The organism is Ruegeria sp. BF10 (assembly GCF_056538725.1).
The window spans coordinates 1-53746 of sequence record NZ_JBQFTR010000006.1; the positions used below are offsets into that span (position 1 = coordinate 1).

61 protein-coding genes (1 of these 61 cut by a window edge) are annotated in these 53746 nt (G+C 58.7%); 39 read left to right on the plus strand and 22 right to left on the minus strand.

Annotation, left to right across the window (positions count from 1 at the left end):
• Window positions 1-299 precede the first annotated feature (299 nt).
• From ACR0DJ_RS17895 to ACR0DJ_RS17925, 7 genes are all read left to right on the plus strand, one after another.
• On the plus strand, window positions 300-1454 hold the full coding sequence (locus tag ACR0DJ_RS17895) for a phosphoserine transaminase (protein WP_170345524.1): 1155 nt from the start codon (window positions 300-302) through the stop codon (window positions 1452-1454).
• 64 nt (window positions 1455-1518) lie between these two features.
• On the plus strand, window positions 1519-3114 hold the full coding sequence (serA, locus tag ACR0DJ_RS17900) for a phosphoglycerate dehydrogenase (RefSeq protein WP_170345525.1): 1596 nt from the start codon (window positions 1519-1521) through the stop codon (window positions 3112-3114).
• Window positions 3115-3232: 118 nt separating this feature from the next.
• A complete protein-coding gene (locus ACR0DJ_RS17905; protein ID WP_170345526.1) occupies window positions 3233-3961 on the plus strand; it encodes a metallophosphoesterase family protein in 729 nt (242 codons plus the stop codon).
• Window positions 3962-3997: 36 nt separating this feature from the next.
• Window positions 3998-4876, plus strand: a complete 879-nt coding sequence (gene serB, locus ACR0DJ_RS17910) for a phosphoserine phosphatase SerB (RefSeq protein WP_480685898.1) — start codon at window positions 3998-4000, stop codon at window positions 4874-4876.
• 42 nt (window positions 4877-4918) lie between these two features.
• The gene (locus ACR0DJ_RS17915) at window positions 4919-5248 is read left to right on the plus strand and encodes an ArsR/SmtB family transcription factor (RefSeq protein ID WP_117872947.1); all 330 of its coding nucleotides are present in this window, start codon (window positions 4919-4921) and stop codon (window positions 5246-5248) included.
• Window positions 5236-5664, plus strand: coding sequence for an SRPBCC family protein (locus tag ACR0DJ_RS17920; protein WP_480685899.1), 429 nt, complete (start codon window positions 5236-5238; stop codon window positions 5662-5664). Before ACR0DJ_RS17915 ends, ACR0DJ_RS17920 begins: the two co-directional genes overlap by 13 nt.
• Before the next feature lie 22 nt (window positions 5665-5686).
• Window positions 5687-6007, plus strand: coding sequence for a YciI family protein (locus ACR0DJ_RS17925; RefSeq protein ID WP_480685900.1), 321 nt, complete (start codon window positions 5687-5689; stop codon window positions 6005-6007).
• Window positions 6008-6012: 5 nt separating this feature from the next.
• On the opposite strand, the gene ACR0DJ_RS17930 is transcribed toward ACR0DJ_RS17925, so the two are convergent.
• Window positions 6013-7011 carry an asparaginase gene (locus ACR0DJ_RS17930; protein ID WP_170345530.1) on the minus strand — a complete coding sequence of 333 codons (999 nt, stop codon included), beginning with the start codon at window positions 7009-7011 and terminating at the stop codon, window positions 6013-6015.
• A gap of 179 nt (window positions 7012-7190) precedes the next feature.
• Between ACR0DJ_RS17930 and ACR0DJ_RS17935 the strand changes: the two genes are divergently transcribed.
• The 5 genes from ACR0DJ_RS17935 to ACR0DJ_RS17955 all read left to right on the plus strand — a co-directional run bounded on the left by ACR0DJ_RS17935 (window position 7191) and on the right by ACR0DJ_RS17955 (window position 10681).
• Window positions 7191-7727: an invasion associated locus B family protein gene (locus ACR0DJ_RS17935; RefSeq protein WP_257599466.1), complete on the plus strand. Its 537-nt coding sequence runs from the start codon at window positions 7191-7193 to the stop codon at window positions 7725-7727.
• A 142-nt stretch (window positions 7728-7869) separates the two neighbouring features.
• Window positions 7870-8040 carry a hypothetical protein gene (locus ACR0DJ_RS17940; protein ID WP_170345532.1) on the plus strand — a complete coding sequence of 57 codons (171 nt, stop codon included), beginning with the start codon at window positions 7870-7872 and terminating at the stop codon, window positions 8038-8040.
• An 86-nt stretch (window positions 8041-8126) separates the two neighbouring features.
• A complete protein-coding gene (locus ACR0DJ_RS17945; protein ID WP_480685901.1) occupies window positions 8127-8504 on the plus strand; it encodes a lysozyme inhibitor LprI family protein in 378 nt (125 codons plus the stop codon).
• A gap of 86 nt (window positions 8505-8590) precedes the next feature.
• Window positions 8591-9778 (plus strand): dual-specificity RNA methyltransferase RlmN, encoded by a 1188-nt coding sequence (gene rlmN / locus ACR0DJ_RS17950; protein WP_480685902.1) that lies wholly within the window; start codon window positions 8591-8593, stop codon window positions 9776-9778.
• Between the two features lie 285 nt (window positions 9779-10063).
• A complete protein-coding gene (locus ACR0DJ_RS17955) occupies window positions 10064-10681 on the plus strand; it encodes a cytochrome P460 family protein (RefSeq protein WP_257599463.1) in 618 nt (205 codons plus the stop codon).
• Between the two features lie 6 nt (window positions 10682-10687).
• Here the strand turns inward: ACR0DJ_RS17955 and ACR0DJ_RS17960 are convergent, their stop codons facing one another.
• The 3 genes from ACR0DJ_RS17960 to ACR0DJ_RS17970 form a co-directional block, all read right to left on the minus strand.
• Window positions 10688-12346 carry a U32 family peptidase gene (locus ACR0DJ_RS17960; RefSeq protein WP_480685903.1) on the minus strand — a complete coding sequence of 553 codons (1659 nt, stop codon included), beginning with the start codon at window positions 12344-12346 and terminating at the stop codon, window positions 10688-10690.
• A gap of 63 nt (window positions 12347-12409) precedes the next feature.
• Window positions 12410-12748 (minus strand): hypothetical protein, encoded by a 339-nt coding sequence (locus ACR0DJ_RS17965; RefSeq protein ID WP_170345537.1) that lies wholly within the window; start codon window positions 12746-12748, stop codon window positions 12410-12412.
• Window positions 12745-13665 carry a DnaJ C-terminal domain-containing protein gene (locus tag ACR0DJ_RS17970; RefSeq protein ID WP_480685904.1) on the minus strand — a complete coding sequence of 307 codons (921 nt, stop codon included), beginning with the start codon at window positions 13663-13665 and terminating at the stop codon, window positions 12745-12747. Before ACR0DJ_RS17970 ends, ACR0DJ_RS17965 begins: the two co-directional genes overlap by 4 nt.
• A gap of 160 nt (window positions 13666-13825) precedes the next feature.
• Between ACR0DJ_RS17970 and ACR0DJ_RS17975 the strand changes: the two genes are divergently transcribed.
• Window positions 13826-14209: a hypothetical protein gene (locus tag ACR0DJ_RS17975; protein WP_480685905.1), complete on the plus strand. Its 384-nt coding sequence runs from the start codon at window positions 13826-13828 to the stop codon at window positions 14207-14209.
• Here ACR0DJ_RS17975 and ACR0DJ_RS17980 read toward each other — a convergent pair whose 3' ends face one another.
• Window positions 14210-15307, minus strand: coding sequence for a cystathionine gamma-lyase (locus ACR0DJ_RS17980; protein WP_480685906.1), 1098 nt, complete (start codon window positions 15305-15307; stop codon window positions 14210-14212).
• 3 nt (window positions 15308-15310) lie between these two features.
• The gene (locus tag ACR0DJ_RS17985; protein ID WP_425080140.1) at window positions 15311-16153 is read right to left on the minus strand and encodes an LOG family protein; all 843 of its coding nucleotides are present in this window, start codon (window positions 16151-16153) and stop codon (window positions 15311-15313) included.
• Window positions 16154-16232: 79 nt separating this feature from the next.
• Between ACR0DJ_RS17985 and ACR0DJ_RS17990 the strand changes: the two genes are divergently transcribed.
• The 3 genes from ACR0DJ_RS17990 to dapD all read left to right on the plus strand — a co-directional run bounded on the left by ACR0DJ_RS17990 (window position 16233) and on the right by dapD (window position 18724).
• Window positions 16233-17144 carry a threonine/serine dehydratase gene (locus ACR0DJ_RS17990; protein WP_257599457.1) on the plus strand — a complete coding sequence of 304 codons (912 nt, stop codon included), beginning with the start codon at window positions 16233-16235 and terminating at the stop codon, window positions 17142-17144.
• 44 nt (window positions 17145-17188) lie between these two features.
• Entirely contained in the window at window positions 17189-17788 is a 600-nt protein-coding gene (locus ACR0DJ_RS17995) for a GntR family transcriptional regulator (protein ID WP_480685907.1), read from the plus strand.
• A gap of 108 nt (window positions 17789-17896) precedes the next feature.
• Window positions 17897-18724, plus strand: coding sequence for a 2,3,4,5-tetrahydropyridine-2,6-dicarboxylate N-succinyltransferase (dapD, locus tag ACR0DJ_RS18000; protein WP_425080138.1), 828 nt, complete (start codon window positions 17897-17899; stop codon window positions 18722-18724).
• A gap of 139 nt (window positions 18725-18863) precedes the next feature.
• Here the strand turns inward: dapD and ACR0DJ_RS18005 are convergent, their stop codons facing one another.
• Complete coding sequence (locus ACR0DJ_RS18005) at window positions 18864-19349, minus strand: hypothetical protein (RefSeq protein ID WP_480685908.1); 486 nt, start codon at window positions 19347-19349, stop codon at window positions 18864-18866.
• A gap of 337 nt (window positions 19350-19686) precedes the next feature.
• Here ACR0DJ_RS18005 and ACR0DJ_RS18010 point away from each other — a divergent pair, with 337 nt between their 5' ends.
• Window positions 19687-20031: a hypothetical protein gene (locus ACR0DJ_RS18010; RefSeq protein ID WP_171119954.1), complete on the plus strand. Its 345-nt coding sequence runs from the start codon at window positions 19687-19689 to the stop codon at window positions 20029-20031.
• On the opposite strand, the gene ACR0DJ_RS18015 is transcribed toward ACR0DJ_RS18010, so the two are convergent.
• On the minus strand, window positions 20028-21086 hold the full coding sequence (locus tag ACR0DJ_RS18015; protein WP_480685909.1) for a transporter substrate-binding domain-containing protein: 1059 nt from the start codon (window positions 21084-21086) through the stop codon (window positions 20028-20030). The two genes, ACR0DJ_RS18010 and ACR0DJ_RS18015, sit on opposite strands and share 4 nt — an antisense overlap.
• Before the next feature lie 210 nt (window positions 21087-21296).
• Here ACR0DJ_RS18015 and dapE point away from each other — a divergent pair, with 210 nt between their 5' ends.
• The 3 genes from dapE to rnr are packed head-to-tail and all read left to right on the plus strand — an operon-like array spanning window position 21297 to window position 25321.
• Complete coding sequence (gene dapE / locus ACR0DJ_RS18020) at window positions 21297-22436, plus strand: succinyl-diaminopimelate desuccinylase (RefSeq protein ID WP_480685910.1); 1140 nt, start codon at window positions 21297-21299, stop codon at window positions 22434-22436.
• A gap of 3 nt (window positions 22437-22439) precedes the next feature.
• The gene (locus ACR0DJ_RS18025) at window positions 22440-23015 is read left to right on the plus strand and encodes a TIGR04282 family arsenosugar biosynthesis glycosyltransferase (protein WP_257599453.1); all 576 of its coding nucleotides are present in this window, start codon (window positions 22440-22442) and stop codon (window positions 23013-23015) included.
• 47 nt (window positions 23016-23062) lie between these two features.
• Entirely contained in the window at window positions 23063-25321 is a 2259-nt protein-coding gene (gene rnr / locus ACR0DJ_RS18030; RefSeq protein WP_480685911.1) for a ribonuclease R, read from the plus strand.
• Here rnr and ACR0DJ_RS18035 read toward each other — a convergent pair.
• The gene (locus ACR0DJ_RS18035) at window positions 25312-25698 is read right to left on the minus strand and encodes a DUF1801 domain-containing protein (RefSeq protein WP_170345549.1); all 387 of its coding nucleotides are present in this window, start codon (window positions 25696-25698) and stop codon (window positions 25312-25314) included. The genes rnr and ACR0DJ_RS18035 overlap by 10 nt on opposite strands.
• Entirely contained in the window at window positions 25695-26393 is a 699-nt protein-coding gene (locus tag ACR0DJ_RS18040; protein WP_480685912.1) for a glutathione S-transferase family protein, read from the minus strand. Before ACR0DJ_RS18040 ends, ACR0DJ_RS18035 begins: the two co-directional genes overlap by 4 nt.
• Before the next feature lie 87 nt (window positions 26394-26480).
• On the opposite strand from ACR0DJ_RS18040, the gene ACR0DJ_RS18045 reads away from it, so the two are divergent.
• Window positions 26481-27194, plus strand: coding sequence for a helix-turn-helix transcriptional regulator (locus ACR0DJ_RS18045; RefSeq protein ID WP_480685913.1), 714 nt, complete (start codon window positions 26481-26483; stop codon window positions 27192-27194).
• A 62-nt stretch (window positions 27195-27256) separates the two neighbouring features.
• Complete coding sequence (locus ACR0DJ_RS18050; RefSeq protein WP_480685914.1) at window positions 27257-28573, plus strand: lytic murein transglycosylase; 1317 nt, start codon at window positions 27257-27259, stop codon at window positions 28571-28573.
• A gap of 53 nt (window positions 28574-28626) precedes the next feature.
• Here ACR0DJ_RS18050 and ACR0DJ_RS18055 read toward each other — a convergent pair whose 3' ends face one another.
• Window positions 28627-30024, minus strand: coding sequence for an aspartate aminotransferase family protein (locus tag ACR0DJ_RS18055; protein WP_480685915.1), 1398 nt, complete (start codon window positions 30022-30024; stop codon window positions 28627-28629).
• 77 nt (window positions 30025-30101) lie between these two features.
• The gene (locus ACR0DJ_RS18060) at window positions 30102-30785 is read right to left on the minus strand and encodes a GntR family transcriptional regulator (RefSeq protein ID WP_480685916.1); all 684 of its coding nucleotides are present in this window, start codon (window positions 30783-30785) and stop codon (window positions 30102-30104) included.
• Between the two features lie 140 nt (window positions 30786-30925).
• Here ACR0DJ_RS18060 and ACR0DJ_RS18065 point away from each other — a divergent pair, with 140 nt between their 5' ends.
• The 5 genes from ACR0DJ_RS18065 (at window position 30926) to ACR0DJ_RS18085 (ending at window position 36217) form a co-directional block, all read left to right on the plus strand.
• Complete coding sequence (locus tag ACR0DJ_RS18065) at window positions 30926-32011, plus strand: polyamine ABC transporter substrate-binding protein (protein ID WP_480685917.1); 1086 nt, start codon at window positions 30926-30928, stop codon at window positions 32009-32011.
• Window positions 32012-32086: 75 nt separating this feature from the next.
• Entirely contained in the window at window positions 32087-33214 is a 1128-nt protein-coding gene (locus tag ACR0DJ_RS18070; protein ID WP_170345555.1) for an ABC transporter ATP-binding protein, read from the plus strand.
• Complete coding sequence (locus tag ACR0DJ_RS18075) at window positions 33214-34104, plus strand: ABC transporter permease subunit (protein ID WP_480685918.1); 891 nt, start codon at window positions 33214-33216, stop codon at window positions 34102-34104. Before ACR0DJ_RS18070 ends, ACR0DJ_RS18075 begins: the two co-directional genes overlap by 1 nt.
• Window positions 34101-34919 (plus strand): ABC transporter permease, encoded by an 819-nt coding sequence (locus ACR0DJ_RS18080; RefSeq protein WP_257599447.1) that lies wholly within the window; start codon window positions 34101-34103, stop codon window positions 34917-34919. Before ACR0DJ_RS18075 ends, ACR0DJ_RS18080 begins: the two co-directional genes overlap by 4 nt.
• Complete coding sequence (locus ACR0DJ_RS18085; RefSeq protein WP_480685919.1) at window positions 34916-36217, plus strand: NAD(P)/FAD-dependent oxidoreductase; 1302 nt, start codon at window positions 34916-34918, stop codon at window positions 36215-36217. Before ACR0DJ_RS18080 ends, ACR0DJ_RS18085 begins: the two co-directional genes overlap by 4 nt.
• A 9-nt stretch (window positions 36218-36226) precedes the next feature.
• On the opposite strand, the gene ACR0DJ_RS18090 is transcribed toward ACR0DJ_RS18085, so the two are convergent.
• From ACR0DJ_RS18090 to fliK, 3 genes are read right to left on the minus strand one after another with little or no spacing between them, the layout of a single operon-like run.
• On the minus strand, window positions 36227-37093 hold the full coding sequence (locus tag ACR0DJ_RS18090) for a phosphotransferase (protein ID WP_480685920.1): 867 nt from the start codon (window positions 37091-37093) through the stop codon (window positions 36227-36229).
• 53 nt (window positions 37094-37146) lie between these two features.
• Entirely contained in the window at window positions 37147-37809 is a 663-nt protein-coding gene (locus ACR0DJ_RS18095) for a flagellar hook capping FlgD N-terminal domain-containing protein (RefSeq protein ID WP_425080123.1), read from the minus strand.
• A gap of 3 nt (window positions 37810-37812) precedes the next feature.
• Complete coding sequence (gene fliK / locus ACR0DJ_RS18100) at window positions 37813-39036, minus strand: flagellar hook-length control protein FliK (RefSeq protein ID WP_425080122.1); 1224 nt, start codon at window positions 39034-39036, stop codon at window positions 37813-37815.
• Between the two features lie 110 nt (window positions 39037-39146).
• Here fliK and ACR0DJ_RS18105 point away from each other — a divergent pair, with 110 nt between their 5' ends.
• The gene (locus tag ACR0DJ_RS18105) at window positions 39147-39422 is read left to right on the plus strand and encodes a rod-binding protein (RefSeq protein WP_171230574.1); all 276 of its coding nucleotides are present in this window, start codon (window positions 39147-39149) and stop codon (window positions 39420-39422) included.
• The gene (locus tag ACR0DJ_RS18110; protein WP_170345563.1) at window positions 39412-39771 is read left to right on the plus strand and encodes a flagellar biosynthesis protein FlgN; all 360 of its coding nucleotides are present in this window, start codon (window positions 39412-39414) and stop codon (window positions 39769-39771) included. The genes ACR0DJ_RS18105 and ACR0DJ_RS18110 overlap by 11 nt, the downstream gene beginning before the upstream one ends.
• A 91-nt stretch (window positions 39772-39862) precedes the next feature.
• On the opposite strand, the gene ACR0DJ_RS18115 is transcribed toward ACR0DJ_RS18110, so the two are convergent.
• Entirely contained in the window at window positions 39863-39991 is a 129-nt protein-coding gene (locus tag ACR0DJ_RS18115) for a hypothetical protein (protein ID WP_480686307.1), read from the minus strand.
• Here ACR0DJ_RS18115 and ACR0DJ_RS18120 point away from each other — a divergent pair.
• The 4 genes from ACR0DJ_RS18120 to ACR0DJ_RS18135 all read left to right on the plus strand — a co-directional run bounded on the left by ACR0DJ_RS18120 (window position 39981) and on the right by ACR0DJ_RS18135 (window position 42836).
• On the plus strand, window positions 39981-41192 hold the full coding sequence (locus tag ACR0DJ_RS18120) for a flagellin (protein WP_170345564.1): 1212 nt from the start codon (window positions 39981-39983) through the stop codon (window positions 41190-41192). The two genes, ACR0DJ_RS18115 and ACR0DJ_RS18120, sit on opposite strands and share 11 nt — an antisense overlap.
• 77 nt (window positions 41193-41269) lie before the next feature.
• On the plus strand, window positions 41270-41644 hold the full coding sequence (flaF, locus tag ACR0DJ_RS18125; RefSeq protein ID WP_480685921.1) for a flagellar biosynthesis regulator FlaF: 375 nt from the start codon (window positions 41270-41272) through the stop codon (window positions 41642-41644).
• A complete protein-coding gene (flbT, locus tag ACR0DJ_RS18130; protein ID WP_480685922.1) occupies window positions 41644-42045 on the plus strand; it encodes a flagellar biosynthesis repressor FlbT in 402 nt (133 codons plus the stop codon). The genes flaF and flbT overlap by 1 nt, the downstream gene beginning before the upstream one ends.
• Window positions 42042-42836, plus strand: coding sequence for a DUF1217 domain-containing protein (locus ACR0DJ_RS18135; protein ID WP_170345566.1), 795 nt, complete (start codon window positions 42042-42044; stop codon window positions 42834-42836). The genes flbT and ACR0DJ_RS18135 overlap by 4 nt, the downstream gene beginning before the upstream one ends.
• Before the next feature lie 101 nt (window positions 42837-42937).
• On the opposite strand, the gene ACR0DJ_RS18140 is transcribed toward ACR0DJ_RS18135, so the two are convergent.
• From ACR0DJ_RS18140 to ACR0DJ_RS18150, 3 genes are all read right to left on the minus strand, one after another.
• Window positions 42938-44512 carry a DUF427 domain-containing protein gene (locus ACR0DJ_RS18140; protein ID WP_480685923.1) on the minus strand — a complete coding sequence of 525 codons (1575 nt, stop codon included), beginning with the start codon at window positions 44510-44512 and terminating at the stop codon, window positions 42938-42940.
• A 106-nt stretch (window positions 44513-44618) separates the two neighbouring features.
• Window positions 44619-45320 carry a winged helix-turn-helix domain-containing protein gene (locus tag ACR0DJ_RS18145; RefSeq protein ID WP_170345568.1) on the minus strand — a complete coding sequence of 234 codons (702 nt, stop codon included), beginning with the start codon at window positions 45318-45320 and terminating at the stop codon, window positions 44619-44621.
• Window positions 45292-45579, minus strand: a complete 288-nt coding sequence (locus ACR0DJ_RS18150; RefSeq protein WP_257599440.1) for a hypothetical protein — start codon at window positions 45577-45579, stop codon at window positions 45292-45294. The genes ACR0DJ_RS18145 and ACR0DJ_RS18150 overlap by 29 nt, the downstream gene beginning before the upstream one ends.
• 176 nt (window positions 45580-45755) lie before the next feature.
• Here ACR0DJ_RS18150 and ACR0DJ_RS18155 point away from each other — a divergent pair, with 176 nt between their 5' ends.
• The 4 genes from ACR0DJ_RS18155 (at window position 45756) to ACR0DJ_RS18170 (ending at window position 49673) form a co-directional block, all read left to right on the plus strand.
• Complete coding sequence (locus tag ACR0DJ_RS18155; RefSeq protein ID WP_257599439.1) at window positions 45756-46214, plus strand: hypothetical protein; 459 nt, start codon at window positions 45756-45758, stop codon at window positions 46212-46214.
• A 110-nt stretch (window positions 46215-46324) separates the two neighbouring features.
• On the plus strand, window positions 46325-46942 hold the full coding sequence (locus ACR0DJ_RS18160; protein ID WP_480685924.1) for a ribonuclease HII: 618 nt from the start codon (window positions 46325-46327) through the stop codon (window positions 46940-46942).
• Between the two features lie 107 nt (window positions 46943-47049).
• Entirely contained in the window at window positions 47050-48150 is a 1101-nt protein-coding gene (locus tag ACR0DJ_RS18165) for a site-specific DNA-methyltransferase (protein ID WP_170345572.1), read from the plus strand.
• A gap of 140 nt (window positions 48151-48290) precedes the next feature.
• Entirely contained in the window at window positions 48291-49673 is a 1383-nt protein-coding gene (locus ACR0DJ_RS18170; protein WP_480685925.1) for an adenylate/guanylate cyclase domain-containing protein, read from the plus strand.
• A gap of 79 nt (window positions 49674-49752) precedes the next feature.
• On the opposite strand, the gene ACR0DJ_RS18175 is transcribed toward ACR0DJ_RS18170, so the two are convergent.
• Both ACR0DJ_RS18175 and mutY read right to left on the minus strand, forming a co-directional pair.
• On the minus strand, window positions 49753-50889 hold the full coding sequence (locus ACR0DJ_RS18175) for an alkane 1-monooxygenase (protein ID WP_170345574.1): 1137 nt from the start codon (window positions 50887-50889) through the stop codon (window positions 49753-49755).
• Between the two features lie 61 nt (window positions 50890-50950).
• A complete protein-coding gene (gene mutY / locus ACR0DJ_RS18180; RefSeq protein ID WP_480685926.1) occupies window positions 50951-52006 on the minus strand; it encodes an A/G-specific adenine glycosylase in 1056 nt (351 codons plus the stop codon).
• A gap of 81 nt (window positions 52007-52087) precedes the next feature.
• On the opposite strand from mutY, the gene ACR0DJ_RS18185 reads away from it, so the two are divergent.
• Complete coding sequence (locus ACR0DJ_RS18185; RefSeq protein WP_210093836.1) at window positions 52088-52594, plus strand: DUF721 domain-containing protein; 507 nt, start codon at window positions 52088-52090, stop codon at window positions 52592-52594.
• A gap of 13 nt (window positions 52595-52607) precedes the next feature.
• The gene (locus ACR0DJ_RS18190) at window positions 52608-53270 is read left to right on the plus strand and encodes a DsbA family protein (protein WP_425080114.1); all 663 of its coding nucleotides are present in this window, start codon (window positions 52608-52610) and stop codon (window positions 53268-53270) included.
• A gap of 39 nt (window positions 53271-53309) precedes the next feature.
• On the opposite strand, the gene lpxK is transcribed toward ACR0DJ_RS18190, so the two are convergent.
• Window positions 53310-53746, minus strand: the 3' end of a protein-coding gene (lpxK, locus tag ACR0DJ_RS18195; RefSeq protein WP_425080113.1) for a tetraacyldisaccharide 4'-kinase. Its footprint extends 565 nt past the window's final position; the window shows 437 of its 1002 coding nt (coding positions 566-1002); its start codon lies off the right edge, out of view; it ends in the stop codon at window positions 53310-53312.

Below are 53746 nucleotides of genomic sequence, written 5' to 3' on the forward strand. Positions count from 1 at the left end.
ACAAATACTGGTCCCCCGTCAACCGCGTCGACAACGCATACGGCGACCGAAACCTCGTCTGCACATGCCCCCCAATGGACGCATACCAAGACGCCGCGGAATAACATCAAAAAACCCCGCCGAATTTCGGCGGGGTTTTTCGCCAATCGGAAACTCCTGTTCTGATTTGAGCCCTTTTTGGATGTCGTTTTCACTCAACGAAGCGTCTTTTCCGCTTGCTGCGGGCGCGAAGGACCCATAGCCCTGTGCGTGGGACACCCCTCCCCAACGAGGGGCGTGTATCTGGAAGGGTAATACACATGACGATCGAACAACCGGCGACGCGGCCGGCAAATCCGCGTTTTTCTTCGGGCCCCTGCGCCAAACCCCCCACATTTGATCTGACCAAACTGGCCGATGCCGCCCTGGGGCGTTCGCACCGTGCCGCTGTTGGCAAGGACAAGCTGAAGGCGGCGATCGAGGGCACGCGCGAGATCTTGGGTATTCCAGCTGATTACAGGATCGGCATTGTTCCTGCGTCTGACACGGGCGCGGTCGAAATGGCGCTGTGGTCGTTGCTGGGCGAACGCAAGGTCGAGATGCTGGCGTGGGAGAGCTTTGGGTCCGGTTGGGTGACCGACGTAGTCAAGCAGCTGAAGATCGACGCCGAGGTGAAGACCGCCGACTACGGACAGATCGTGGATCTGACATCGGTCGATTTCGCCAATGACGTCGTCTTCACTTGGAATGGCACCACCTCGGGCGTGCGCGTGCCGAACGGTGACTGGATTGCCGATGATCGTCAGGGTCTGACGATCTGTGATGCGACCTCGGCTGCCTTTGCGATGGACCTGCCCTGGGACAAGCTGGATGTGACCACTTTCAGCTGGCAGAAAGTTCTGGGGGGTGAGGCTGCGCATGGGATGCTGATCCTGTCGCCCCGTGCTGTTGAGCGCCTGGAGAGCTACACGCCGGCGTGGCCGTTGCCCAAGATTTTCCGCCTGACCAAGGGTGGCAAGCTGATCGAAGGCATCTTCACGGGGGCGACGATCAACACGCCGTCAATGCTGGCGGTTGAGGATTATCTGTTTGCACTGGATTGGGCCCGCTCGGTCGGTGGTCTGAAGGGCCTTGTTGCCCGTGCGAACGCCAATGCCGGTGCCGTGCATGCGTTCTGCGACCAGAACGACTGGATCGAAAACCTGGCCGAAGACGCTGCGACGCGGTCGAACACATCCGTCTGTCTGAAATTCACAGATGCCCGTATTCAGGACGGCGCAAGCTTTGCCAAGGCCGTGGCCAAACGGCTGGAAGCCGAAAATGTCGCGCTGGATATCGGGGCCTATCGTGACGCGCCTGCGGGCTTGCGGATCTGGTGCGGCGGTACGGTCGAGACCTCGGATATCGAAGCGATGCTGCCTTGGCTGGCATGGGCCTTTGCGGCCGAAATCGCGGCGCAAACAGAAGCCGCCTGATCGCATCCCATCTTCACCGGGCCGCATCGGCCCGGACTTCTCATTGCATTCAAGGACCACAGACATGGCTCCCAAAGTACTCGTTTCTGACAAACTCAGCGAAACTGCCGTTCAGATTTTCCGTGATCGCGGCATCGACGTGGATTTCATGCCCGATCTGGGCAAGGACAAGGACAAATTGGCCGAGGTGATCGGCCAGTATGACGGTCTTGCCATCCGCTCGGCCACCAAGGTCACGCCGACCATTCTGGAAAAAGCCGACAAGCTGAAGGTGATCGGCCGGGCCGGAATCGGCACTGACAACATCGACAAGGAAGCGGCGTCGAAAAAAGGTGTGATCGTGATGAACACGCCATTCGGCAACATGATCACCACCGCCGAACACGCCATTGCGATGATGTTTGCCGTGGCGCGACAGATCCCCGAGGCCTCGACTTCGACCCATGCGGGCAAGTGGGAAAAGTCCAAGTTCATGGGGATCGAGCTGACGAACAAGACGCTCGGTGTCATTGGTGCGGGTAACATCGGCGGCATCGTGTGCGAGCGCGCGCTTGGCCTGAAGATGAAAGTCATCGCCTATGATCCCTATCTGGGCGAAGAAAAAGCCGCCAAGATGGGCGTCGAAAAGGTTGAACTGGACGAGTTGCTGTCCCGCGCCGACTTCATCACCCTGCACGTACCGCTGACGGATCAGACCCGCAATATTCTGAGCCGCGAGAACCTCGCCAAAACCAAGAAGGGCGTGCGCATCATCAACTGCGCTCGTGGTGGTCTGGTTGATGAGGAGGCTTTGGCAGAGGCGTTGCAATCCGGTCACGTTGCCGGTGCCGCGTTCGACGTGTTCAGTGAAGAACCCGCCAAGGACAACCCCTTGTTCAACCTGCCCAACGTGGTCTGCACGCCGCATCTTGGTGCAGCAACAACTGAAGCGCAGGAGAACGTGGCGCTGCAAGTGGCCGAGCAGATCTCGAACTATCTGCTGACAGGTGCGGTCGAGAACGCTTTGAACATGCCCAGTGTGACGGCGGAAGAAGCCAAGGTGATGGGGCCGTGGATCAAGCTGGCCGGCCATCTCGGCAGCTTCATCGGCCAGATGACCGATGAGCCGGTCAAGGCGATCAATATCCTGTACGATGGTGTTGCCGCTGAAATGAACCTGGCGGCGTTGAACTGCGCCGTGGTCGCCGGGATCATGAAAAAGTTCAACCCCGAGGTGAACATGGTGTCGGCCCCGGTTGTCGCCAAAGAGCGTGGGATCAAGATATCGACCACCAATCAGGACAAATCGGGTGCCTTCGAAGGCTATATCAAAGTCACCGTTGTGACCGACAAGCGCGAACGTTCCATTGGCGGCACCGTGTTCAGCGACGGCAAACCGCGTTTCATCCAGATCAAGGGTATCAATATCGATGCCGAGGTCGGTGCCCATATGCTCTACACCACCAACGAAGACGTGCCGGGCATCATCGGTGCTCTGGGGCGGACCATGGGTGAGAACAACGTCAACATCGCGAACTTTACCCTGGGTCGATCCGAGGCCGGCGGTGAAGCGATTGCGTTGCTTTATGTTGACGAACCGGTTCCGGCTGAGGCACGCGCCAAGCTGGCGGAAACGGGTCTGTTCACACAGATCAAGCCGTTGGAGTTTGATGTCACCTGACATGGTCTGTTGAGTTTGAGAAACAGTGCAGGACCCGGATGATCGAATACCCGGGTCCTGTGTTTTCTCAGGCCGTAATATGCGGCACAAGCGAGCTGACCCTACCGTCGGAGGATCTATGACACAGCCCGTCTACGTTATTGGTGATCTGCACGGGCAGGTGGCCGAGCTGGAACGCGCGCTGTCTCTGATCCAGGGCGATGGCGGCCCGGATGCCCAGATCGTGTTTCTGGGGGATTACGTGGATCGCGGACCGGACAGTCGCGGGCTGGTCGAGCGTCTGATTGCCGGGCGCGATGCGGGCCTGAACTGGATCACTCTGCTGGGCAATCACGATCGCATGTTCGCCTGGTTCATGGAGGATACGCCGCGTCACGATCCACATTTGCTTGTAGGATATCACTGGCTGCATGAAAGGCTGGGTGGGGTCGAGACCCTGCGCAGTTATGGGGTGGAATTCGAAGGTCAGATTCGTCTGGAAGACCTGCATCAGATGGCGCAGGCGGCGGTGCCGAAATCGCACCTGACCTTTTTGCGAGATCTGGTTCTGATGCATCAGACGCCCGAGCTTGCCTTTGTTCACGCAGGCATTCGCCCGGGCGTACCGCTCAATGCGCAGCGCGCCAACGATCTGGTCTGGATCAGGCAGGATTTTCATACCCATCCGGGCCCGCATCCCAAGCTGATCGTGCATGGCCATACCCCGGTGGATCGGGCAACGCATTATGGCAATCGCGTCAATCTGGACACAGGTGCAGGATACGGACGCCCGGTGGGTGTTGCGGTGTTCGAAGGGCAGACCTGCTGGGAATTGACCGATCAGGGCCGCTTGCCGTTGACCCCCTAGATCACCTCGCCCGGCCGAGAAATTTGGAGATTGAAGATGTATGTCGCCACTTTGCTGACCAATCCGGCAGCGCCTTCGCTGGACAGCGCATTGACTGAGTCCTTGCGCAATGCGTGGGGTGGCGGGGACATCCTCTGGCTCAACCCGGATGAGGCGGCAGAGTTCGAGTTGAACGCCATCCCCGACAATCGCTGGGACGTTTGGGCAGACCTGCAAGGGATGGGGGTGGACCTGATCGTGCAACCTGCGCAAGGACGGCGCAAACAGATGCTGCTGGCCGATATGGACAGCACAATGATCCAGCAGGAATGCATCGACGAGCTGGCGGATGAGGCCGGCGTTGGCGACCGGGTCAAGGACATAACGGCCCGCGCCATGAACGGAGAGCTTGATTTCGAAGGTGCCCTGATCGAGCGGGTTGGTTTGCTGAAGCATCTGGATGAAAGCGTCATCGGCAAAGTGTTGCGGGAACGGATCACCCTGATGCCCGGAGGCAGGGAATTGCTGGCGACGATGCGGGCAAACGGGGCCTATACAGCGTTGGTTTCCGGTGGCTTTACGGCCTTTACCGCGCGGGTGGCAGAGCTGTTGGGTTTCGATGAAAACCGCGCCAACACTTTGCTGGCCGAAGATGGCAAGCTGACCGGAGACGTCGCGCGTCCTATTCTGGGGCGTCAGGCCAAGATCGAAGCGCTCGAGCAGATTACGGCCCGGCTTGGCCTGTCGGAAAGTGACGTGATCGCCGTGGGTGACGGGGCCAATGACCTTGGCATGCTTGGCCGGGCCGGGGCCGGGGTTGCCCTTCACGCCAAGCCGTCGGTGGCCGCGAAATGCGACGTGCGGGTGAATCACGGCGACCTGACGGCGCTGCTTTACCTGCAAGGCTATTGCCGCGCCGATTTTGTGGGCGGCTGATCAGGGCTATCTTTTATTTAACATTTGTGTTAAATAAGGGGTATGAGCACACTTCTGACCACGTTTTCCGCTTTGTCCGATGCCACCCGGTTCTCGATTGTCGAGCAATTGATGGAGCAGGGTGAGCTGCCTGCCGGTGATCTGATCGAAGGGCGCGGCATGTCCGGCGCCGCGATTTCACGCCACCTCAAGGTGCTGCGCGAGGCCGGGTTGGTGCAGCAGCGTGTGCAAGGCACACAGCGGATGTATTCCATCCGATCCGAAGGATTGCGGGCGATTGCCGACTGGACGATTTCCAAGCGGCAATTCTGGGAAGGCAGCCTCGACCGTCTGAGCGATATTATCGAAAGGGAGAATTCATGGCCGACCTGAAACTGGAACGGGAATTCCCCGTCAGTCCCGAAGAACTGTTTGCGTGGATCAGTGATGGTTCCAAGCTGTTGCAATGGTGGGGCCCCGAGGGGATGCACGTGCCGGACCACAACCTGGATTTCTCACGCACCGGCCCTTGGTATTCGGTGATGGAGAATAGCGAGGGCCAGCAATACAAGGTCTCGGGCCACGTCACGCATGTCGACCCGCCGAAGTCGGTGGGTTTTACATGGGGTTGGCATGACGATCAGGATCAACGCGGTGCCGAAAGCCATGTGACCCTTTCCGTTGCCGCAACCAAAAACGGTGCCCGCCTTGTGCTGGACCACCGGGAACTGGCCGATGCCGAAGCAGCCGCGAACCACAATCAGGGTTGGACGTCTTCGCTGCGCAAACTCGAAGCACTTTGCAAATAGATATTCATCAGGGAGGAGTGATATGCCCCAATTTTTGTTTGTCTATCATGGGGGTCACACCCCGACCGACCCCGCCGAGATCGAGGCGACCATGGCCGCCTGGGGGGCTTGGTTTCAAAACATGGGCGGCGCCCTCGATATCCCCGGAAACCCGGTTGGGCAGTCTTACACCGTCAGCAACAATGGCGTGGTCGATAACGGCGGCGCAAACCCGGCCTCGGGCTTCACGGTGATCAAGGCTGACAATATCGACGCTGCGACCGAGATGGCCAAGGGCTGCCCGATGGTCGTCAACGGCACAGGCTCGGTTGAAGTGGCCGAAATCCACGAAATCGAGATGTAAGGGCCTTAGTCGGGGAAACCCGTCGCAGGTTTGATCACACCGCATTCCAGCCCGCGACGGCTGTATTGCGTGGCGTTCATGAATTTGCGGGTGGCCGGGTGATCGGCCTCCAGCACGCCAAGGCTTACCAGTATCGCGGCAATCGCGCATTCACTGGCGCGGGTGGTTCCATCGGTGATCTTCAGCGCAACGCCCATGCGTTTTTCCGGGATGATGGCCACGAACACGGCCTCGGCCCCGGTCTTGATGGCCACACGTCCGTTCATCGCGCGCATCAGCTCGGTGCAGGCCCGGGTCTCGCCGGCAACCAGTTCCGGGTGTTTGACCATGGCCGCAACCAGCTGAGCTGCCGCGTCACTGGAGCGATCAGACCTGTCCGAAGCGCTGGCAAACCATGCCATCGACCGCGCCAGACCCGCCAGAGATGTGGCGAAATTCGGGGCGGAACAGCCATCGATGCCGTATGCCGGGCTGGTCTCGCCCGTCGTTTCTTCGATGGCAGACAGACAGGCCTGTTGTACCGGGTGATCAATCTCGAGATACTCCGGACCTGCGCCCATATGCTGGCCCAGAGTCAGAAAGCCACAATGCTTGCCGGAACAATTGTTGTGGATCTGGCAAGGCGTATCGTCCGCCAGGATCAGCCGGTCCCGTGCGGCCGTGTCGGCGGGCTCTTGTGGGCCGCACCGCAGATCGTGCTCGTTCAACCCCAGATGGTCCAGCCACGCCGTCACGCGATCCGTGTGGATCGCCGCACCGTTATGCGAGGCGCAGGCCAATGCCAGGTGTTCGCTGGTCAGCCCGTATTTCGCCGCCGCCCCCGATGTGACCAACGGAAGCGCTTGGATCATCTTGGCGGATGACCGCGGGTATATGACGGATTGCGGGTCACCCCAACTGCGCACGATCTGGCCCGTATCATCGCAAACAACCGCATGACCCAGATGCAGACTTTCCAGCAGTGCACCGCGCCAAAGTTCTGTCATGGGTACGGGCTGCGTCATCTGGACCTCCGAAATTTATGCGCAAAATTCTGCCAATCGCCCTTTCGCCTGTGGCGAAACCTGCGTTAGTGTGTGTATGTCGGCAAACATCGGAAGACGCAAACGAATAGACGAACCGGCAGGGTTCGCAGACGTGTCCGATGGGTATGAGGTAAGGGTCGAGCTAGGAGGCTGGACAAATGGGATCAATGCTCGTTCGCACGATAGCGGGCCTGTGTGTGGCAGGCATCGCCGCAACTTCTGCAATCGCCCAACAGGCGACAAGCACAAACCGTGTTGCTGCAAAAACGGATTGGAGCGTTTTTGTCGAAGACGATCCCACCGAATGCTGGAGCGTCTCGGCACCCAAGGAAACCGTGAACACCCGTGGTGGGCGCGTGGTTTCCGTACGGCGCAGCGACATCCTTCTGTTTGTGTTCTTTCGTCCGAATGCCGAGGTGAAAGGCCAATTGACCTTTACCGGCGGCTACCCGTTTGCCGCGGGTTCGACGGTGAACCTGAACGTGGACGGGACCGAGTTCGAACTGTTCACGGAAGGCGAATGGGCCTGGGCCGCATCGGATGCGGATGATGCCAAGATCATCACCGCCCTGAAGCGCGGAACCGAGGCTGTTCTGACCGCCCGGTCCGAGCGCGGGACGCAGACGAAAGACACCTTCTCGCTGCTGGGCTTTACCGCAGCGATTGAAGACGCTGAGAAGCGCTGCACCAACTGATCTTATCGCGCCGATTGTTCAAAAGGCCCCGCCTGGTTGCGGGGCTTTTGACGTATGGTCATCTGCCAGTTTTGATCCGTGTCAAAGTTTCTCATCCGGCAATGTGAACTAAGTGGTTCAGCCACTGAGAGAGGACATCGTGATGAAACAGAAAACTTGGATCACTCTGGTTCTGGCCGCATCGGTCGCAGTACTGAGCGCTTGCGAAAAGACCGCGGATTCCTACCCAATATCGGGCGAGCAATGTGGCCCGGAAGATCCGGTCAAGGAGCTGGATGCCGAGGATTGCTTCATTCCGCCGGCAGGGGTGTAAACGCCGCACGCCCAAAACCTGCCCGGGCCTTGCCTTTGCGCCAAGGTTCGCTTCAACTGCGTGAGCAGACAGGTGAGGGGTGAGCCATGCGTTGGGCTTGGGCAGTATTTCTTCTTCCGGTACCGGGACTCGCAGACCCTGCGTTGGAATGTTCCGGTGCCGGATCACAGGTTGAAATCGGTGCCTGTGTCGGGCAGGCCGAGGCCAATGTCGCGGCCGCATTGACCGAGGCCTTCGGATTTGCAGCAGATGCGGCCAGAGATCTGGACGACGTCACCGGACGGGCCTTGGCCCTGCCGGCGCTCGAGGCATCCCAGGAGGCTTGGAAAGCCTACCGCGACGCACAATGCGAGGCGGTTGGTGCGTCCTATGGCGGCGGATCGGGCACGGGCATCGCGGTCTCCTCGTGCCAGGTCGAGCTGGGCCGGGCCCGGGTGGCCGAGCTGCTTCGGTTCGTGAACTGACACCTGGGCTGCACGAATCCTTTTGATCTTTGGCGGCGTTCCTATATAGAGGCGCATCCCAAGCCCGATTCCTTTGAGATACGCCAATGTCGCCCAAAGCGCCGATCACCCAAGACGTCATGACCATCCCGCGCAAACTGCCCGACGGGAAGGTAAACCTTGTCGGTCTTTCGCGCGACAGGTTGCGCGAGACCTTGATTGAACACGGCACGCCCGAGAAACAGGCCAAGATGCGCACAGGCCAGATCTGGCAATGGATCTATCAATGGGGTGTGCGCGACTTTGCCCAGATGACAAATCTCGCCAAAGCCTATCGTGCACAACTGGCCGAGCATTTCGTGATCGAAATCCCCGAGGTGGTGACGCGTCAGGTGTCCGAAGATGGCACCCGCAAATACCTGTGCCGCATCGCCGGCGGGCATGAGGTCGAGGTGGTCTATATCCCCGAGGAAGATCGCGGAACCCTGTGCATCTCGTCTCAGGTGGGCTGCACGCTGACCTGTTCGTTCTGTCATACCGGAACCCAAAAACTTGTACGAAACCTGACATCCGCCGAAATCGTCGGTCAGATCATGATGGCGCGCGACGATCTTGAGGAATGGCCAACCCCCGGCGCACCCAAGGACGAAACCCGCCTGCTGTCGAACATCGTTCTGATGGGCATGGGTGAACCACTTTACAACTTCGAAAACGTCCGCGACGCGATGAAGATCGCCATGGACCCCGAGGGGATTTCCCTGTCGCGCCGGCGGATTACCCTGTCGACCTCGGGCGTGGTGCCCGAAATCGCGCGCACGGCCGAGGAAATCAGGTGCCTGCTGGCGATCTCGTTCCACGCCACCACTGACGAGGTGCGCGACATTCTGGTACCAATCAACAAGCGTTGGAACATCGAGGAACTGCTGACAGCTTTGGCCAGCTATCCCAATGCTTCGAACTCTGAACGGATCACGTTTGAATATGTGATGCTGGATGGTGTGAATGACAGTGACGAAGATGCGCATCGTCTGATCGATCACATCAAGCGCCACAACATTCCGGCCAAGATCAACCTGATCCCGTTCAACGAATGGCCCGGGGCACCGTACAAGCGCAGCTCGAACAACCGTATCCGCGCTTTCGCCAACATCATCTATCAGGCCGGCTATGCCTCGCCGATCCGCAAGACGCGCGGTGAGGACATCATGGCAGCTTGTGGTCAGTTGAAGTCGGCAACCGAGCGGGCGCGCAAATCACGCAAACAAATCGAGGCCGAAACGGGCCTGAACCAATAGGGTTCGGTCGATCTCGGCTTGGCTTGATCGGATCGCGCCTTAAGTGTTTTCTGGCTCGGTCTGCACGTCACAAGTGTTTTGTGCAAACTTAATGTTTCAGATGCTGAAACCACATGCATAATTTGCTATATTTCCAGTGCCCGTCTCTGAATTTGCCACTTCAATTCGACACACAAGGCGGTGAGGTGTTCGGGTCAGAGATGGCAAGTTTTTGCGATTCCGCTAGACTGTTCCAAGTGGTGCAGAATGCGCTCGGGTGAACTGATTTTCAGGTGGGCCACGATTATGAATGCAGGTTCTTTTTCGATCATCCGTTTTGGTGCCGCTGCGCTTGCTATCCTCTCGGGTTCAGGCTTGGCCTTCGCTGACGGCCAGAACGCTCATATCGCGATCGAAAACCCTGCCGAGCTGAGCAAACAAGAGGCTTTGGAACACTACCGATCGCTCAATCGCCGCATGGCGCGTGGCTACGCCGTGGCACAATTGAACCTGATCCTAAACTACCAAAGCTGGCCGCTTTTCAACGATGCGCCCTATATTTCGGCAACCCATGGGCAAAGGTATGTGAACAGCTATGCCAATCGCATGGCGCATAACTACGGGACGTTGCAGGAAGGTGAAGAACTTCCCATGGGGTCGGTTCTTGCCAAGGACAGCATGACCGTGACGGATGAAGGTCACGTACATCCCGGTGCCATGTTTATAATGGAGAAACTGACAGAAGGTGCCAGCCCGGACACGGCGGATTGGCGTTACATCATGGTCTTGCCGGACGGCTCGGTGTTTGGGGACACTATGGGCGACCGCGCCGGCGCCGTGGCGTATTGCCATGTCTGTCACGAACAGGTGGCAGATCGGGACTATACGTTTTACGTGCCGGAAGACTATCGGACGCGCGATTGAGCCAACTCAGGCATTTTCGCCCGGCAGCTTCAATTCCGTCGCCTCGCGGCGGCTGAGCTGCTCGCCTTGTTTGCGCTTTGACAGAACTTCACGGGCCAGCGCGTATTTGTCGTCCTGCCAGAAGATCAGGCAGCCGTTGCAGCCCTTGCCGCAGCAGCCTTCGGTGCCGATGCGGTTGGTCTTGAACCGGCGTTCGTTGCCGTCTTCGCCGATCTTCTCGACCAGTTCGTCGCGGCGGCGCGCATAGGCCGCGGGATTGTCACGGCCCGAGGTTTCCAACCCCTGCACCAGCTTGTCAAAGCGGATGCGGTTCCAGTGTTCGTCGGTCAGGGCGCGTTCCTTGCGCAGAACGGAATAGGCGGGGAACCGGGCGCGCAGATCGTCGATATCCTCGTGGTCGAACAGGGTGAAGGGCAGGCGGATCACTGTTTTGGTGCTGCCATGCACCACGTCCATCCGCGCGCCATCGGATGCGCGTTCGAAATCATAGACCCGCAGCAGAACCGTCTCGCGCGAGATGGGCGAGACGAAATCCAGCACATCGCCCGGTTCCAGCTTGTTCTTTACCTCGACCAGAAAGGCATCCTCGGTCACTTCGGTGACGATCCCGGCATATTCCCACTGCGCGATGGACGCCGTGTGCTCGTAATCATGGGCGTAGTTGGTCAGCCGCCCCTCGTGGAAGGCCAGCGTATAGCCGCGGTTTCCCACAGTCTCCAACTCGCGCATATAGGGTTTGGGGTCCCAGTTCTGGGGGTCGGCATAGTAATCGTCGATGGCCATGCGATAGGCGCGCGCGACGATGGCGGCATAGTATTCCGACTTGCCGCGCCCCTCGACCTTGAGGCTGTCCACGCCGATCTTCAGGTATTCGTCCAGCTTGGGCATGATGCACAGATCGCGCGAATTGAGGATGTAGGAACCGCGGTCGTCTTCCTCGATCGGCATCAGATCGCCGGGGCGGCAGCCTTCTTCCAGCAGGAATTCGAACAGGTCGGCGTTTTCCTCGGTGATGCGCAATTCCTGATGGGTGCCATCCTTCAGGCGCAGTTTCAGTGCATAGTTCCAGCGGCAGGAATTTGCGCAATTGCCCTGGTTGGCGCCGCGCTCGGCCATGAAGTTCGACAGCAGGCAGCGGCCCGAATAGGTCATGCACATGGCACCGTGGACGAAGGCCTCGAGCTTGATGTCGGGGCATTTTTCGCGGATCTCCACCAGTTCGGGGTAGGAAACCTCGCGCGCCAGAACCACCAGTTCCGCGCCCTGATCCTGCCAGAACTTCACCGACAGCCAGGAACAGATATTGGCCTGGGTCGAGATGTGCAGCGGCAGTTCCGGCGCGCGGTCGTGGACGTACTGGAACACACCGGGGTCGGCGATGATCAACCCGTCCGGCTGCACCTTGCGGACCGTGTCGATATATTCGTCCAGCTTCGGGATGTCCTTGTTGTGCGAAAACAGGTTCAGCGTCAGATAGGCGCGCCGGCCATGGCTGTGGCAGAACTCGACCCCTTCGATCACCTCTTCCAGCGAGAACTCGGATTTTGTGCGCAGCGACATATCGGGCGTGCCCAGATACACCGCATCCGCCCCGTAGAGGACAGCGAGTTTAAGCTTGCGCAGATTGCCCGCAGGCATCAGCAATTCGGATCTGGACTGGGTCATGGCGCCACCTGTCAAAGGATCAAACCGGCCTTCTAATCCAAATGTTCTGAGTCCAAAACCCCGTTATCTGCGACGGAATCGCGCTGTACCGATGACCTTGACCAGTTGCTGCCGCACAGGTTCGGGTTGCGCCTCGATCGCGTTCAGAACTTCGCGCAGTTCGGCCCGCAGCCCGTGCAACTGGTCGATCAGTGAGATCATCATCGACAGTGCATCGGCCTCCATGTCGTACTGTTCGTGCAACTCGCAGGCCAGTTCCAGACGGGCGACGTCGATATTTTGATAAACCAGCCCTTGATCCGACTGTTCCGGAATCACGATTTCCGCCGCCAGGTATTCGGTCAGGCGGTCCGAGGTCAGGCGGGTGACCGTTTCGATCAGTTCCTTTTCGGTCAGGGTCATAGCTGCATTCCTTTCCGCGGATCATAGCGGTGCTTTTGACGCCAGGTTTCCATGAACTGCTTCAGTTCATCATCGATTTTGTCCGGTGTCGCAATGGTCAGCTCAATCAGCTGGTCCCCACGGCCGGACGAGCCGCGCTTTTTCACGCCTTTGCCGCGCAACCGGAGCGTTTTGCCGCTGCTGGTGCCCGCTGGTACGTTGACATTCACACCGCCGTCAATGGTCGGGGCCGGGACTTTTCCGCCCAGAATGGCCTCGTCGATTGTGATCGGCAGCGTGATATGGATGTCGTCGCCCTGACGTTCAAAAACCGGGTGCTTGGCGACCGAAACCGTCACCAGAGCGTCACCCGGAGGGCCTTCGCCATATCCCGGGGCGCCTTTGCCGCGCAACCGGATGGTCTGGCCGTCGGTGATACCGGCCGGGATTTTGACCTCGATCCGATCTCCATCCGGCAAGGTCAATTTCTGACTGGCGCCGAACACGGAGTCCAGAAAGCTGATTTGCAGGGTGTAGTTCAGATTGTGACCCGGAGCGTGAAACTCGTGGCTGCGCTGACCGCCAAAACCGCCGCGACCGCGCATGAACTCGGCGAAGATGTCTGACATGTCGTCGGGATCCGCCTGACGCCCCCGATAGGGGTTTCCAGCGGCCTCGGCATACTCTCGGTAATACTGCTGTTGCGGGCGCTCTTGACCCGAGGCGTCTATTTCCCCGTTGTCAAAACGCGCACGTGTTTCAGGGTCTTTCAATAGATCATAGGCTGCGGCAGCGGCCTTGAACTTGGCCTCGGCCGCGTCATCGCCCGGTTTCAGATCCGGATGGCAATCCTTGGCGATGCGCCGGTAGGCTTTCTTGATCTCGGCTGCGCTGGCGTCCTTCGAGACACCAAGAACGGTGTAGGGGTCGTCGCTCATATCACTCTCTCAGGTCAGGGACAGGTTTGATCAGGATGAAGGTGTTCTACCATGCGATTTCAACGGGTAAAACGAAAGAGGCGATTGAATTGTTTCGTAAAATCTCGCAGGCCTGATAGTATCTGCATGATTGTACCTATTGATTGACGGAGATCGCCGCATGACGCGCAGAATAAAATCCGCTCTGGCTTTGCTGGCCGGGAATGCCATTGGGTTGTTGCTTGCCTCTCTGATCTTGTCTGGATTTGCGATCAAGCCGATCTCGTTCATCGTAGTGGTGATTGTCTTCACCGTCGTGCAGGTTGTGGCCGAACCCCTGATCCTGAAACTGGGCGAAAAGAAAGCGCCCGCCCTGAAGGGCGGGATCGCCTTGATCGTGACCTTCGTGGGCCTTTTCGTGACCGACTTGATTGCTGCCGGGCTGACCGTTGGCGGGGTTTCGAACCTGCTGGCTGCGACGCTGCTGGTCTGGCTGGGGGCGTTGATCGCCAGCGTGGTACTGCCGATCTACGTGTTCAAAGATCTGCGTGAACCCAAAAAGTAATCACACAGCGTTCAGGCTGGTTTCGATAGCGTGCCATAGTTCGTCCACTGGTTCGCATCCGACGGACAGGCGGATAAAGGCCGGATCAACGTCGTCGCCCCAGCGCGCGCGCCGCTCGGCCGAGCTGTGGACGCCCCCGAATGACGTGGCCGGGCGCAGAAGCGGGCAATTGTTGATGAAGGCTTCGGCTTTGTCTTCGCTGTCCAGCGTCAGGGATAACAGAAATCCGAACCGTGTGGTCTGTTGTTGTGCCAGTTTGTGCGACGGGTCATCGGCCAGCCCGGGATAGCGAACCCGTTTCACTGCGGGATGTGCTGCCAGGCGTTCGGCCAATACTTCAGCCGAGCTGCACATCCGGTCGAACCGAACGTCCAGAGTTTCAAGGCCGCGATGCAGCAGCCATGCTTCATGTGGCCCCGGAATCGAGCCGGAGACTTTTCGCCATTCCCCGACCCGTTCCATGATGTCGCTGTCGCGGCTGGCCACATGGCCCATCAGCATGTCGGAATGCCCGCCCATCGCCTTGGTATCGGACGAGACGACCACATCGATGCCCAGATCCAGAGGGCGCTGACCCAGCGAAGTCATCGTCGTGTTGTCGGCAATGGTTACGCCCCCGGCAGCACGCACCTGATCCGCTACCGTTGTCAGATCGATCATGTCCAGCCCGGGATTCGAGGGGCTTTCTATAAAGACCACATCGAACCCGTCAAAACCGCCGTCGTTAAAAGCGGTGGTGGGGCGTTCTTCAACGATCACACCCAGCCGCGACAGGAAACGATCGGCCAAAAGGCGCGTCACGTAATAGCCGTCGGAGGGGATCAGCAGGCGTGACCCGGCCTTTACGGTGGCAAACAGTGCCGCGGAAATCGCCGCCATGCCCGAGGGAAAGCTGAGGCACGGCGCGTCTTCCAAATGCGACAGAACATGTTCCAGATGCACCCAGGTCGGGTTGTCCACCCGGCCGTAACTCGCCTGTCCGTCCGGGGCGCCCGGCAGGTGGTACATGCTGCTTTGGGTCAGTGGCAGCGCCACAGGTTCGCCTTTGCTCAAGGCATTTCCGCGCAGATGCAGCATCTCTCCGGTCTTGGGGGCCATGGTTCAGCGCCCCGGAATTTCGTCGCGGGGCGGGGCGGGTTCCCAGTTTTCGATGATCTCGACCGCTTCCTGCGCCGTGTTCACAAAGCGGAACAGATCAAGATCCTCGTCCGAGATGGTGCCGGCATCGGCCAGTGCTTTCCAGTTTATGACCCTCTCCCAGAAATCACGTCCGAACAGCAGGAAAGGCACGCGCTCCATCCGGCCGGTCTGAATCAGGGTCAGGGATTCGAACAACTCATCCATTGTCCCGAAGCCGCCGGGGAAGATTGTGATGGCGCGGGCCCGCATCAGGAAATGCATCTTGCGGATGGCAAAATAGTGAAAGTTGAAACTGAGATCCGGTGTCACATAAAGGTTCGGGGCCTGCTCGTGCGGCAGAACGATATTCAACCCGATAGAGCATCCGCCCGCGTCCTGTGCACCACGGTTGCCTGCCTCCATCACACCGGGGCCACCGCCCGTCACGATCACGTTTTCGCGGCAGCCGGTCTCGTTCGATTTCACGGTCATCAGCCGCGCGAACTCGCGCGCCTCGTCGTAATAGGTCGACAGACCGGCCAGTGTTTCCGTTCGTGCGGTGTGTTTCTGCGATGGTTCAGGGATGCGCGCGCCGCCGAACATCACGATGGTCGAGGTGATCTCACGCTCGCTCATGATCATCTCGGGTTTCAACAGTTCCAGTTGCAGACGCACCGGGCGCAGTTCGTCCCGGCACAGGAATTCGTCATCGGCAAAGGCAAGGCGATAGGCGGACGATCGCGTTTGCGGCGTGTCCGGCACTTCGCTCGCGGTCGAGCGATCTGTCTGCGCATCGCGAAACGGATTGTGGCGGTCTTCTCTCATGGGTGATCGATCCCTGCTTGCGTGTTTTCCAAACAGCTATAGGGTTCGCGGGCAGAGTGCCAGTCACGGAAAGACAAGAATGAATTGGAAGAACGAAATATCAGCGGCGCAGGATCGTATCGACGGACATACGCAGGTGACGCCGGTGATCGAGAGCCGAATACCGGGCTATCCCGTTGAGCTGAAGCTGGAGCACATGCAGCACACGGGCAGTTTCAAGGCGCGCGGCGCGTTCAATACGTTGCTGAGCCTCGACGTGCCCGATGCAGGTGTCGTGGCTGCATCCGGCGGCAATCATGGTGCAGCGGCGGCCTTTGCGGCGCAGGCGCTTGGTTATCCGGCCAAGATTTTCGTGCCTGAACTGGCGGGTCCGTCCAAGATCGCATTGATCCGGCAGACCGGCGCGGATCTGAGCGTTGTGTCCGGCGAATACGCCAATGCGCTGACACAGGCGCAGGCGCATGAAGCGGAAACCGGAGCGATGCAGATACACGCCTATGATGCGCCGGCGACTGTGGCGGGGCAGGGGACCTGCTTTGCGGAATGGGATGCGCAGGGCTTGCAGGCAGACACGGTTCTGGTCGCTGTGGGCGGCGGTGGGCTGATCGCCGGGGCGTTGGCGTGGTTCGACGGCGCGCGCAAAGTCGTCGCGGTGGAGCCCGAAACCTCGTGCGCGCTGAATGCGGCGTTGCAGGCCGGTGAGCCGGTGGATGTCTCGGTATCCGGGATTGCAGCGAACGCCCTGGGCGCGCGCCGGATCGGGCAGATCTGTTTTGATCTCGCGCAGGGGATGACTTCGGTCCTTGTGTCGGATGACGCCATCGCGGCAGCTCAGAAGATGTTGTGGCAGGCGCATCGTATTCTGGTGGAACCGGCGGGTGCTACGGCGTTGGCAGCCTTGACCTCGGGCGTGTATCGGCCCGAACCGGGCGAGCGTGTGGCCGTTCTGGTGTGCGGTGCGAATATTGCGCCGGACCCGCTTGCGGGGTGAATTATCTGGTTGTGGATGGGCGTTGCGGATTTTATCTATAATTCATGACGGCCACGATTTCCGACACGATTTACCAGAACCTCAGCCAGCAGATCATCACCGGAGAGCTGAGCGCCGGGGAAAAGCTGCGGCAGGATCATATTGCCCGCGCCTTCGACACCAGCCATGTTCCGGTGCGGGAAGCCCTGTTGCGGCTTGAGGCGCATGGATTGGCCCGGCATGAACCGCGCCGGGGCATGCGGGTCACGGCGCTGGACCCGGCAGAGGTGCGAGAGGTCATCGAAATGCGCGTGGCGCTGGAAACACTGGCGTTGCAGCAATCGGTGCAGAACATGTCTCCGGTCGCATTGGAAAAGATCGATCGCGCACGCATCGCCTGTGACGAGGCGCAGACGATGCCCCAATGGGAGGCTCTGAACAGAGCGTTCCATCGCTGCATTCTGACGCCTTGCGGGTTGCCCCGGCTTTTGCATGCAATTGACGACCTGCATATCGCCAGCGCACGCCTTTTGTTTGCGCACTGGCGGTCGAAATGGGTGCAGCAGACAGACAAGGACCACGCGGCGCTTGTTCAGGCGCTCAGGCGGAAGGACCTGAGCACGGCAAAAGGTATTCTGACCCGACATATACGCCGCGCCAGCTGATTACGGGCCTGTCAGCCGCAAAACGGCCCATGTTCGTCGCATTGCGCCATGGGCCTGGCTTGCGTATAGGCCAAACCAACATGAACAGATTCTGTAGGGAGACGCCCCATGTCCAACGCGCAACTGGAAGCCGCCATCGAAGCCGCCTGGGAGGCGCGCGACACGATCACACCCGCCACGGCAGGTGAACAACGCGAAGCGATCGAAGACACGCTGAACGCGCTGGACAGCGGGTCGCTGCGTGTTGCTGAAAAGCTGGAAAACGGTGACTGGCATGTGAACCAGTGGGCGAAGAAAGCGGTTCTGCTGGGCTTTCGCATCAAGGACATGGAAATCCAGACTGGCGGTCCGCAAGACGGCGGCTGGTGGGACAAGGTGGACAGCAAGTTCGCCGGTTGGGGTGAAGAACAATGGCGCTCGGCCGGGTTCCGCGCGGTTCCCAACTGCGTTGTGCGCAAGTCGGCCTATATCGCGCCGGGCGTGGTGCTGATGCCATCGTTCGTCAACCTTGGCGCCTATGTGGATGAAGGCACCATGGTCGATACCTGGGCGACCGTTGGTTCATGCGCGCAGATCGGCAAAAACGTCCACCTGTCGGGCGGTGTTGGCATCGGCGGCGTGCTGGAGCCGATGCAGGCCGGCCCGACCATCATCGAGGACAATTGCTTTATCGGCGCGCGCTCCGAGGTGGTCGAGGGCTGCATCGTCCGCGAAGGCTCGGTTCTGGGGATGGGCGTGTTCATTGGCAAATCCACCAAGATCGTGGATCGCGAAACCGGCGAAGTGACATATGGCGAAGTCCCACCCTATTCCGTGGTCGTCGCGGGTTCGATGCCGTCAAAGAACAATATCAACCTGTATTGTGCGGTGATCGTGAAGCGGGTGGATGAAAAGACCCGGTCGAAAACCGGCATCAACGAATTGCTGCGGGACTGATTTTCCCGGTTGTACAGAAAGGCCGGAGCAGACCCGCTCCGGCCTTTCCAGTTTTTGGGGTGTTTGACTTATGCGACCGCACCTTGGTCAGAGCCGGTCCTGAGATTGTGTCCAGGCTCGGACGAACGCTCTGTGTGGATCAGCGATTTTCACCCTGCATAGCGTCAACTTCTGAGCTTCCTGCATTGGTTTCCGTGCCTTCGCTTTCGTTGTCGCCGCCGCCTTCGTTTTCTCCACCACTCTCGTTATCGCCGCCGCCTTCGTTATCGCCGCCGCTTTCGTTATCGCCGCCGCCTTCGTTGTCGCCGCCGCTTTCGTTATCGCCGCCGCCTTCGTTATCGCCGCCGCTTTCGTTATCGCCGCCGCTTTCGTTGTCGCCGCCGCCTTCGTTATCGCCGCCGCTTTCGTTGTCGCCGCCGCCTTCGTTGTCGCCGCCGCTTTCGTTATCGCCGCCGCCTTCGTTGTCGCCACCGCTCTCGCTATCGCTACCGCCTTCGCTTTCACCGCCGCCGTCTTGGGCGTAAGCTGCACTTGGCGTCACAAAAGACAGCACGGCGACAGCAGGTACTCCGGAAAGCACAATCACACTTGCAGTTGTCATCATTAACTTGGACAGAACACTCATTTTAATTCTCCTGTAAAAAATGACTTACGCAGTGGCTGCATCTTAGAGTTGGCTTCTCGTCACCGTTGTGAAAGGCAGGAAACGCGTCGAACTCAGCAGGAAATGGCCAAAATTGAGGCCAAAATGTGGCAGTAATGTGCCCGATTCAACTCAGGGAATGGAGATGAAACGCTGCTCAATTTTTGGGCGAAAACGGGAAAAGGGCTTTGCTGAGTCGCATTTCTGCAAGTCCTCAGTGCCTATGGGCTGGGCAAGGGGCTGCGTAAGATCCCATACTTAAAGCTAGGATCAATGGAAGCAGTTGACCCTTCAAAACGCCGCGCGTAATGCAGGGCCCATGGAAAAGCGCAAGAAGCCCTCACGTCAGCAAGTCTATACCCTTCTGGTCCAAATCGGCCGTAAGGATGGCGACGGGCTGCCCGACGGTGCGACCGGGGCGGCACTGATCTGCTACGCCAGTGGCGTGGACGAAGCCGAAGCCGTGCGCGAGACGGTGGCTATTCTGAAGCAGGCCGACACCGCGCCTTTGGATGTCACCGGGTACGGGACCTTGGCCGAGCGTGAGGCACAGGGACATGAAATCGAACCTGACGAACGTGCCCTGATGCAGCGTGCTCTGGATGAAAACGCCGTGATCGTCGCGCAGATGACACCGTTCTTCGGAGACGAGGCGCAGGCCTAGTTCCGCATACCGAACCACTTGCGATAGATTTCGTCATAAGTTCCGTCTTCACGCAATGAAAGCAGAGCCTGGTTGACATCCTCGACCAGAGGCGACCCGGTCGGGAAAGCGATGCCATAGTTCTCGCGCAGGAAAACGCCGCCTGTCATCGACGCCGTTCGCCGGCCTTCATGGGCCGTATAGTAGGACAGGATTGGCGCGTCGAATACGACGGCATCCAGTTGTTTGGACTGGAACGCATCCAGCATCTGCTCCAGCCCGGGATAGCCGGTGAATTCAATATCACGCCGGTTCAGAAAACTTGCCGCGGTCGAGTCTGTGATTGTCCCGACACTTTTGCCATACAGGTCATTCACCGAATTCACGCTGCCTGTGATCGCATCCACGGTCATGACCGAGGTGATGCGGGCCGTGAAAACGGACACGATGAACAGTGACGAAACAACCAGAACGACACCCAGAAGCCGGCCGAACGGCGTGCGCGGCATCCTCTCTTCGAACCCGCCGTTTACGACAAGGTTCAGCGCCCACCAGAACGAGGGAAACCAAGCCTCATTCAGCTTGCGATCGAAATAGGGTTGAGCACTACGCTCAAAGCTCCACATCAGCATGCCGCCGCCCAACAGAATGGCGAAGGCCAGGCCGATGGCGATGAACAACTCTTTTGAGAGCAACGCATGCAGCAGCGACGGCTGGCGCGCGGCTTCCGATGGCACCATGATTTGCAGGCCCGCCTCAAAGATCGGCTGGGTGAAGTCCATTTGCGTTTCCCGCTGCGCGGTGATCGAGATATTGGCAACTGCAAGATCCGCAGATCCATCCCGGACCGCGCCCAGCATCTCCGAAAAGGAATCGACCCGATTGACGGAATAGTCCCAGTTCAGCGCCTCTGCCAGCGCCGCGAGCAGATCCATCGAAAAGCCGGTTTCCGCACCGTCCTCGACATAGGAAAACGGGGGGCGGGTCACTGTCGTAACCGTGAGAGACTGCGCCATGCTCTGCTGCGCGAGGACGGCGAAAGTCAGGCAGATCAGTGCGAAGAATGCGCGCTTCATATTCATTCACCTGTTTCGCGGCCCTGTAGCGCGATTGTGCGGCGGGCGGCAAGATGGTCGCCGGGTAAACCGTCATGATTTGTCTGGGTGTCACTTTGATACCAGCTCGGTTGGGTAAAAGGATATTTTTGCGAATTGGGGTTGGAAAACCGGCCAATTCGTTGAATCTGTGCGCGAACCCGCGAAAGACACTGTTCCAGAGGCCATTGCATGACCGACCCCGTCCAATTGACAGCCGATCTGATCCGTTGCCCATCGGTCACACCTGCCGAGGGTGGCGCGCTGGTTCTGCTGGGGTCGGTGCTGGCGGATGCGGGGTTTGAATGCACGCGTGTCGACCGTGGTGGCGTCAGCAACCTGTTCGCACGGTGGGGCCAGAAAGGCCATCCGCGCAGTTTCGGGTTCAACGGCCATACGGATGTTGTGCCAGTCGGCGATGAGGCCGCGTGGACGATGCCGCCTTTCGGGGCCGAAATACGCGATGGTGTGATGTATGGGCGTGGGGCAACGGATATGAAATCCGGTGTTGCGGCATTTGCGGCTGCGGCGATTGATTTCGTGCGCGACACCCCTCCGGACGGAGCCATCATCCTGACCATAACCGGCGACGAGGAAGGCGACGCGCTGGATGGCACGACCGCCATGCTGGATTACATGGACGGCGCAGATGAACATATGTCAGTCTGCCTGGTGGGTGAGCCCACCTGCCCGAACAGGATGGGTGAAATGATGAAGATCGGCCGTCGGGGGTCGATGACTGCGTGGTTTACGATCACAGGTGTTCAGGGCCATTCAGCCTATCCGCATCGCGCCAAAAACCCTTTGCCAGCCATGGCGCGGCTGATGGATCGGTTGGCGGGGCACGAACTGGATCAGGGCACGGACCACTTCGATGCTTCGACATTGGCCGTGGTGACAATCGACACCGGGAATGCGGCCACCAACGTTATCCCGGCGCAGTGCAAGGGAACGGTGAATATTCGATTCAATGATCTGCATTCCGGGGCCAGCCTGAGTGACTGGCTGAAGTCGGAAGCGGATCAGGTGGCCGCTCAGTTCGGCGTTGAAATAGAGGTCGCAATCAAAATTTCCGGCGAAAGCTTTCTGACCCCGCCGGGGCCATTGTCGGATCTGGTGGCCGGGGCGGTGAAGGCAGAAACAGGCGCAACGCCCGAGCTTTCGACGACCGGCGGTACGTCGGATGCGCGTTTCATCAAGAACCACTGCCCGGTTGTCGAGTTCGGTCTGGTCGGGCGCACGATGCATCAGGTCGACGAGTGTGTCGATGTGGCCCAGATTGAGCAGCTCAAGTCTATCTATACCCGTATCCTGACTGACTATTTCGCCTGATCCATGCAGCGCACATTGGTGATCATGGTGAAGGAACCTCGTCCGGGCCGCGTCAAAACGCGGCTTGGTCGAGATATCGGTATGGTCGGCGCAGCGTGGTGGTTTCGGCACCAGACCCGGTCCTTGATCCGGAGGCTGCGCGATCCCCGCTGGCGTATCGTTTTGGCCGTTTCACCCGATCAGCAGGGTCTGAAAAGCCGCGTCTGGCCAGCTGACCTGCCACGCGCGGCGCAGGGGCGTGGGGACCTGGGGGATCGCATGGCGCGGATGCTGCGCGGTATGCCCAAAGGGCCGGTTTGCCTGATCGGCGCGGATATTCCGGGCATTTCGCGCCCCCATATTGCCCGTGCTTTCGATGCATTGGGGCGTTCTCAAATGGTGTTTGGGCCTGCCCCCGATGGTGGCTATTGGCTGGTCGGAGCGCAACGGTATGCGGCCTTGCCGGCAAGTCTGTTCCGCGACGTGCGCTGGTCGACGGAACACGCATTGGCTGACACGCTTGCTTCGATCCCCGGCTGTCGGGTGTCATTGCTTGATCTGTTGCGCGATGTGGATACGGTTGCCGATCTTGAACCCTGAGGTTTTTTGGTCATGACGCGGTCGCAAACGCATGCTAGGCCGGACGTATGACTCGCATTCCTACCAAGCAGGAGGTCCTCGACTGGATCTCGGCGAACCCCACCCTGACCTCGAAACGCGATATCGCCAAAGCCTTTGGCATCAAGGGCGCGGATCGGATTGATCTGAAACGTATCCTCAAGGAGCTTGAGGCCGAAGGCCATCTTGAGAAGCGCAAGCGCAGTTACCGCGACCCGGATCGCCTGCCGCCGGTCAGTGTGTTGCAGGTGAAAGCTCCGAACAAGGATGGAGACCTGTTTGCGCGGCCGCTGGAATGGCATGGCGAGGGGGTCGAGCCCATCGTTCTGATCATCGCCCGCGCCAGCGACCCGGCGCTGGGCGAGGGTGACCGCATTCTGGCCCGACTGACGGCCGTGCATGAGGAAGACCACAATTACGAAGCCCGCCTGATCCGTCGTATCGGGACGAACCCTCGTAAAATCGTGGGTATCTTCCGAAAAGGGGCTGAAGGCGGGCGGATCGTGCCGATCGACAAGGCCGGATCGACCGAATGGCTGGTGGCCGAAGGCGCCGCGCTGGGCGCCAGGGATGGCGAATTGGTCGAGGCCGAACAAGCCGGGCCGAAAAACCGCATGGGGCTGCCCCGCGTGCGCATCGTTGAACGGTTGGGCGACCCGACTGCGCCCAAGGCCGTTTCGTTGATCGCGATCCATCAGCACGGTATCCCGGATGATTTCCCCGACAAGGTGATTGCCGAGGCCGACAAGGCCAAGCCCGTTGGCCTGAAAGGCCGCGAGGACCTGCGGGATTTGCCGTTGTTGACAATCGATCCCTCGGACGCGCGCGATCATGACGACGCCTGCTATGCCCATGCTGATGACGACCCGAAAAACCCGGGCGGTCATGTGATCTGGGTCACGATTGCCGATGTCGCCGCCTATGTGCGCCCAGGCACCGCGCTGGACCGCGAGGCGCGCAAGCGTGGCAATTCCAGCTATTTCCCCGACCGTGTCGTGCCGATGTTGCCGGACCGTCTGTCGGGTGATCTCTGCTCGCTGCACGAAGGCGTGCCGCGCGCCTGTATCGCGGTGCGGATGCGCATCGATGCAAACGGCAACAAGATCGACCACCGCTTTGTGCGCGGTCTGATGCGCTCGGCCGCGTCCCTGAACTATGCCGAAGTGCAGGAGGCCATCGACGGCACCCCCAATGACCGCACCGGCCCGCTGCTGGACAGCGTTCTGAAGCCGCTCTATGCGGCCTATGGCGCGCTGAAGACGGCCCGCAACGAACGCCAGCCGCTGGAGCTGGACCTGCCGGAACGCAAGATCGTTCTGAACGACAAGGGCGAGGTCGAAAGCGTCGCGTTCCGCGAGCGGTTGGACGCGCACCGGCTGATCGAGGAATTCATGATCCTGGCCAACGTGTCCGCGGCCGAGACGCTGATCGCCAAGCGCAGCCCGTTGTTGTTCCGGGTGCACGAAGAACCCGCGCCCGAAAAACTGGAAAACCTGCGCGAAACGGCACAGGCCGCCGGGCTGAATCTGGCCAAGGGGCAGGTGCTCCAGACCCGTCACCTGAACGCGCTGCTGAATGCCGCCGCCGGCACCGAAGATGCCGAGCTGATCAATCTCAGCACCTTGCGGTCGATGGCGCAGGCCTATTACAGCCCGGAAAACTTCGGCCATTTCGGGCTGGCGCTGCGCAACTACGCGCATTTCACCTCGCCCATCCGGCGCTATGCCGACCTGATCGTGCACCGGGCGCTGATTTCGGCCCATGGCTGGGGCAAGGACGGGCTGACCGAGGACGAAATTGCCCGGCTTGAAGAAACGGCCACGCATATTTCGGATACAGAACGCCGCTCGATGATGGCCGAGCGCGATACGACCGACCGCTATCTGGCGGCCTATCTCAGCGAACGTGTGGGCAACGAATTCACCGGGCGGATCAGTGGCATTGCCCGGTTCGGGGCCTTCGTGAAGATGGACGAAACGGGCGCGGATGGCCTGGTGCCGGTGCGGTCTTTGGGGCGCGAGTTCTTCCATTTTGATCGAGAGGCCGGAACGCTGATGGGCTCGGAATCCGGGCTGATCATCGCCATCGGCCAGCGGGTCACGGTGCGGCTGACCGAGGCGACACCTGTGACCGGCGGGTTGGAACTGGAACTGCTGTCCATCGACGATCAGGCCCTGCCGCGCGGGCGCGGACCCGCCAAGCGGTCGACGCGACGCAAGGCAGCCAGCACCAAGCGCAAGAAGGACAAGATCAAGCGCAAGGTCGAACGCAAGCGCCGTCAAAGGTGATAGGTCAGCGCCCGGGCAATCAGCCAGCCATGGCGAGTTTCATCTATCTGGCCCGGGTCATCGAACAGAATGGCCCGGTTCCCGTCGATCCTGTCTTCGCCAGGGAAGGCCGTGGTGAAATCACCGATCAATCGGCTTTGGCAGTGTACGAACAGCGCGAAATCCGCGGATTTATGAGCCCCCAGCCGGATCGTTGATCCTTTGGGGGCTAGATAGGCGGGCTGGCCCCAGCGCAGCTCTTCCCGCAATGGATTGGCAGCGGGCAGAGTGTCTGCCGTTTCAAAGATCAGATCGCGAAGCGCCAAAACCCCCGCGCGTGCGTGCGGGGGCATGGCTTCAAAGGCCAAGGCGACCGAGGGGTCATCAAAAGGTTTCATGCAATCGGGATCGCCTGTTCCATCCGGTCCACGTAACTGTTCAACAGGTTATCCTGTTTGATCCTGCGGGTCAGTGGGGTATCGGCAGGTGTTGCGCGCATGGCGGCGAGCATCGGGCCGACGCTCATGTCTGCTGATGTCGGTTGATCCGCCAGAAGGAAGCGGGATTGCCACAGATAGGCCGAGATCGCCTCGAGATCGCGTTCGAGCCGGTCCATGCGCTCGGGCAACGAGAACCGTCCGATCCCTTGTGACGTGATCCCCTTCAGAACGGATTTTCGGATCGCATTGGACACCGGCTTACGGATCAGGGCCGGAATTCCGGTGAAAAAGGTTTCGCGAAGGATTGGCCAGACCTCATCATTGCCCCAGCGGTCCAGAACGATGTGGAAATACAGATGCTCTTCGGCCATGCGCACCAGCGCGCGGGATTGCGCTTTTCCCACGTCCGAAAGCCCCTGATCGAACGCGGCCCCCTTCTGTTCCAGCCAATCGCGGATCAGATCGCTGTCCGGTATCAACCGCTCTGGCGTGCGCAGGACGGGCAGCTTTTGATGCGGCATCTTGCGCGGGTCAAGCATGTCTGAACGCTGCCAGGCCAGGCCGGAGTGTTGAAGCATCATGGCTGTCTTGACGCAGAACGGGCTGGCGCTGAACAGCCCGAAGGCAGAAGGATAGGTGAGAAGGGTCAGCATCGTGCGGCTCCGTGTTTTTTCGACGTGCCAGATAAGTAAACCGACCTAATGACAGTTTTTGTCATTAGGTTTAGGCTAGGGTTCATCATGTCCCGCACCGCCCGATTGTTCCAACTGATGCAAGCCCTGCGTTCTGGCCCATCGCCCAGAACGTCTGAACAGTTGGCACTGGATCTGGGTGTTTCTGCCAGAACAATTCACAGGGATATTGACGCGCTGCGTGGTCTGGGGGCCGTTATCGACGGCGAAGCTGGGTTCGGTTTCACTCTGATCGAAGATGCCACGCTGCCGCCATTGGGTTTCACTGATGACGAGCTTGAGGCCCTTGTTCTTGGCCTTCGCGAAGTACAGGTGATTGGTGATCCTGCCTTGTCAGAGGCAGCCAGCGCCGCCCTGCGGAAATTGCAGGGGCGATTGCCACAGCGTCAGTCCCATCGGCTGAGCCACGCGGTTCTGGCGGCAACGCGGTTCAATCGCCCGCCCGCGCCGACCATCGACGTGGCCGTTTTGCGGCAGGCGACGTGGGACGAACGCGCGGTCGAGTTCTCGTACACGGACGCAAAAGGCGATGCCACAAAAAGACGGGTGAACCCGCTGAGCATCGTTTACATGGATCGATCAAATGTGTTGCTCGGCTGGTGCCACCTGAGACGGGATTTTCGCGTCTTCCGGTTGGATCGCATGCAGGACATGTCTGTGACAGATCAAAGCTTTAGACCGAACCGCGTGCCGATGCTGCGCGAGGTTTTGGCGCAAATCCGCGCAAAGCGCGACGCACAGGAGCGCGATGAGGATGCCTGAGACTTTGTGATTCACCGATTTTGCGCTACCCTGAGGTTGAGCAGTAATCAGGAAAAATCGGAATGCATAAATGCGTAGGCGGCGTCATGACCGTCGCATTGTGGGCATCCATGGTGCAGGCGGAAACATCAGAAAACACGAAATGGCCAGACAGTGCAGTGACCGGCGAAACGATCCGGCTGGCCTCGGCGGATGTGACGGTTTCGATCCGTCCGGTCCCGCGCCCGGCGGTTGAGGCATTGCGGGTGTCCGCGGCCGTGACCGCACGGTTTCAGGCCTGGCTCGGCGCGTTTCAGGAGCGCGCGCAGAAGCAGGGCATAACGGAAAGAACGTTGAACAGGGTGTTCTCGGACATGACCTTTGACGAGGACATCCTGAAAAAAGACCGCAATCAGGCGGAATTCTCGAAACCGATCTGGGAGTATCTGGATTCCGCAGTCTCGGACTCGCGCGTTTCCAACGGTCGTGCCGCCATGCGGCAACATCGGCAGGTGTTGAAGCAAATCGAGGCTGAATATGGCGTTGAAAAAGAAGTGGTCACGGCAATCTGGGGGCTGGAGACATCTTTCGGCTCTTATCGTGGCAGCAACCGGACGCTGAGTTCCCTGGCGACGCTGGCCTTTGATGCACGGCGGGCGCAATTCTTTGAAACGCAGTTGATCGCCGCCCTGAGGATCGTTCAGGCAGGGGATGTCAGCGCCAAAAACATGCTGGGCAGCTGGGCAGGTGCGATGGGGCACACGCAATTCATGCCGACCTCGTATCTGGATCACGCGGTTGATTTCGATGGCGATGGTCGGCGTGACATCTGGTCGGACGACCCAACGGATGCGCTGGCCTCGGCCGCGTCCTATCTGGCGCGGCACGGATGGAAAAAGGGGCAGCCCTGGGGCGTAGAGGTGCGCTTGCCCGAAGGGTTCGACTATGCCACCGCCAAACGGGACTACACCCTGCTGCCGTCAGATTGGGCGGCGCGTGGCGTGGTGGGGCGTGACGGCAAACCGATCCCGGATCACGGGCAAGCCGCAATCCTTTTGCCCGCCGGGGGGCAGGGCGTGGCGCTGATGATTTTCGACAATTTCAGCGTGATCGAGGCCTATAACGGGGCCGATGCCTATGTGATCGGTATCGGACATCTGTCCGACCGGCTTGCGGGTGGTGAACCGTTTCAGTCCGACTGGCCCCGAGATGAGCGGGCGCTGAGCTTCACCGAGAAAAAAGAGTTGCAGACCCGGCTGACCCAGGCCGGGTTTGATACGAAGGGTATAGATGGGCGCACCGGGCCGAACACCATCAATGCGGTCCGCGCTTACCAACTTGCGCGGGGCTTGGTGCCGGACGGCTATCCAACTGCGAAACTTTTGGAGCGGCTGCGGTGAACAAAAAGAGGCGACCCAAACGGGCCGCCCCTTGATCGAAGCTTTTTTTGATCTCAGGATGCGGCTTTCATCAGCCCCTGAGCGATGATTTCCGCCTGTGCTTCGTCCAGCGACTTGTGGATGCGCACGAACATTTCGTCGATATCCGCCGGGGTCAGGATCAGCGGCGGCGAGATGATCATACGGTCGCCCACATGGCGCATGATCAGGTTGTTGGCAAAACAGCGGTCGCGGCAGATATAGCCGACCGTGCCGGGCTCGGACGCGAACTTGGCCCGGCTGGCTTTGTCGGGTGTCAGAGCGATGGAGGCCATCATTCCGACGATCTTAGCCTCGCCCACCAGCGGGTGATCGGCCAGCGCCTCCCATTTCTGTTTCAGATAGGGGGCGGCAACGTCGCGCACGTGCTCGACGATCTTCTCTTCTTCCAAAATGCGCAGGTTCTCAAGCGCCACAGCAGCGGCGACGGGGTGGCCGGAATAGGTGTACCCGTGGTTGAATTCGGTGCCGCCAATGACTTCGGCAATCTCGTCATTCACGATGGACCCGCCGATCGGCGCATAGCCCGAGCTGAGCCCCTTGGCGATGGTCATGATATGCGGTTTGATGCCCACGGTTTGTGATCCGAACCAGTTGCCGGTACGGCCGAACCCACAGATCACTTCGTCGGCAATCAACAGGATATCGTATTTGTCGCAGATGCGCTGAATTTCCGGCCAGTAGGTATCGGGCGCCACGATCACGCCGCCTGCACCCTGAACCGGCTCGGCGATGAAGGCCGCGACGCGGTCTTCGCCCAGTTCCAGAATGGCCTCTTCCAGCTCGCGCGCGCGGGCCAGGCCGAATTCCTCGGGTGACATGTCGCCGCCTTCGGCCCACCAGTTGGGTTGGTTGATGTGGTGAATGTTCGGGATCGGAATGCCGCCCTGCGCGTGCATGCCTGCCATACCGCCCAGCGAAGCCGACCCGACGGAAGACCCGTGATACGCGTTTTTCCTGCTGATGATGATATTCTTGTCCGGCTGCCCCTTCTCGGCCCAATAGGTGCGTACAAGGCGGATGTTGGTATCGTTGGCCTCGGACCCACCAGCTGCGAAGAAGACATGGTTCAGATCACCCGGTGCCAGCTCGGCGATCTTGGCGGCCAGTGCGATTGCCGGCACATGGGTCGTCTTGAAGAAGGTGTTGTAGTAGGGCAGTTCGCGCATCTGACGCGCCGCGACATCGGCCAACTCATCACGGCCATAGCCGATATTGACGCACCAAAGACCTGCCATTGCGTCCAGAATTTCCTCACCTTCACTGTCGGTCAGGTAAACCCCGCTGGCGCGTGTAATCACGCGTGCCCCTTCCTGTCCCAGCGCGCCATTGGCCGAGAAAGGATGGATGTGATGCGCCGCATCCAGCGCCTGCAATTCGGCGGTCGGCATATGGTTGGTTATGGTGGACATCGGAGAATCTCCTACAAGAACGCAGTTGCGGTTCACAATATGATCAAATTCATCGCTGTCAATCGAATCGGGTTGAGTCAGGTGGAAGTCAGGGCCTCTGCGATCAATTCCATGCCTTGCTCAATGTCCTGTGCCGTTGCTTTTGCGGCTTTTTCGGCGTCTCGGTTGCGCAAAGCGGCAATGATATCCTTGTGCCGATCCGGCAGGCTTTGAGTCCCGAATCGACCACATACGACACGCAGCGACGGACCGAACCGCAACCAAAGCCTTTCGGCCAGATCGCTGAGAATCGGTGCGTTTGCGTGTGAGTACAAGGTTTCGTGGAACGCCTGGTTCAGACGCAGATATCCGCCTACATCCCCGTCAGCAATCATACGGTCCAGATGCATGTCGAGTCGCTCCAGATGATCTATATCTTCGGTTTGCAAATTCGACGTTGCGCGCCTTGAAAGCTCTGATTCTATTGCGGTTCTGGCAAAGATCATTTCCTGGATGTCGCCCGGGGACAGCAGCGGCACACTTACACGCCGATTGCCTTGGAACACCAATGCCCCGTCCGAGATCAACCGGCGGATGGCTTCGCGCACCGGTGTCATGCCAACACCCAGCGAATCAGTCAGGCCCTGGATCGTGACAGGCTGGCCGGGAACCAATTCGCCGAACAGGATTTGTGATCTGAGCGTTTGATAAACCTGCTCATGCGCGGGCTGCTTCCCTTTGTCGATTGTCGACGCAGATGCCTTATTTTTGATCAAATCCAATTGGTTCTTCCCATTTCGACTAACCCTGACTTGTCAGGTGACAGACCTCGTGAAACCATACGCCGGATCGAGGAAAAACGCAAAACTTGATCAAATCCAAAAAAACGGGAAAATAGCCGTACACTTGCAGGGAGAAGAATATGACAATCAAAACGCTGACCATGACAGCGGTCATCGCATTGGGGACTTCGGCGGCCTTCGCCGAAGAGGTGCGTGTTTACAACTGGTCCGACTACATCGACGAAGAATTGCTGAGCAAATTCGAGGAAGAAACCGGCCTGACACTGATTTACGATGTGTTCGACAGCAATGAGGTTCTGGAAACCAAGATGCTGGCCGGTGGTTCGGGATACGATGTGGTGGTGCCGTCGGGCACATTCCTGCAACGCCAGATTCAGGCGGGCGCATTTCAGGAACTTGACATGACCAAGTTGCCGAATGCGGTAAATCTGTGGGACGTGATTCAGGAGCGTACCGCAGGGTATGATCCGAACAATGCCTACTCGATCAACTACATGTGGGGAACGACGGGCATCGGTGTGAACGTCGACAAGGTCAGGGAAGTCTTGGGTGACGACGTGGCCTTGAACAGCATGGATTTGGTTCTGAAGCCGGAGAATATGGAAAAGCTGGCCTCGTGTGGCGTTCATTTCCTTGATGCGCCAGCCGAAATGATACCGATGACCTTGCAGTACATCGGTGAAGACCCCGACAGCCACGACCCGGAAGTGATCAAGAAGGTCGAAGACGTTCTGACAAGCGTTCGCCCCTACATCCAGAAGTTTCACAGTTCGGAATACATCAACGCGCTGGCCAATGGCGATATTTGCGTAGCCGTGGGTTGGTCCGGTGATATTCTGCAAGCGCGGGACCGCGCGGTCGAAGCCGACAACGGTGTGAACATCGAATACCACCCGTTCGCAGAAGGGTCATTGATGTGGTTCGACCAGATGGCGATTCCTGCCGACGCGCCGAATCCGGATGGTGCGCACAAGTTCCTGAATTTCATTCTGGATGCCAACAACATGGCTGCTGCGTCCAACTATGTGTACTACGCCAACGGCAACAAGGCGTCTCAGGAGTTTCTTGAGGAAGACGTGATCGGCGATCCGGCAATTTATCCGGATGAAGCCACGATGCAGAACCTGTACATCACGACTCCGTACCCCGCGAAAACACAGCGGGTCGTGACCCGTCTTTGGACCAAGATCAAGTCAGGCACCTGATCCGGTCAAAAGCGCGGGGCGGTCTGGCGATCGCCCCGCCGCACTATTGTCCTAACTGACCATGCGGGGGCTGCTTTGAGTTCTGACGTTTTTGCGCCGTGGAATGACCCACAGGCGAAACCCTTGATCCAGTTCCAGAACGTGACCAAGCGCTTTGGCGAATTCACCGCGATCGACAACTTGTCGCTGGATATCTTCGAACGCGAGTTTTTTGCCCTGCTCGGCCCTTCTGGGTGCGGCAAGACAACGATGATGCGTATGCTGGCCGGGTTCGAGACTCCGACCGAAGGCCATATCCTGCTGGGCGGGCAGGATATCGACCCCATCCCGCCGAACAAGCGGGCCGTGAACATGATGTTCCAGTCCTATGCCCTGTTCCCGCATCTGAGTGTCTGGGAAAACATCGCTTTCGGTCTGCGACGGGACAACATGCCCAAGCACGATCTGGAAGACCGGGTGGAAGAAATGCTGCGCCTGACCCGGCTGGAACAGTTTGCCCGTCGCAAACCCCATCAGATCTCGGGCGGTCAGAGGCAGCGCGTCGCGCTGGCGCGCTCGTTGGCCAAAGCGCCCAAGCTTCTGCTGCTGGATGAACCGTTGGGTGCGCTGGACAAAAAACTGCGACAAGATACCCAGTTCGAGCTGATGGATATTCAGGAGAAGACGGGCACCACCTTTGTCATCGTCACCCACGATCAGGAAGAGGCGATGACAGTCGCCACCCGCGTCGCGGTGATGGATCAGGGCCAGTTAAAGCAAGTGGCCACCCCGGATCGGATCTATGAAAACCCTGAATCTGTTTATGTCGCTGACTTCATCGGAGATGTGAACATCATCGAAGGTCGCGCGACACGATCCGGAGAGGACGCCTACCAGATCGTATGGGCCGAAGGTCAGGCCCCGTTTTCGGCGTCTTCGCCTGCTGTTTTCTCAGACGGTCAGTCCTGCCATCTGGCGATCCGCCCCGAGAAAGTGACAATCTCTGCCGAACGACCCGTCGATGCGGTCAACGCCGTGCAGGGCAAGGTTCACGACATTGCCTATCTGGGCAATCTGTCCACCTATCACGTTGAATTGGCAAACGGCACGATCATCAAGGCGCAGACGGCCAACACCCGCCGCATCTCGCGCCGTTCGTTCACCTGGGAAGACCCGGTCTGGCTGTCCTGGACAGCCACGGCTGCGGTTCTGCTGGCCAACTGATGCGCCGCGCCGTTCTGATCGCCATTCCTTACGTCTGGCTGTTGGCCCTGTTTCTGGTGCCGTTCTTCATCGTTCTGAAGATTTCGCTGTCGGATACCGCACTTGCCATCCCGCCTTATACGCCAACTTTGGACCTGTCAGCCGGTTGGACGGGGATAAAGGAGTTTTTCAGCCAGCTTGATCTTGAGAATTATGTCTGGCTGACCGAGGACGATCTGTATTGGAAAGCCTACCTGTCCAGCGTCAAGATCGCTTTTATTTCGACCTTCCTGACCCTGCTGGTGGGCTACCCTATTGCCTATGGTATGGCCCGGGCACCTCAGGAATGGCGACCGACACTGATGATGCTGGTCATCCTGCCCTTCTGGACCTCGTTCCTGATCCGGGTTTACGCGTGGATGGGCATTCTGTCGAACGAAGGGTACCTCAACCAGATCTTGCTGTGGACCGGTATCATCTCGACCCCGCTGACGATCCTGAACACGTCAACTGCCGTCTATATCGGCATCGTTTACACTTATCTGCCCTTCATGATCCTGCCGATCTATTCGGCGTTGGAGCGTATGGACGGATCGCTGATCGAGGCGGCCGAGGATCTGGGATGCTCTCGTTTGCAGGCCTTCTGGCTGGTGACCATCCCGCTGTCCAAGCCAGGCATCATTGCAGGGTGTTTCCTGGTGATGATCCCCGTGATCGGTGAATTCGTGATCCCATCCCTTCTGGGTGGTTCCGGTACGCTGATGATCGGCAAGGTTCTGTGGGAAGAGTTCTTTTCGAACCGTGACTGGCCGGTGGCAAGTGCGGTGGCCATCGTGCTGCTGCTGATCCTCATCATTCCCATCGTGCTGTTCCAGCGCAACCAGCAGAAACAGGCGGAGGCCGAAGGATGAACAGATTGAGCTGGTTCAACACGGTTTCGCTGACGCTGGGCTTTGCGTTTCTGTACATCCCGATGATCATCCTGATCATCTTCAGCTTCAACGAAAGCAAGCTGGTCACGGTCTGGGCCGGGTTTTCGACGAAATGGTACGGAGAGCTGCTTCGGAACGAAGCGTTCCTGGATGCCGCCTGGGTCACGATCCGGGTCGCGGTCTTTTCGTCGACGCTGGCGACAATTCTGGGAACGGCCGCCGCTTATGTACTGGTCCGCAGCGGACGCTTTTTTGGCCGGACACTGTTTTCCGGCATGATCTATGCGCCGCTGGTGATGCCCGAAGTGATCACCGGCCTGTCGCTGCTGCTGTTGTTTATCGGCATCGGCCTGGATCGGGGTATTCTGACCATCGTTCTGGCACACACGACTTTCTCGATGTGTTTCGTTTCGGTTGTCGTATCCTCGCGCCTCATAACTTTTGATCGCTCGCTGGAAGAGGCTGCGCTGGACCTTGGATGCTCGCCCGCACAAGCCTTCCGTCTTGTCACCCTTCCGATCATCGCACCTGCGGTAATCTCGGGTTGGTTGCTGGCCTTTACCCTGTCACTTGATGATCTGGTGATTGCATCGTTCACTTCGGGGCCGTCGGCAACGACATTGCCGATCAAGATATTCTCGGCCGTGCGTCTTGGCGTCAGCCCGGAAATCAACGCGTTGTCGACGATCATGATCGCTGTGGTGACGGTCGGGGTAATCACGGCCTCGCTTGTGACCAAACGCGCGATGGTACGGCAGCAGCAGGACGAAATGGCTGCCGCGCGCACCGAATGAAGCGGATTTTTCCAGACTACGCCTATGGCAGCGACCCTCGCGACGGCTGTTGGTGGGACGAAACCGTAGCCAGCCCGGATTGGCCAGAGGTTCAAGGCGGCATGCATGTGGATGTGGCCATCATTGGTGGCGGATTTACAGGCGTTTCGGCTGCCCTGCATTTGGCTGAAAATGCTTCTGTTGCGGTGTTCGAAGCCGGCGCACCGGGGTGGGGAGCCTCGGGCCGCAATGGCGGGTTTTGCTGTCTTGGCGGCTCAAAACTTGGCTACGAATCCATGCAGCGCCGGTTTGGCCGCGATGCTGCTTTGGACTATGCGAAGGCGGAACAGGAAGCGGTTCAACTGGTCGCTGATCTGTTGGTACAGCATCAGATCGATGCGGATACCCACTCCAACGGGGAAACCCAGCTGGCGCATTCCAGGCGGGCGATGGACATGCTGCGCCGCAATGCAGACGAGGCGGGAACCCTGCACGAAGCCAGAGACCTGCCTGCGAAGGGCATGGGTGGCGCGTTTCATGGTGCCTACACTTCGCCGGTCGGTTTCGGGTTGAATCCTCGCAAATATCTGTTCGGGATTGCCCGAGCCGCCGAAGCAATGGGCGCGCATCTGTTCCGGAATTCCCCGGTTCTGAGCGTTGAAAAAACGGCGTCCGGCTTTGTGCTGCAAACGCAGAGCGGGCCAGTCAAAGCGCAGGCGGTTTTGGTTTGTACCAACGGATATTCCAGCGAGGATATCCCGGCCTGGATGTCCGGACGATACATGCCTGCACAGTCGACTGTCATGGTAACGCGACCCCTTGGCAGATCCGAGCAGATGGCACAAGGATGGACTACGGATCAGATGTGTTACGATACGCGCAATCTGTTGCACTATTTCCGCCTGATGCCAGACGGGCGCTTTCTGTTCGGGATGAGAGGCGGCCTGCGGTCATCGGCCGGGGCTGAAGCGGCCATTCGGCGAAAGGTCCAGCAGGATTTCAAACATATGTTTCCTGCCTGGTCGACGGTCGAGGTCACTCATATCTGGTCCGGTTTGGTGTGCCTGTCACGGGCCCTGACACCTTTTGTCGGCCCCGTTCCGGATCAACCGGGAATGTTTGCCGGGTTTGCATATCACGGCAATGGCGTCGCCATGGGCACGTATTGCGGTCGAGCACTGGCACGCTTGGTTCTGGGGCAGGACGCCAGGCTGCCGGCGGTGATGACACAAACACCGGGTCGGTTTCCTTTGGGTCGCTGGCGCCGCGTGCTCATGCCGCCAGCCTATGCCATGCTGGCGCTGGCCGACCTGCGATGAGGCGCGGCGTTACAGAATTACGGTTTCCAAGTTCAACCCTGTCACGTAGTCGGGCGCACCATTTTCAGCGCGCCAGAGGCAATACGCCGCCATGCGCCACGCATACCATGGCCTGAGCTGTAGATAGCGCGCGACGATTTCGGGTCTGCCGTAGGCCGAAAGAAACTGGTCTTCCTCTTTCTTCGACAGTGGTGAACCTCGGTAAAGCTGCTGCATTGCAGGCGACAAAAAAAGCGCAAGGTCTTCGCAGGGATCGCCCAGGGCCGGGCATTGCCAGTCGATCAAGGTCAGACCGCCGGTCGCCACCAGGATATTGCCTGCCACGGGGTCGCCATGGATCAGGCACGTCCGTTCCGTAGGTGCGACCGGATTCGTAGGTTGCAAATCGGCGAGTTTGTCGCGCCCGTGTGACGTACAGCCTTGCAGAATTCTGTTTCCATGAGCTCGCAAGTCTGCGCTGCCGTTGCAACCGACTGGCGCCTGGACGGCAATGGGCAGGGTATGAAGCTTGCGCAGCAAGGCGCCAACCTGGGCTGAATCCTGCCGCCAGGGTGCTCCGGGGGCGTGGTCGTAGAACACCCAGCGGGCTTCATTGTATTGCCCTGTGGCCCGCAGCCTTGGCACGAAACCCGTGGCGCCAAGCGCTTTCAGGCATTGAGCCTCCAACTCTGCATCATTGCGAAACAAAGGATTGCGCAATGCTGTGCTGTAGAGTTTCAGGACCTTGTCGTTGTCGCGGCCCTTGACCTTCCATACCCTGTTGGTGCGCCCGCCATACAAGGTTTCGAACCGAGGATGCGCGTTGACCAATCCTTGCGCGTAGAGATGGTCAACCAGATCTCGAGGGGGGGCAGGCAGGTCGGGCAGAGGTTCCATCACTTCTTATGGCGAGTCGATTTGCCAAGCTTTGGCCCGTCCCGCCCGACAGATCAAGCACCAGTTCGGACTGCGGTGACCTGAGTTGCGGGAATCACCTGACCGCCCTGCAATGTCAGCAAAACAGTATCGTCGCCAACCTGTGCTTCGACGACGCGACCGTAGGCGGCGACAGGTTTCTCGGAGAGCAACTCATCGCCTTTGTAGCTTTCCAGGGTTGCAGTGTAGTTGCCTGATGCCAATGGATTTCCAGAAGAACCAACGCCCGCCCAAACAAACTCTTCAGTTGTCGTGGGTACAGTGACTTTATCGATCACCGTACCGTCACTGTCGCGGACCACCAATTTGGTTGCGTCCGCATCAGGGTCGGCCTGAGCAAACAGTGTTACGGGCTGGCCGTCAAAGTGAAAGGCTGATGTCGAACGGACGTCCATGCCCACCCAACTTGCAAGCTCGTTCAGTTTCGTACCGCCCAATGCGTTGGCCAGGGTGGACAAGAGGTCATTGGTCTGGACTTGTTGCTCGACCATCGAGAACTGCGCCAACTGAGACGCATACTCGGTCGAATCCATCGGCTCCAACGGATCCTGATTCTTTGCCTGCGCCGTTAGCATCAGCAAGAACGTCTCAAAGTCCGACGTAATCGCGGACTTTTGTGATGCCCCGGCCTTTTGTTGATCCGCAACGGGCTGCGTGGTGTTGACAGGCGTAATCATTGGTCAAAACCTCATGTCGATGCCCCGGCCCGAGGCCAGATTCTGTGGATGGGAAGTTGTGTGATCGATCCGTTCCTGCGGCGCAGCTTCTGAATGTGAGGGGGATTGGGTGTCAGCGTCATTTGCGTCCTTTTGATCTGCGCCAGAACCCCAGGAGGTTCCCAGATCAAAGCTCAGATCCCCATACCCTAGTTTCTGGAACTCTTCTGTCAGAACGGACAAATGGCGTCGCATTAACTCAAGGGTTTCCGGGCGCTCGGTCGCAATGGTGATTTGCAGGCCGTCCTCCCGGCCGTTCAAAACAATCGACACACGCCCAAGCTCTTCCGGATTCAACGCTATTTCGGTTGCTCCTGATCCGGTGCGTGTCTGGACCGCTGCCGACAGCTGACCAGCGATCGCCCGGGCGATTTCTGCTCGGGCGGCAGTAGACGGAGCCGTGAGTTGAGGCGCGGAGTCGCGCGAGGTCAGCGGCAGAGGTTCCTCTCTGGTGGCAGGCAGGGCCTCAACCTCGACAACGGGTGGAACCGGTTCGGCTTCAACGGCAGTTGCCATCAGCTGAAGCTGCGCCACCGAGGGCGCCCGGTCAGGCGCTGACGGTTTTGGCGTCAGAATGTTCACTTCAGGCAACGGTTTCTTTTCAGGGCCCAGCGGGAGTGGGACGGCCCCCGTTAGTTCGACCGTGCCTTTGGGCTTTGCAAGCTGATCAGACATCTGGCCGATTTCGGTCATGGCTGTCACTTGCACAGGTTGGGGCGCCGGACCCTGCGCCTTCTGCGAGAGCGACGGAACCGGGGAAGGCGTGCCGCCTTGTGTGGGCAAACCTATGGATGCCAATACCTGTGGTTGATCCGGTATTTCGGAGGGGGTTTGATTTGCCTCCGCAACCTGAACCGGCATCATCGTTACCTCGTCCAAGCCGGGGGTTTCGAAGAATGCAGAAGGGGTTTGCTGTTCGCCGGTGCGTTCTGAAATCTGGGTGGGTTGGGCCGTTGCAGATGCCTCGGCCGTTGTCTCCGGCACAGGCTCGGGCTCTGCTTCGACATTTTTCAGCTCGGCACTGATGGCAGCGTTTTCGCCTTCAGGGTGGCCGGTGGCACCAACCTCTTGCCCGAGGACATCCTGAAAGCTCTCCGATCCGGTGTTTTGGCCCGGAGCCTTACGAGATGTGACGGCTTTCTCGGGTGTGGTCGGCGTTGAGTTCGCCAGCGTTAGGGGGTTGGGCATTTTGCTCCGGCTCCGTGTGATTGGTCGGAACACTGCCTGTAGGAAGTTACGTTTATTTTAACCGCTTTCACCTTTGATCGAGAAAGTTCGAAGCAAATTCGGAGAATGCCATGAAGGTTTCCACCCTTCCTCACGTATCTCAATCACAGTCACCCCAGACCCGGCTGAAAAACGCCGCCATAGAGCTGGAGGCGGCGTTTCTGGCGGAAATGCTGAAATCTGCCGGGTTGGGAAAAACCCGCCAGTCCTTTGGCGGTGGCGCCGGTGAGGATCAGTTTTCTTCGATGCTTGTTCAACATCAGGCGCAGCAACTGGCCCGGTCCGGTGGCGTGGGCCTTTCCGAAATTCTGTTCAAGTCACTGATGGAGAAAACCGATGACGTCTAAAGTCGATAATGCGTTGATCAAGTCTTTGGAAGAAGTCCTGGATTTGGAACGTGCCGCACTTGTGCAGGGGGATCTGGACCGTTTGTCCAGCATGGTGCCTGAAAAAGAAAAGCTGATCGGGGCAATCAATGATCTTCAGGTGCTGGAAAGCGAGGCACTGATTCGCGTTCAACAGAAAGCCGAGCGCAATCAGGCGCTGCTGAACAGCGCGGCTGAGGGCATCCGGGCAGTCGCCAGCCGAATGGCTGAATTGCGGCGCGTTCGGCAGGAATTCAGCACCTATGGTGCGGACGGACAGCGAAGTGAATTTGCGGTGCGCAGCGTGGCAAAGCTGGAAAAGCGGGCATAGGCAGAAGTTTGATTCAAATCCGAAATTTCTGGGTTACGCGTTTTAGCACTCCGTTAGGGGATCGGGTTCAAAAGTGGTGTTGCACCTGAGATCAACAGGTGGCGCGAACGGCCACGCGGCGCGTCGCACAGGTCAGAAAGACACCAATGCCCGCAAATAGTGCGGGGTGAACATGGGCAAAACGGCCCGAACGGAAAAGGATGAAAGCTATGTCCAGCATTCTGACAAACAACGGCGCGATGGTTGCGCTGCAAACGCTCAAGTCGGTTAACAAGAACCTGGCCTCCACCCAGAACGCGATCTCGACCGGCAAGGATGTCGCAACGGCCAAGGACAACTCGGCAGTATGGGCGATTTCCAAAGTGATGGAGTCGGACGTCAAAGGTTTCAACGCCATCAAGGACAGTCTCGCGCTTGGTGAATCGACCGTCGCCGTCGCACGGAATGCTGCGGAAACCGTCACTGATCTGCTGACCCAGATGAAAGGCAAGATCGTCGCCGCGCAGGAAGACAACGTTGACCGCGGCAAAATCAATGATGATGTGACTGCGCTGAAAGGTCAGATCGCGTCCGTTGTCAGTGCGGCGCAGTTCAATGGTTTGAACCTGGTTGACGGCTCTGCCGGTTCCGCTTCGATCCTTGCGTCGCTGGACCGCGACAGTACCGGCGCCGTGACCTCGTCGTCGATCACCGTTGCAGGGCAGAACCTGTCAACCGGCGGTTATGTCACCAAGCAGGTTTTTGACGGTTCGACCGGCGCATCGACAGGCAACGATCGCGTTGGCGCAACCATCGACAACGGCGCGACTGCCGCAACCGCGCTGGTCACCGACGAATCCAGCGGTGTGTTTGCCGCCGGTGACAAGGTTGTCGTCGCGATCAACGATCAGGTCGTGTCCTATACCGTGTCTGCCGAAGACGCCGCCGCGACAACGACCGGTGATCTGGTTGCCGTTGGATTGAAATCGAAGATTGAAGAGCTTGGGATTACCGGTCTGACCGTGGATTATGACTCGGGCACAGCCGGAACCCTGTCCATCACCAACGGTACGGGCTCTGACATTTCGTTCTCGGCTCAGTTCGTGAATGCCGGTGCAGGTGGTCTGGGCGCGCTGGCCGGTATTGATGTCTCGACCGGTGCGGGTGCGACCGCAGCCCTGGCCGCCGTTGAATCGCTGATCGATACTTCGATCGATGCATCAGCTGCTTTCGGTTCCTCTCAAAGCCGGATCGAAACTCAGAAAGAGTTCATCTCGAACCTGTCCGACTCGTTCAAGTCAGGTATCGGGTCGCTGGTCGACGCGGACATGGAAGAGACTTCGGCGCGGCTACAGGCGCTTCAGGTTCAGCAACAGTTGGCGACACAGTCGCTTTCGATCGCCAATCAGGCACCGCAGTCGATTCTGTCGCTGTTCCGTTAATTTGCATAATCGGTTGGGGCGCGGATTTCGCGCCCCATCAATGACTGCCTGATGACCGCCCTTTGGAAGGATTTCAAGTGACACCGCAAACCCTAGCCCATCAAACCTATGCGCAAACAGCCGCGCCGACTCGGACGCCTCGAGACACGGAGTACGAAGCGATTTCAAGGATCACACTGCGTCTGAAGGCAGCAACTGCACAAAAGGCAACGGATTTTTCGGGCTTTGTTCAGGCCGTGCACGAAAACCGGCGGCTATGGGGGGTGCTCGCAACCGGCGTTGCCGATTCCGAGAATGCCCTGCCCAACGATCTGAGAGCCAGGATCTTCTACCTTGCCGAATTCACCGAACAACACAGCAGCCGCGTTCTAGGAGACGGCGCAACCGTTGAACCCCTGGTGGAAATCAACACGGCTGTATTGCGCGGATTGCGCCAGATGAGGGCAACTTGATGAGCGGACTGGTCCTAAAGCTTGCCCCGAAAGAAAGGGTTCTGATCAACGGGGTCGTGATTGAGAACGGCGATCGCCGCGGCCGGTTTTCGATCATGACGCCACAGGCGAATGTTCTTCGACTGCGGGACGCGATTCATCCGGATGAGGTGAATACGCCGGTGCGCCGCGTCTGCTATGCTGCGCAGCTTGTATTGTCGGGTGACATCGAACCTGGCCAGGCACGTCAGCAACTGTTGCGCCGCGTGGAAGAGCTGAGCCAGATTTTTACGGATGCAGATAGCCGTCGGGTCTTGGCCGAAGCCACGGATGCCCTGGTTGCAGAGCATTATTACAAGTGCCTCAAATCGCTTCGCTCGCTTCTGCCGCGCGAAGAGCGGCTGATGGCTTATCAGCAATGACATTCCAGCCCGTCATCCCAAGCGGTGGAATCGTGGGCTGGCGGTTCTTGCAACGTACCTATGAAAGCCAGCTCCAGAGTTTTTCGTCGTCAGCTGCGAATGAAAGAGAGACACAGTATTTTCTGGACAACATCGGAAAAATCCAATCCGCCGAACAGCTGGTGTCGGATCGCAGGTTGTTGCAGGTCGCATTGGGTGCGTTCGGACTGGAAGGAGATTTGGACAACCGGTTTTTCATACGCAAAATCCTCGAGGATGGGACACAGGCGGATGACGCGTTGTCCAATCGATTGGCCGACAAGCGATACCGGGAGTTTTCTGACGCCTTTGGGTTTGGTCCCGGTGCTGTCCGAAAAACCGCGCTGACGTCCGACATGGGGCAAATCGCCCAGGCCAATTTGACGGCACGGTTTGAAATTGCCGTTGGCGAGTCGGATGAAACGATGCGCATTTCGCTCTATGCACAACGAGAACTTTCGGATCTCGCCAACAGGGCCTCAAGCGCAGACACAAAATGGTTCGATCTGATGGGGTTGCCCCCTTTGCGCAGCATGATGGAAACGGCACTTGGACTGCCGTCATCCTTTGCGCAGCTGGACATTGACAAGCAGTTGGTCGAGTTCAAGGCCAGGCTGCACAAACTGACCGGCTCGGAGGACTTGGCACAGTTTTCGAACCCAAAGTCCATCGAGAAACTGACCGACACATATTTGGCCAGAAGTCAGATTGCGCAACTTCAGAACACGATCTCGCCAGCGCAGACCGCGTTGATCCTGTTGGGAGCCGTTTGAGCAGAGCGCCTCCGGGTCGAAGTGATCGATGAAGCATGATCGCACAGGCGTAACGTTGATCAAGTCAATGCGGGTTTCTTCAGAACTGCAAACGAAAGGCCTTAACCGTTCAGAATCTTATCGGCTGCGGTTCGTAAAGCAAATGATCTGACGGGCCGGGACACATTGTGCAGATTGACGTCGCCCAGCGGCACGGCGTTGGAACAGGCCGGTTCGATGTCTTCTGAAACGACAATGCGGTGCCCTTGCGTCTTGCCGAATTCTCCCAGGCGCGCTGCGATGTTCGCGGCCTGACCGATAACCGTGAAGTCAAGGCGTTCACGAGACCCCACATTGCCGTAGGTGACACGCCCATAAGCGACGCCGATCGAACAGTCGCAATGCACGTCCGTGCCTTCTTTGCGCAGTTCACCCAAAGTTTCGACGATTTTGATCGCCGAGCGCTGGGCATTGGCGCGGGCTGTACTGGCATCTTCGTCCGTTGCCGGGAAAACGGCCAGCACAGCGTCGCCAATGAATTTCAGAACTTCTCCGTTATTGTCGTGAACAATACCCGAGACTGTTTCAAAGAACTCGTTCAGGAGACTGATATATTCCCCCCGGCCCAGCTTTTCTTCCAGGCTTGTTGAATTGCGGAGATCGCAGAACATGATTGCGGCGTCGATCTCATCCCCGTCACCCCGCCTGATTTCGCCACCCAGCACACGCGCGCCGGTGCGCTTGCCGACATAGGTTTCCAGCAGGACCTGCGCGTTTTCGCGCTGCATGAACACTTCGTAGAAACGGGCAATGACAGAGGAACACTCAAAGACAAGGCCCAGGTTTTCGGTCGTGAACCCGTCCGGGTGATCGCAGGTCAGCGTCAGAACATTGGTGCGCCCGTCGGAAAACGGCAAAGGCATGGCCACGTAATCCGTTGCGCCCTTGGCCCGCAGATCTTCCATGATCGGAAAGCTGTTATGCGGGTTTTCATCGTTCAATCTTTGCCGCACGCCACCCAGGCCGTTCGAGACATGCCGCAAGGGGCTGTTGATGAACGCCGGGTGGTCATAGATTTCGTATGTCGGGGCCCGGGTCAGAATCTCGTCTTCATCTTTTTCCCAGATATAGTGCTTTCCCGCGATAAGCGGGTGCAGAGACCAGGCCAGAATGCTCAGCCTTTGTATCGCGATGCCATGCTCCAGCATCTTCTCGGCCAGCGCTTTGGTAAAGCTCTCGGGTGTTGTTTCAGTCGAAGCACCACGCATCAACCAGTCAATCAGCGGGCCGCTGATATTGCCGTCTTCTGGTTCGCGAAGGCGGTTTTCGCCCAGATCGATTTTCGTATAGGCACCGGGCATAAACCCTATGCAGCCTTGTATGGCCGCGCTTTCAGGCAGGGCTTCTTCATAGGCCCAGACAGAATTGGCCAGATTTTCGGAACCCAGATTGATGTCGTGGTAAGTGGCAGTGCCTTTGAACGGGCAGAATGTTTGCAGGTCTGTTTCTTCGCTCAGATCAACACAGACATCCGCGCGGGGCACATAGATCGTGGGGGGCAGGCGCGTTTCATACATCACCTTGGCATTTGTACTTTCAGCCAAAAGCACATCGTTTCGGTAAATGGCAATTCTGCCATTCAGCGATTCAACCGATATTCCATACCCTTTTATTTTTGGTGCGGCGTGGACGTTCACATGCGACCTCCCTTGCCTGGGGTTGTTCTAGAATGGGGCTTTGCATCCCACATTCCAAGAGGCGGCGAAGGGAAAAGTGCCAACGCATACGGTCACACGGCAAGGCTCAGACCATCTGTATGACGTCTTTTTCGATGGACAGCATATAGCCTTTTTTGGCGATGTTCTTGACCAGAAGTTCACTGACCATCTGGTTGCCAAGCGCATCCCGCAACCGTTTGATCCGCGTCGCGCCCGCAGCTTCGTCGCAATCGGCTGCATTGCGGCCGGAAATCATCGCCTCGATCTGGGCCCCGGACAACACCTCGTCATCCAGTCGCGATTCAGCCAGAACCGAGAGGGTTTCCATGGCGGCGGGCGTGAGTTTGAAATCCATGTTGTTGAGGTAGACGGTGTTTTCCTCGCGGCTGATCAGCAGGGATGTCACTTGAATGCCGGTGCGTTCGATTTGCGCCATGCGCCGGTTCAGCAGAACCAGCATCACCAGAAAGACCAATGCCGAGGCCATCATCGCACAGGCAAAAACCAGCAGCACATAGATCACCATCCGATAACTGGACAGGGTGTCCGCGAAGGCGGTGCCAGACTGGGCCAGAATTTCAAGCAACCGGATTTCAGTTTGCGAGGTCAGATCGGCCTCGACAAACAATCGCTCGACCCGCGCGTTGAATGCGTTGGCGTCCGGCAGGGTCCAGAACAGGAAAACGGCGGCAGTGATCAGGATGGCGACAATGGCTGCGATGCCCAGCACGACCAGCCTGACACCAGACCGGCGCGCATCAGAAACGGAGATAGAATTGTCCGGCATTGCCCTTCCTCTGATCCAACCCTTCCGGCCCGAAAACGGACTGCACTTCAAGCAAGGTCCAACCTGACGCGCTCAGGCGCCGGGCGATTTCTGCATGGGCCTGGCCCTTGTCGCAGTTCGAGACCTGAATGACCCCATAATGCAAACGCAGCGGGTTGTCTTTCTTGGCCTTGTAATCCGCATAGCAATCCGCGGCAGACGCAGCAGTGCCAAGCGATATCAGGACCGCAAAGGTCAGAGAAGAGAGGATCTGTTTCATAGGCCGCATCCTGCGCATGAGTTGTCGCGATATTCAATAACCCAAGGGGTTTGCGGGTTCTGATATCCGATAACACCGGGCCGTTATTGCTTGTCTGAACCGGTCGCCCCCAGTGTCAGGGCAATCACGACGCGCTCCGTCACACGGTCGCCCAAACACTATGAAGGACACGCATCATGCACAGGAAATTCATTGCTTTCATCGTTGCGACCGCGGTTGCAATAACCGGGGTTTCTGCTTCTCAGGCGCGGGCTGCGGACGCAAAGGACATTCTTGGTGGGCTGGCGGCCATCGCGATCATCGGGGCCGGGGTTCACTATTACAACAAGGAAAAGAAAAAGGATCGGGCGGCTCGCCATCAGACATATACCCCGGCACCTTACACGCCGCAGCCGGTGCGCCCTCTGCCGCCGCGCGTGGCGCGATACGATCTGCCGCAGCGCTGCCTGCGCACATTCAACGGGTATTCACAGGATCATCCGCTGCTTGGGCCTAAATGCCTCAAGAAGCACTACAAACATGCCAATAGCCTGCCGCAAGAGTGCAAAGTCGGTTTCTGGAATGGCCAAAAGGTCAAGCGGGCATACGAACCCGCGTGCCTGCGCCAGAAAGGATACCGTGTCGTTTACCAGTAACAAGGGTTGAGCAGGAGCGGCGCCAATGACGCGCCGTATGAGAGAGGGCGGTGTGGGCTGCCCTCTCTTTTTTTCTTGCGGCGCTGTGTGAAACGCGGTTTTCCAAAGGCATGACAAAACCAGACTTCGAACTTGAGCAGGCGCTGCTGGACCGGGGCCATTATCGCATCGCGGGTGTGGATGAGGTCGGGCGCGGCCCTTTGGCGGGACCAGTTGTCGCCGCGGCCGTGATCCTGAACCCACAGGCCATCCCCGAAGGGTTGAATGATTCCAAGAAGCTGACGGCCAGACGTCGGGCCGCGCTGGATGCCGAGATCCGGCACAGCGCCGAGTTTGCCGTGGCCGAAGCCTCGGTCGCCGAGATTGACGAGATCAACATCCTCAGGGCATCGCATCTGGCGATGCTGCGCGCGGTCGAGGCTCTGTCGTCGGCCCCTGATTTCCTGCTGATCGACGGGAACATGATTCCACGCGGCCTGAAAATCCCGTCGCAGGCCATCGTGAAGGGGGATGCCCGATCGGTGTCGATTGCAGCCGCCTCGATCCTTGCGAAAAACTGGCGCGATCAGGTGATGGTGGATTTGGCGCAACAGCATCCGGGATATGGATGGGAAACCAACGCCGGTTATCCGTCAAAACAACACAAGGAAGCACTGCAAAATCTTGGCGTGACCCCACACCATAGACGTTCGTTCAAGCCGGTGCACAATATCTTGTATCAAGAGTAAATCGTAAGCCGCTGATTTAAAAAAGAAATTGACGCCGATTCGTCTTTGACTCATCCTTGTCTCAACCAAATGAGCGCAAAAGCGCCGTGGACACTTGAGGCAGTAATATGACGACAACCACCAAAAAGGGCGCAATAGCGCCCCCTTTAAACACGATTCTATCCGGGGACTGCATCGACGTGATGAACAGTCTTCCCGAGGCATCCGTTGACCTGATTTTTGCGGATCCGCCCTATAATTTGCAGTTGAAAGGCCAACTGCATCGCCCGGATAACAGCCAGGTGGATGCGGTGGACGATCACTGGGATCAGTTTTCAAGCTTTGGTGCCTATGACGAATTCACCCGCGCGTGGTTGAAGGCGGCGCGCCGTCTGCTCAAGCCAAATGGCGCGATCTGGGTGATTGGCTCTTACCACAACATCTTTCGTGTGGGTTCGGCCTTGCAAGATGCAGGGTACTGGATTTTGAATGACGTTGTCTGGCGCAAATCCAATCCGATGCCCAACTTCCGCGGCAAGCGTTTTACCAACGCGCATGAGACGATGATCTGGGCGTCCAAGCGCGAAGGGGCCAAATACACCTTCAACTATGAGGCGCTGAAGGCCCTGAACGAAGGCGTGCAAATGCGCAGCGACTGGGTGCTGCCGATCTGCACCGGGCATGAACGTCTGAAGGATGAAAACGGCGACAAGGCGCACCCGACGCAAAAGCCGGAATCTTTGCTTCATCGCGTACTGATCGGGTCGACCAATCCCGGTGACGTGGTGCTGGACCCGTTCTTCGGCACCGGCACCACGGGTGCGGTAGCCAAGATGCTGGGCCGCGAATTCATTGGTATCGAACGCGAGGAAAGCTATCGCAAGGTGGCCGAGAAACGCATCGCCAAGGTGCGCAAGTTCGACCGTGAGGCTCTGGAAGTCAGCGCCAGCAAACGTGCCGAGCCGCGTGTTCCGTTCGGGCAGCTGGTCGAGCGCGGCATGCTGCGCCCGGGCGAAGAGCTCTATTCCATGAACCAGCGCCACAAGGCCAAGGTTCGCGCCGATGGCACGCTGGTCGGCGACAACGTCAAAGGCTCGATCCATCAGGTGGGCGCTCATCTGGAAAATGCGCCGTCCTGCAATGGCTGGACCTATTGGTGCTTCAAGCGTGACGGCAAAACGGTTCCGATCGACGTTCTGCGCCAGCAGATCCGGGCCGAGATGAACTGATTTCAAGAACACCGCCGGTGCCTGTGGCCTGACACAAGGCACTACGCCTTGCCCCGCCGATCCTACGGCGGGGTCTTTTGTTTTTGGACCAACAGTGATTGCATGAAGATGACCCTGACACTGCAAGAAAGATCACGGCCATGACCGAGACAACCGCGCAGCCCCGCCGCAGTCTGTTTTTCACGGAACCTGACACGTTCGATCTGGACAACAAATACACCGAGGCCGCGTTGGAGCGGCACAAGCGCGAAGGGCTTGAACTGGCTGTACGCGCGCGCTGGGTGGCCATGGCCCTGACCGGGGCTCTGCTTATTTTTCTGAACCCGCAATGGGATGTGCTGTGGTATCATTTCATCCTGCTGCTGATCTGCGCCAATGGATGGCTGATCCGCAGCGCGGGCCGGGTGGGGCAATCCCGGGTCGAGCTTCTTTTGATCTTTGTTGATCTGTTGATCATGACCCTGGGGATGATCGTACCCAACCCGTTCAGCGATGATGTCCGGCCGCTGGCCATGCAATATCGGTTTGACAACTTTCAGTATTTTTTCGTCATTCTGGCGGCTGGAACCCTGGCCTATTCCTGGCGTACGGTGATTGCCATCGGTTCGTGGACGGCAATGATGTGGACGATCGGTTGGATCGTCGCCTGGTGGGTGGCCACGCCTATTCCGGAGATCAGCGAAAAGGTTGCAGAGGCCTTGCAGGGCTATCCGGATGTTGCCGAGCTGCTGGATCCCAACAGTTTCATGATACCTCAACGTATTCAGCAGGTGATCGTGTTCATGATGGTTGCAGTAACGCTGGGCATCTCGATGCGGCGACTCAATCAATTGTTGATGAACAACGCGGGGCTGGAACGGGAACGGGCCAATCTGTCACGGTATTTCTCGCCCAATGTGGTAGATGAGTTGAGCCAGAACGATGAACCGCTGAAACAAGTCCGCAAAGCGGATGTGGCCGTTCTGTTCATCGATATCGTCGGGTTCACCAAATACGCCGCCGGGCGGGACCCCTATGAAGTGATCGAGGTGCTGCGCGGGTTCCATGCCCGTATGGAAACCGAAGTATTCCGGCACCACGGGACATTGGACAAGTATCTGGGCGACGGTTTGATGGCGACCTTCGGCACGCCGGTGCCAACGCCTCTGGACGCGAGCAATGCCCTGGAATGCGCCCGTGCGATGGTAGGCGCGATCGACCGTTGGAATCTGGAACGTCGCAGGGTTGGAGAGCCCGAAATCCATGTCGGCGTTGGGGTGCATTACGGCTCGGTCGTACTTGGGGATATCGGTGCCAACCGGTTGGAATTCGCGGTGATTGGCGATGCGGTCAATGTGGCTGCCAAGCTTGAAGCGCTCACGCGTGATTTCAAGGCGCGTGTCATTGTCAGTGATGCCGTGCGCCTGCGGGTTGCGGAAGAAAACCCGTCGATGTCGGAGGCCATGGCCGGTTTTGTTGCCTGTCGCGACCAATCCGTGCGAGGGGTCGAGGCGCCGATGGATGTCTGGGTGATGAAAAGCTGAGGGCCTCCCGCCCGTCAGAACAGCATCGCAGATGCAGTGCTGACAGTTGGGCCAAGCAGCGCGCCCGTGCGCGCTGCGGTCACGCTTTGGGCATGGGGTTCAGAGATTTGTTGTAGGGGTGCCAGTCGGTGATCTCGGGATAATAGTGGCGTCGCCACGCGCGAACGCGCGGGTTCATGACCCGCCGCCACAGCGGAGGGATCATCGCGGCCACGGTCATGACGGGATAGCCATAGGGCAATTGCGGGGCTGTGTCCGACGCGTGATGTTGCAGCAGCGGAAACCGGCGGTTGGGTTTGTAATGGTGGTCCGAATGGCGCTGAAGATTGATCAGCAACCAGTTCGACGCTTTCTGCGAGGCATTCCACGAATGGCGTGGCAATACATGCTCGTACCGTCCGTCGCCCAGGTGTTTTCGGGTCAGGCCGTAATGCTCCACGTAGTTGACCAGCTCGAGCTGCCAGATCGCGACGCCAGCCTGTAGCACAAACAGCGCCACGCCGGACCATCCTCCGATCAGGCCAGCCAGTGCCAGCATCCCACCTTGCAGCGCCCAGTACCGCCAGAAAGGGTTTGAGCGATCTGTCCATGGTCGGTCTTTGCGGGCCAGCTTGTCGCGCTCGGCGCTGAAGGCCGAAACCCAGCATTGCCACAGAACGCGGGGATAGAAGCGATGAAACCCTTCGTTGTAGCGCGCCGTTACCGGATCGCGCGGGGTTCCAACATGGCGGTGATGGACCAACAAATGCTCGGACCGAAAATGAGAATACAGCACCATGGCAAGAAGAATGTCACCCAACCAGCGTTCCAAGCGGCTTTTCTGGTGCATCAACTCGTGGCTGTAGTTGATCCCAATCGTGCCCGAAATGACGCCCATGCCAAAGAAGAGGCCGATTTTCTCTAGCGTTGACAGATGGGTGTTGTGGGTTGCGTACCAGATCAGACCAAAAAGGGTGACGAACTGGATCGGGACCCAGAGTTTTGTCAGCAATATGTACCATTGCAGCGCCGTGTCCGGCGTCTCGGGGTCGGCGTTTTGAGTGTTGAGCCCGGTGATCCGGTCCAGCACTGCAAAAGCCCACCAGGTTGCGGCAGGAACCAGCAGCAGTGACCATCCACCGGTAGCAGCTGAAAACCAGACCAGCGGGATCAGCAGCAGCGACACCCAGAAAGGGGATGCAGATTGCCAGCGGGACAATGTGCCAGTTGCGATCATCTTTTCTGCTCCGACTTTTTGGACATACCCTAGACATGGCCCGAAGACTTGCACAGCGGACTTATTGTCCTTTCCAAAGGTCATAGGCCTTACGCATCACGGTTGGCAGGTCGCCGGGCCTGAAGCTGTGCTTGTCGACGACCGTCAGATGTTCGGGTACGTCGTGATCAGCGGCATCCGTGGTCCAGATCCGCAAAATCAGGTGGAAATGTGTAAATGTGTGGCGCACTTCGCCCGGCAACATCTTCCAATTCGCAGGGAACGGGGCACGTTCGGTCGGGGCATCGTTCCACTCTGATCCGGGCCAGCCCAGCATTCCGCCCAGCAGGCCTTTGTCAGGTCGGCGTTCCAGCACCATGGCACCGTCTGCCATACGCGCGACATACACGTGCCCATAGCGGGTTGGCTTGGGTTTTTTGGGTGTTTTTCTTGGCAGGTCGGCTTGGGTGCCTGCGACGCGGCTCTGACAGGGGTCACGCAGGGGGCAGATGCCACATGCCGGCGACTTCGGGGTACAGATGGTGGCCCCCAAATCCATGACCGCCTGCGCGTAATCGCCGGGGCGTGTGGCCGGGGTCAGGGCCGACGCCTTTTCCTTCAGCAGGGGTTTGGAGCCGGGTAACGGGTCGTGAATGTCGTGGAGCCGGGCCATGACACGCTCGACGTTTCCGTCCAGCACGGTTTCGGGCTGATCGAATGCAATGGCCGAGATCGCAGCCGCAGTATAGGGGCCAATGCCGGGTAGCTTCAGCAGGGCGTCAAAGCTGTCGGGAAACCGGCCATCGCAGTCCTGCGTGACAGCGCGCGCGCATTTCAACAGATTGCGGGCGCGAGCGTAATAGCCAAGCCCGGCCCATTCCCCCATGACCTGTTCGTCCGGTGCGGCGGCCAGGGCCTGAACCGTGGGCCAACGGGTGGTGAAACGCAGGAAATAGTCACGAACGGCGGCAACTGTTGTTTGCTGTAGCATCACTTCGGACAACCAGACCCGATAGGGATCGGGGCGTATGCCGGCGGCGCGATCCGCCGGACCCGTGCGCCATGGCATTTCGCGGGCGTGGCGGTCGTACCACTCCAGCAACGCATCACTGACGGTCAATTCAGCAGAGTCACGCAAGTTTTATCCATCTCCCTGTCGGGTTTCTCTGGCACCCGGTGCCCTGCTCAGTACAATAGAGGTGTAGGAGCTGGAAACCAGATGCAACGCAGACGTTCTTCGACCCGTGGGTTTAAACGCACCGCGTCCGTGCTGAACGATCAGATCAGGCGCGCCGGGGAAAGCCGGGGGTTTGCCGTGTCGCGGCTTTTGACCCATTGGGCCGAGATCGTCGGCCAGGAAATCGCCGCCATCGCACGCCCGGTCAAAGTGGGTTATGGCAAGGGCGGTTTTGGCGCGACCCTGACCGTTCTGACCACCGGGCCACAAGCTCCGATGCTGGAAATGCAGAAGGAACAGATTCGCGGAAAGGTGAATGCGGTCTATGGCTACAACGCCATCAGCCGCGTCCGCATTACCCAGACCGCTCCGACCGGATTTGCCGAGGGGCAGGCCAGTTTCGACCACAAGCCGAAGCAAACCAAACCCCAGATTGCGCCTGACATTGCCGCCGAGGCAGACAAAGTGTCACGCAATGTAAATGATGAAGATTTGCGCGCGGCCCTTGAACGTCTCGGGCGCAACGTTTTATCCAAACAGAAACGCTGAGAAAGGGCTGAGAATGAGCCGTATTGCAACCGTAATCTGTGCGGCTGTCGCCGTAGCCGCTGGCGGCTATTGGCTGACACAGTCGAACACCAACGTCACCCTTCCGCTGGTCAGTGCTGCCGAAGCGCAGGAGGCAGACCTGGATACGTCGACGATCGTCGATATGGTCCAGGGCGCTGAGGATGCGCCGGTCGAGATCATCGAATATGCATCCTATACCTGCCCGCATTGTGCGAGTTTCCATCAGGGTGCTTACAAGCAACTCAAGAAAGACTTCATCGACACCGGCAAGGTCAAGTTTACCTACCGCGAAGTCTATTTTGACCGCTACGGCCTTTGGGCATCGATGGTGGCCCGCTGCGCCGGCCCGGAAAAGTTCTTCGGTATCACCGACCTGATCTACGAAGGGCAAGCCGAATGGTCACGTGCTGGTGGTCCGGCCGAGATCGTGGACGAGCTGCGTAAGATCGGTCGTCTGGCCGGTATCGATGGCGACCAGCTTGAGGCTTGCCTGCAAGATGGCACCAAGGCGCGGACATTGGCTGCGTGGTATCAGGAAAACGCCGAACGTGATGGCATCCAGGCGACTCCGTCGTTCCTTGTGAACGGCAAGAAAGTCGACAACCAGTCCTACGCGGACTTCAAAAAGCTGATCGAAGACGAATTGGGTGGCTAACCACCCTTTTCCGGTTGGCCCTGTCTGGGCCGACCGGACCTATTTTGGTGCAGGTGCTGCGTTCAGCAGCATGTCGCGGACCTTGTCAGTTTCACCGACTCGCAAACGAACCGGCAGAGTGATCACTTTGCTCCGAAACGCCGGAGGCAGGCGTACGGCGTCTTTTTCGGTTGTGATCATCTGAGCACCCAGCTGGCGCGCCTCGTTTTCCAGTCGGGTCATCAGGGCCTGAGTCAGGGGCTGGTGATCGTCCAGGGCTTCGGCGCGGACCAGGTCTACGCCCAGCTGCCGCAGGGTTCTGAAGAACTTCTCGGGGTGGCCGATACCGGCAAATGCCAAAGCGCGTGTCCCGGTCCAGTCCATGCCGGTTTGCAGGGGTTCGATTGCACCGGTGACATGGGGAACGGACAACTTGTCGCCCCACTGACCGGTGAAAGCCTGTTGTGCAGCCTCATCGCCCAGAGACAACACAAGGT

What these genes read in the sequence shown, in the direction of transcription:
- ACR0DJ_RS18065 (WP_480685917.1), top strand. Translation starts at nt 30,926, where the DNA reads ATGACAATCAAAACGCTGACCATGACAGCGGTCATCGCATTGGGGACT.
- ACR0DJ_RS18170 (WP_480685925.1), top strand. Translation starts at nt 48,291, where the DNA reads ATGACCGAGACAACCGCGCAGCCCCGCCGCAGTCTGTTTTTCACGGAA.
- ACR0DJ_RS17930 (WP_170345530.1), bottom strand. Translation starts at nt 7,011, where the DNA reads ATGACGCAGCCCGTACCCATGACAGAACTTTGGCGCGGTGCACTGCTG.
- ACR0DJ_RS18055 (WP_480685915.1), bottom strand. Translation starts at nt 30,024, where the DNA reads ATGTCCACCATAACCAACCATATGCCGACCGCCGAATTGCAGGCGCTG.
- ACR0DJ_RS17920 (WP_480685899.1), top strand. Translation starts at nt 5,236, where the DNA reads ATGGCCGACCTGAAACTGGAACGGGAATTCCCCGTCAGTCCCGAAGAA.
- ACR0DJ_RS18050 (WP_480685914.1), top strand. Translation starts at nt 27,257, where the DNA reads ATGCATAAATGCGTAGGCGGCGTCATGACCGTCGCATTGTGGGCATCC.
- ACR0DJ_RS17905 (WP_170345526.1), top strand. Translation starts at nt 3,233, where the DNA reads ATGACACAGCCCGTCTACGTTATTGGTGATCTGCACGGGCAGGTGGCC.
- ACR0DJ_RS17925 (WP_480685900.1), top strand. Translation starts at nt 5,687, where the DNA reads ATGCCCCAATTTTTGTTTGTCTATCATGGGGGTCACACCCCGACCGAC.
- ACR0DJ_RS18150 (WP_257599440.1), bottom strand. Translation starts at nt 45,579, where the DNA reads ATGAAACAGATCCTCTCTTCTCTGACCTTTGCGGTCCTGATATCGCTT.
- ACR0DJ_RS18115 (WP_480686307.1), bottom strand. Translation starts at nt 39,991, where the DNA reads ATGCTGGACATAGCTTTCATCCTTTTCCGTTCGGGCCGTTTTGCCCAT.
- fliK (WP_425080122.1), bottom strand. Translation starts at nt 39,036, where the DNA reads ATGCCCAACCCCCTAACGCTGGCGAACTCAACGCCGACCACACCCGAG.
- ACR0DJ_RS18085 (WP_480685919.1), top strand. Translation starts at nt 34,916, where the DNA reads ATGAAGCGGATTTTTCCAGACTACGCCTATGGCAGCGACCCTCGCGAC.
- ACR0DJ_RS17970 (WP_480685904.1), bottom strand. Translation starts at nt 13,665, where the DNA reads ATGAGCGACGACCCCTACACCGTTCTTGGTGTCTCGAAGGACGCCAGC.
- ACR0DJ_RS18120 (WP_170345564.1), top strand. Translation starts at nt 39,981, where the DNA reads ATGTCCAGCATTCTGACAAACAACGGCGCGATGGTTGCGCTGCAAACG.
- serB (WP_480685898.1), top strand. Translation starts at nt 3,998, where the DNA reads ATGTATGTCGCCACTTTGCTGACCAATCCGGCAGCGCCTTCGCTGGAC.
- ACR0DJ_RS18145 (WP_170345568.1), bottom strand. Translation starts at nt 45,320, where the DNA reads ATGCCGGACAATTCTATCTCCGTTTCTGATGCGCGCCGGTCTGGTGTC.
- ACR0DJ_RS17980 (WP_480685906.1), bottom strand. Translation starts at nt 15,307, where the DNA reads ATGGCCCCCAAGACCGGAGAGATGCTGCATCTGCGCGGAAATGCCTTG.
- dapE (WP_480685910.1), top strand. Translation starts at nt 21,297, where the DNA reads ATGACCGACCCCGTCCAATTGACAGCCGATCTGATCCGTTGCCCATCG.
- ACR0DJ_RS18045 (WP_480685913.1), top strand. Translation starts at nt 26,481, where the DNA reads ATGTCCCGCACCGCCCGATTGTTCCAACTGATGCAAGCCCTGCGTTCT.
- ACR0DJ_RS17955 (WP_257599463.1), top strand. Translation starts at nt 10,064, where the DNA reads ATGAATGCAGGTTCTTTTTCGATCATCCGTTTTGGTGCCGCTGCGCTT.
- ACR0DJ_RS17965 (WP_170345537.1), bottom strand. Translation starts at nt 12,748, where the DNA reads ATGACCCTGACCGAAAAGGAACTGATCGAAACGGTCACCCGCCTGACC.
- ACR0DJ_RS18185 (WP_210093836.1), top strand. Translation starts at nt 52,088, where the DNA reads ATGCAACGCAGACGTTCTTCGACCCGTGGGTTTAAACGCACCGCGTCC.
- ACR0DJ_RS18015 (WP_480685909.1), bottom strand. Translation starts at nt 21,086, where the DNA reads ATGAAGCGCGCATTCTTCGCACTGATCTGCCTGACTTTCGCCGTCCTC.
- ACR0DJ_RS17935 (WP_257599466.1), top strand. Translation starts at nt 7,191, where the DNA reads ATGGGATCAATGCTCGTTCGCACGATAGCGGGCCTGTGTGTGGCAGGC.
- ACR0DJ_RS18105 (WP_171230574.1), top strand. Translation starts at nt 39,147, where the DNA reads ATGAAGGTTTCCACCCTTCCTCACGTATCTCAATCACAGTCACCCCAG.
- rnr (WP_480685911.1), top strand. Translation starts at nt 23,063, where the DNA reads ATGACTCGCATTCCTACCAAGCAGGAGGTCCTCGACTGGATCTCGGCG.
- ACR0DJ_RS18190 (WP_425080114.1), top strand. Translation starts at nt 52,608, where the DNA reads ATGAGCCGTATTGCAACCGTAATCTGTGCGGCTGTCGCCGTAGCCGCT.
- ACR0DJ_RS18155 (WP_257599439.1), top strand. Translation starts at nt 45,756, where the DNA reads ATGCACAGGAAATTCATTGCTTTCATCGTTGCGACCGCGGTTGCAATA.
- ACR0DJ_RS18090 (WP_480685920.1), bottom strand. Translation starts at nt 37,093, where the DNA reads ATGGAACCTCTGCCCGACCTGCCTGCCCCCCCTCGAGATCTGGTTGAC.
- ACR0DJ_RS17990 (WP_257599457.1), top strand. Translation starts at nt 16,233, where the DNA reads ATGAATTGGAAGAACGAAATATCAGCGGCGCAGGATCGTATCGACGGA.
- ACR0DJ_RS17895 (WP_170345524.1), top strand. Translation starts at nt 300, where the DNA reads ATGACGATCGAACAACCGGCGACGCGGCCGGCAAATCCGCGTTTTTCT.
- dapD (WP_425080138.1), top strand. Translation starts at nt 17,897, where the DNA reads ATGTCCAACGCGCAACTGGAAGCCGCCATCGAAGCCGCCTGGGAGGCG.
- ACR0DJ_RS18110 (WP_170345563.1), top strand. Translation starts at nt 39,412, where the DNA reads ATGACGTCTAAAGTCGATAATGCGTTGATCAAGTCTTTGGAAGAAGTC.
- serA (WP_170345525.1), top strand. Translation starts at nt 1,519, where the DNA reads ATGGCTCCCAAAGTACTCGTTTCTGACAAACTCAGCGAAACTGCCGTT.
- ACR0DJ_RS17960 (WP_480685903.1), bottom strand. Translation starts at nt 12,346, where the DNA reads ATGACCCAGTCCAGATCCGAATTGCTGATGCCTGCGGGCAATCTGCGC.
- ACR0DJ_RS17915 (WP_117872947.1), top strand. Translation starts at nt 4,919, where the DNA reads ATGAGCACACTTCTGACCACGTTTTCCGCTTTGTCCGATGCCACCCGG.
- ACR0DJ_RS18025 (WP_257599453.1), top strand. Translation starts at nt 22,440, where the DNA reads ATGCAGCGCACATTGGTGATCATGGTGAAGGAACCTCGTCCGGGCCGC.
- ACR0DJ_RS18040 (WP_480685912.1), bottom strand. Translation starts at nt 26,393, where the DNA reads ATGCTGACCCTTCTCACCTATCCTTCTGCCTTCGGGCTGTTCAGCGCC.
- ACR0DJ_RS17945 (WP_480685901.1), top strand. Translation starts at nt 8,127, where the DNA reads ATGCGTTGGGCTTGGGCAGTATTTCTTCTTCCGGTACCGGGACTCGCA.
- ACR0DJ_RS18080 (WP_257599447.1), top strand. Translation starts at nt 34,101, where the DNA reads ATGAACAGATTGAGCTGGTTCAACACGGTTTCGCTGACGCTGGGCTTT.
- ACR0DJ_RS17940 (WP_170345532.1), top strand. Translation starts at nt 7,870, where the DNA reads ATGAAACAGAAAACTTGGATCACTCTGGTTCTGGCCGCATCGGTCGCA.
- ACR0DJ_RS18160 (WP_480685924.1), top strand. Translation starts at nt 46,325, where the DNA reads ATGACAAAACCAGACTTCGAACTTGAGCAGGCGCTGCTGGACCGGGGC.
- ACR0DJ_RS17995 (WP_480685907.1), top strand. Translation starts at nt 17,189, where the DNA reads ATGACGGCCACGATTTCCGACACGATTTACCAGAACCTCAGCCAGCAG.
- ACR0DJ_RS18135 (WP_170345566.1), top strand. Translation starts at nt 42,042, where the DNA reads ATGACATTCCAGCCCGTCATCCCAAGCGGTGGAATCGTGGGCTGGCGG.
- ACR0DJ_RS17985 (WP_425080140.1), bottom strand. Translation starts at nt 16,153, where the DNA reads ATGAGAGAAGACCGCCACAATCCGTTTCGCGATGCGCAGACAGATCGC.
- rlmN (WP_480685902.1), top strand. Translation starts at nt 8,591, where the DNA reads ATGTCGCCCAAAGCGCCGATCACCCAAGACGTCATGACCATCCCGCGC.
- ACR0DJ_RS18035 (WP_170345549.1), bottom strand. Translation starts at nt 25,698, where the DNA reads ATGAAACCTTTTGATGACCCCTCGGTCGCCTTGGCCTTTGAAGCCATG.
- ACR0DJ_RS17975 (WP_480685905.1), top strand. Translation starts at nt 13,826, where the DNA reads ATGACGCGCAGAATAAAATCCGCTCTGGCTTTGCTGGCCGGGAATGCC.
- ACR0DJ_RS18165 (WP_170345572.1), top strand. Translation starts at nt 47,050, where the DNA reads ATGACGACAACCACCAAAAAGGGCGCAATAGCGCCCCCTTTAAACACG.
- ACR0DJ_RS18095 (WP_425080123.1), bottom strand. Translation starts at nt 37,809, where the DNA reads ATGATTACGCCTGTCAACACCACGCAGCCCGTTGCGGATCAACAAAAG.
- flbT (WP_480685922.1), top strand. Translation starts at nt 41,644, where the DNA reads ATGAGCGGACTGGTCCTAAAGCTTGCCCCGAAAGAAAGGGTTCTGATC.
- ACR0DJ_RS18010 (WP_171119954.1), top strand. Translation starts at nt 19,687, where the DNA reads ATGGAAAAGCGCAAGAAGCCCTCACGTCAGCAAGTCTATACCCTTCTG.
- ACR0DJ_RS18175 (WP_170345574.1), bottom strand. Translation starts at nt 50,889, where the DNA reads ATGATCGCAACTGGCACATTGTCCCGCTGGCAATCTGCATCCCCTTTC.
- ACR0DJ_RS18075 (WP_480685918.1), top strand. Translation starts at nt 33,214, where the DNA reads ATGCGCCGCGCCGTTCTGATCGCCATTCCTTACGTCTGGCTGTTGGCC.
- ACR0DJ_RS18005 (WP_480685908.1), bottom strand. Translation starts at nt 19,349, where the DNA reads ATGAGTGTTCTGTCCAAGTTAATGATGACAACTGCAAGTGTGATTGTG.